Raw genomic sequence first — 57,671 nt, forward strand, 5'->3', positions numbered from 1 at the left:
TCTTCTTTTAGACGTGGTTCTAAGGATAAAGAACCTGAAACTAATGAAGATTCTAGAAAAGGGAAGGGTGGATTTTTTTCATTTATTAAAGAAAAAACTTTATCTGAAAATGATGTTGAAGATATTCTCTTCGAACTAGAAATGTCATTACTAGAAGGGGATGTTGCAATGGATGTTGCCAGTACTGTAGTTGATTCTGTAAAAGATGATTTAGTTGGTCAAAAAATTAAAAGAAGCAGTGATATAGAAGAATATACTTATGATGCTCTTAAAAATGCTGTATCAAAAATAATTGATATTAAAGGAAAATCTTTTACAGAAATGATTGAAATGAAGAAGAAAGAAGGTGAACCTTTAGTTGTTATGTTTGTAGGTATAAATGGGACTGGTAAAACAACCACTATAGGAAAATTATCTAGTTATTACCTTAAAAAAGGATATACTCCAGTAATTGCTGCTTCAGATACATTTCGTGCAGGGGCAATAGAACAAGTTACTTATCATGCAAATAATGTAGGAGTTAAAATTATTAAACATGAAAAAGGTTCAGATCCTGCAGCAGTAGCATTTGATGCAGTTGCTCATGCAAAAGCACATAATAAAGAATTAGTGCTAATTGACACTGCAGGTAGAATGCAAACAAACACCAATCTTATGGATGAAATGAAAAAAATTAAAAGAGTTGCAAAACCTGATTTAGTTATATTTGTAGGTGATGCATTAACAGGTAATGATGCTACAGAACAAGCAACTAAATTTAATGATGCAATAGATATTGATGGTGTAATATTAACTAAAGCTGATGCGGATGCTAAAGGTGGGGCTTCACTATCCATTGGATATGTTATTAAGAAACCTATCATGTTTTTAGGTATGGGTCAAGGTTATGATGATATTATTGAATATGATGCAGATTGGATGTTAAATCAATTATTTGCGGAATCATAAAAATTAAATTTAATAAGGGGTTTAAATGAATAAAAAATATTTTTTTGCAACATTAATAATTATCTTAATAATAGTTTCAGGGGTTGCGTTTGTTTTTTCTTATTTGCCAAGTAATGTAATTTTAGGAGAAAATTCTTTACAACCTGGGGGTGATGTTTCTATTACTGTAACTGGAGATGTCCTATTTGGTCGTAAAATGCCAAGTGTTTTAAGTTCAGGTGAAAGTCCTTATCGTTTTGTTTCATCAGTAATTAACTCCTCTAATATTTTATTAGTTAATTTTGAAAATCCCGCCACTAACTCTGGATCAGCTGTTAAGGGTGATGTTCCTTTAAAATGTAGTCCTGAATATGTTCCACTTGTTAAAGGTTCAAATAACACGGTCTGTGCTTTAGCTAATAATCATGCTTTTGATTATGGGATTGCTGGAATGAATGATACTATCAATACTCTAAATCAAGCAAATATTACTCATATAGGTGCAGGAAACAATTTAGCAAATGCTTCAGCTCCTGCAACTATTCATACAAATGGGAGAACAATAACCATTCTTAATTATATGGATTCTGATAATTTTAAGGAATACAGTCAAGAGGTTATGCCAAAAGCTACAAATAATTCTTCAGGTTACTCAGCATATAATGAAACATTAGCTGCCCAAGAAATAAAATCAGCTAAAGAAAATGGTTCAGATTATGTAATTATTTTTATGCACTACGGAAATGAGTATAGCAGAACACCAAATGAAGAACAAGTAAATATTTCTCATCAATGTATTGATAATGGTGCAGATATTGTTTTAGGATCACATACACATGTAACTCAAGGAGTAGAAATTTATAAAGATAAACCTATATTTTATAATTTAGGTAACTTTATATTTGATCAAAGTAACTCAAATACTCATAGAGCATATTTTGTTAATATCCAATTAGTAAATAATACTGCAGAAGTTACAATGTATCCAATAGATATTATTAATTATCTTCCTCACTTTATGAGTCCATCTGATGGTCAAACATTACTTAAAGAGTTACAACCTCAATGTAACGATATAAATATTACTTCTAACGGTACTGGTGTACTGGTTTATAATTTAACTAATGAAAATAATTAAAAATTTTTCATTTTTATTTTATAATTTTATTTTTTCTATTTTTTTAAAATTAATATATTTTATTCTTTTTTCTTAATAATAATTTTAATTTTTAATTAATTTAAATTATTAAATATAGTTTTCTAAAACTAAATATTAGATAAAAATGTATAAATTTTTAAACCTTTTAAATCATATAATTATAATAATTAATTAAAATTTTCATGATATTTTTCATAACTTCCTTGAAATCTATCATGTAATATACATGAATTATTTTAATAATTGAAATTTTTATTAACTATATAATTTAATTTAAAATATATGTGATTATTTATGATGGGAGAAGAAGAACTTATAAAATTATTTCCGGAATTTTCAGATTCAATACAACCTTCAGGTATAGACCTTGCTCTTGATGAAATATTAATTCAAAAATCAGAAGGTTCATTAATTGATAATGAAAAAAATATACCTAAAATACAATCATTAAAAGGTCCAATTTACACACTGAAACCTCACACTGCTTATTTAGCCACAATTGATAAAAAAATTAAAATACCTAAAGGATATTCAATGTTATATTTACCAAGATCTACCTTATTAAGATCATTTGTATCTGTACAGACTGCAGTAGGTGATCCTGGATTTTATGGAACATTAACATTCTTAATAGTTAATCACGGAGATTTTGAATATAAACTAAAAAAGGGAGATAGAATAGCACAAGCTGTAATATTTCCAGTAAAAGGGTCTGGAGAATATAATGGTTTTTACCAAGAAAAATAATTAATTTTGGAGATAAAGATAATGAACACTGCTGAAGCCTTAGTTAAAATTTTAGAAAATAATAATGTAAAATACATATTTGGTCATCCTGGTGAACAAATTATTTCAATGTATGCAGCATTAAAAGATTCTTTAATAGAACATATTTTAACTCGACATGAACAAGGTGCAGCACATGCTGCAGATGGATACGCTAGATCTTCAGGAAAATTTGGAGTTTGTATGTCAACAGCAGGTCCTGGAGCTATGAATTTAGTGATGGGTGTTACTACTGCATTTAAAGATTCTGTCCCTATGTTAGTAATTACAGGTGACAATATTTATTCTAATCAAGGTAAAGATAACTTTCAATCAATGAAAATAAACGAAATCTTTAAAAATATAACTATTAGAAGTTTTTATCCTTCTAATGGAAAAAATGCAATAATTAATTTAAAAGAAGCATTAAACATTCTTAAAAATGAACCTAGAGGACCTGTTCACATTAATTTAGCAAAAAATGTATTAATGGATGAAAATATTGGAAATATTATCGATAGGGAAGTTAATTTAGTACAAAATTATAGATACTCTGCAATGTCTCAAATTGTTGATAAATTAAAAGAGAGTAAAAAACCTTTAATACTTGCAGGAAATGGGATATTCTGGGGAAATGCTACTAATGAATTAAAAGATTTTGTAAATAAAAATAATATACCAATTGTCACTACTTATCATTCAAAAGGAATTATTAGTGAATTTGAAAAATTAAACTTAGGGATAGTTGGAATTAGAGGCACACATTTAGCAAATTATGCATTTGAAAATTCTGATTTGATACTTGTTTTAGGGGCTAAATTATCAGACAGAACTTTAGCTAGAGTTAAAGACTTTAAAGAATTCAAATCTAAAATCATTGATATTAATATTAATAAAACTAAACTTAAAGGTGATATATGTTTATATGGGGATGTTAAAAAAGTTCTCAATGATTTATTAATTGATGATTTTCAAAAAGATTCTAAATGGTTAAGAAAAATTTATAGTAATCAAGTAAAAACTATTGTTGAAGGTACTGAAGATGATTCAACACCTTTAAGAACACCATATGCAATTTATAAAATATTAACTAATCGAAAAGATAGTATTATAGTAAGTGATGCAGGAACACACACAACCTGGACTCTTTTATTAACAAAAGCTTCTAATCCTGGTAAATTTATATTTTCAGGAGGATTTGGCCCAATGGGCTATAGTGTGCCAGCTTCAATTGGAGTTGCTTTAGCTAACCCTTCAGAAAAAGTTTTAGCAATTAACGGTGACGGTGACTTCCAAATGAATATTCAAGAATTAGCCACAATAAAAGAAAATAATTTAAATATAGGAATTTTTATTATGAATAATTCACAATTAGGAATTATTCGGCAATGGGAAGAACTTTATGGAATGGATTCTTACCAAATAAATTTAAAAAATCCAAATTTCACTCAAATAGCTAAAGGTTATGGGATAAATACTTTAAAAGTCCATACAAAAGAAGAATTAAATAATGCTATTAGTAAAGTTATGGATTCTAATGAACCTTTTGTAGTGGAGATCATAGTTCGTGAAGAAAATATTCCTCTTCCAGTGTATGATTAATCAGTTTTTTAATATATCTTTTACAAATTTTTGAATTATTTCATTATAATATTTTTCATATTCTTTTTTAAAAAATTGTAGATAAAATTCTTTTTCTAAACTTTTAGAATTTTTATAAATTAATATTACAGCTATTATTTGTAAATTTCCAGTATTTATTTTATTATTAAAACTTGTAAAATCAATTTCAAAATAAGGATAAATTTCAATATGATTATTTGTTCTTTTTTTACCAAAAAATCGTTCATTTTGATGTTGGATTAAATCATCAAAATTCATGTTTTTGCTCCGTCATTTTCTTTTTTGATTTGATAAATTTTCTTGATAATTTCTCTAATATTTTTATCACTTATTAATTTTAATAAACCTAAAAATGGTTTAAACAATCTAATTTTGAATGAAATTTTACCATTACTTTTTATTATTTCTTCTCCGAATAGTGCTTCTGTGGTAATAGAAACTTTTTTTGATAAATTTGGTAAAATATTTAGCATTGATAAAAAACCTACTATTTTTACAGTGTCTACATAGTCATATAAACCTAAACTAGTATGTGTTTCAAATTTATTTAACTTAATGGATTGTCTAATAATTTTTAAAAAATTTATTAAAATTTTTTTAGAATTTTTAATTAATGGAATTAAAGGTTTTATTTCATTAATTTTATCTTTTAAAGGAGTTTTTGTTTTATTTTTTTCTGGTTCTTCTGATGTAGATAATTCATTTTGGGTTTGTTTATTATTAAATCTTTTATTAAAAATTTTTAATTTAAGAATTTTTATACTTATTATAGCATTAATTTCTGTGTTTTTAACTTTATAATTTATCTGGATATGTAAATTAATAAATAGTAAGGAAAAAATTATTATTAAGATTATGGCTAATATGATTAGAATTATTGTTAGTATTATCAAAATATCAGCCTTTAACTATTTTTATATAAAATTTAAGAATTATTCTAATTCTGATTATCTAAATTAACTTTAATAGATTCTTTTTTTTCTTCATTAAGATTTTTTTCATCTGTGTTTGCATCTTTGATATCAACTACTTTAGTTTTATCTTTATTAGTTAAATCTTTGATTACATCACTTATAACTAATCCTAAATCTGTTATAGCTTTATTAATTGATGTACCTTTACTTAAATCAAGAACTCTTATTCCTTCGATCCCTTCTACGCCTTTAGTAATAACTACCATAGAAACAGGTTCAACTCCTGCAATAGCACCTGAGGCATTCCCTCCGGCTTCTTGCCCAAATTTTTCTCCAGCGCCTACACTGAATCCCATTTTCATAATAGGAATTAATAATTTATCTTCTGTTTCAATATATTTTCCTATAAGATTTTGGGAATCTAAAAGCTTTTTTAATTCTTCTGCGGTTGTTTTAATATTATTTTCATCTGTCATTTTTAATCAACTACTTTTTTTAAAAAATTTACATGTTATTGAATTTTTTAGTATATATTTATTTATTCTATTATTATAATTAAATATTTTACTTTTTTTTAAAAAAATCAATTTAATTACAGTAAAAATTTGAATTAATATAAAAAGAGTTATTAATATTTTTATTTAGTTGTTAATATGATAAAAAAATAGATTTATTAAATTAAAAAAATTTAAAATAGAATAAAATTTATAAAAATTTTATTCTGAGTAAAATTCAGCTATTGCTGAAGCACCTGCACCAGTATCTACATCTAAACCTAAATCTTTTAAGGTCATACCTAATGCAGTGTAAGTTATAGCTAATTCTTTATAAGAAATAGTACCTAAATGTCCAATTCTGAATACATGGTTTTTAAGATGATCTTGACCACCAGCAATTTCAACACGATATTTATCTCTTATGGTGTTTCTTAAATCACTATCTGTAATTCCTTCTGGCATTTTAAGTGCAGTAACAGTATTACTAGCAATTTTTTCACTTTTTGGGAATAATTCAAGTCCTAAAGCTTTTGCAGCTTTTCTTGATGCGGCTGCTGCTTTTATATGTCTTTCTATAGAATTATCTAAACCTTCTTCTTCAATCATTTTTAAAGCTTCTAATAAACCATAAATTGAATTAACACCAGGAGTATATGGGGTTTGTGGAGGTACACTGTTTCCTTTAGCTTTATATTTTGGCATATTTAAATAATAAGTATGTGAATCCACATTTTCAGTTGCTTTCCATGCTTCATCATTTAAAGTGATTGCTGCTAAGCCAGGAGGTGCAGCTAAACATTTTTGGGAACCAGTAAAACAAACATCAATTCCATATTTATCAACATCTACATAATCTCCTCCGAGTGAAGAGACAGTATCTACGATTAATAATGCATCATAGTTTTTCATTACTTTTCCAATTTCTTTAAGTGGATTATGCACACCAGTAGATGTTTCGTTGTGAATAACAGTTACAGCTTTTGTATCTTCATTAGCATCTAATGTTTCTGTAAGAATTTTAGGATCTAATACATCTCCCCATTCAACGGGAATTTCCACGGAATTAATACCATGAATTGTAGTAATATCTTTTAAACGATCTCCAAATTTTCCACCTGTGGCATTTATAATTTTTTCTTTAGGGTTAACTGTATTAGCTATAGCAGCTTCCATAGCAGATGTTCCAGAGCCAGTAAGTAAATATGATTGATTTTCTGTTTTAAACATTTGGGACATCATTTCAGTAGTTTCTGTGTATATTTCACCAAATTTAGCTCCTCTATGGTTAACAACAGTTTGAGACATAGCTCTTAATACTCTAGGAGCTACGTTTGTTGGACCTGGAAGCATCATTAATATATCATCCATTTTTCAAGTTCCTCCATTATTATAAGGATAATTTTTAGCTTGTTATCTTAATTTTTTGGAATATTAAATTAAATGTTATAAATAAAAAAATTCAAGCTTATATTACTTTCTTTTTTTTATCTTTTAAAAAGATTTTGTATTAAATAATTTTTTTGGAACTTTTAATTAGGGATTGTTCAGTTAATATATTTTAGGTATAAATAAATAATAGTTTAAAGAAAAATTTATTCAATTAAATCTATTTGTGGTGATTCATTATGGTGAATATCTTAATAAGTAATGATGATGGGGTTAATGCTCCGGGCATTTTAGCAGCTAAAAAATCACTTGAAGATTTAGGGAATATTACAGTTGTAGCTCCTGATGATGAACATAGTGGTTTAGGTAGAAGTTTAACAGTTATGAAACCTTTAAAAATTAATAAAACCACTTTAAATGATGGTAGTGTTGCATTTGGTGTTTCTGGAACTCCTTCGGATTCGGTAAGTTTAGGTATTCATGAAATCATGGAAATAAAACCAGATATTGTAATTGCGGGAATTAATTTGGGTCGTAATATTTGTAAAAGTGAAATTACTAAATCTGGAACTATTGGGGCTTCATTAGAAGCAGTTAATTCGGGTATTCCATCTTTAGCAGTTTCTTTATCTATAGATCATAGGGATGTTAAATTTGAAGATAATCAATTAAAATTTATAAAAGAGCCGGATTTTAGTTTTGCTTCTAAAATTTTACATAAAGTAGTAAAAAAAATCTTAATTAAGGGATTACCTAAAAATGTAGATTTATTAAATCTTAATATTCCTTCATATCCTTCTTCAGATAAAATAATGATTACTTCTTTAGCTGATAAAATGTTTGACACTGAAATTATTAATAAACGTAATGAAAATAATGAGGATTATTATTTGTTATCTCCTAAAATGGTTAAAAATTATGATAAAGGAACAGATGGTTATGCTTTATTAAATAAAAAATGTGTAAGTTTATCACCATTAAGATTTGACATGACTGGCAGTATTAACAGTTTAAAAAAATGGTGAAAAATATTTAAGGAGGATAATGATATGGATATAAATGAATGGGAAATTTGGTATAATAATATTTTAAATGATTTTGGTTTTTCAAGAGAAGGAGATGAAAAAACAGCTGATGTTTTAAATGATATATTAGATAAAAAAGGTTGTTTTGATATTGATGATTTGTACGATTATGTAACTAAAAAAACTTTAAGTAAAAATTTCATTGTTTTTGGTGCAGGCCCCTCTTTAAAATCTAATATTTCCCAAATTAAAAAAGATTATAATTTAAATGATTATATTTTAATCTCTGCTGATGGTGCAACAACTGCTCTTTTAGAAGAAGATATAATACCTGATATAATAGTAACGGATTTAGATGGGAAAATATCTGATTTATTAATTGCTAATGCTCAAGGTGCAATATTTGCGGTGCATGCCCATGGGGATAATGAAGATAAAATTATAACTTATACAAATACTTTAAAAAATGTTTTTGGAACAACTCAATCAATCCCTGAGAGAAATTTATATAATTTTGGGGGTTTTACTGATGGAGACAGAGCAATTTTTTTAGCAGTTGAGTTAGGTGCGAAAAAAATTTTATTAGCCGGTATGGACTTTGGAAACATTGTTACAAAATATTCAAGACCTAATATTAAAGATGATTTAGAAGTAGCAGATGAAGTTAAACAAAAAAAATTGAAATATGCAGAAAAATTAACTGAATGGATAGAAAAAAATGAGGATGTTGAATTAATTAATTTAATTTCCCCTTAATTGTGGGATAAATTATTTATATATTATGACAAAATAAATTAATAATATGGCAATTCAAGATATTTTAATGTTTGATGAAACTTTATTTAAAAATATTAGTGCATTCAATCCAGAGTATATGCCTGAAAATTATAATTTTAGGGATAATCAGATGGAAGCAATGGCTTATGCTTTAAGACCTGCTTTGAAAGGTGGGATGCCAAGTAATGCAGTAATTTTAGGGCCATGTGCTACGGGTAAAACAACCGCTGTAAAAAAAGTTTTCGACTTAATTGAAAATACATCAGATAAAATTAAATGTTGTTATATTAATTGTCAACTTAATACTACTCGTTTTGGTATTTTTTCTCAAATTCATGAAAAATTATTTGGACATAAACCTCCAGAAACAGGAGTGCCCTTTGCTACAATATATCAAAAGGTAATGAAAAATTTAACAGATAATGATACATCTTTAATCGTCGCTTTTGATGATGCTAATTTTATTTTTCAGAATAAAAATGCAAATAAAGTATTTTATGATATATTAAGAGCTTATGAAGAGTTTCCAACAGTTCATACTGGGATTTTTGTAATTTTATCTGAGCTTGAATTTAGATTTGCCTTAGATAAAAATGTTAAAACAGTTTTCATCCCACAAGATATAACATTTGAACCTTATTCTCATTCTCAAATACTCAGTATATTATCTGATCGAGTTAAAATGGGTTTTTATCCTAATGTTATTTCAGATGATTTGGTAAGGCAAATATCTGATTATACTTTTGAAACTGGTGATTTGAGAGAAGGTATAGATATTCTTAGAGTTTGTGGAAATATTGCTGAGTCTGAAGCATCTAAAAAAATAACACAAAAACATTTAGACAAAGCATTATCCAAGCATGTATCCTACAATTTACTTGAAACTTTAAAATCTTTAAATGATAAAGAATTTGCTTTGTTAAAATTAATTGTAAAAGAAGATGAATCTATTAATAAAGATGAAATTTTAACTGTGACTAAAGTTTCAGAAAAATTTAAAGAGCAAACTAAATCAAGTTATGCTAGTTTTAACAGAATTTTAGAAAAATTAGAATTTTTAAGATTAGTAGACACAAAATTAACTGGAAAAGGAATTAGAGGAAATTCAAGACAAATTTTTCTTCGTTTTGATCCTGATGATTTAAATTGTACAGACATAAATTTTTCTTAAAATTATTTTTATTTTATATATTATTTATTTTAAATTCCAAATATAACGTTTGGATTTGGAGTAGCGGAAACTGCCATTACACAGAATAATAATAAGGTTATTATTAACAATATAGATATGCATGAATTTAAATTATATCCATTGAAGAAAAAATAGTCATGAAAATTGCTTTGTTTTCTTAAATCTTTTCTATAATATTTTGTATTTTTGTTTGTCATTTTTAATCACTCCATATTATAAATGATATAAAATTAGATATATAAAAAAAGAGTAAGAGCATTTGAAAACTAATATATTGTTAATTTTATTTTTTAATTTAAAAGTGGAAAATAAGGATTTGATAATTTGAAACCTTCTAAAGATTTACAAAAACAATATGAATTTTTTGATGTTACTGCAGATGTTGGTTTTTGGGCATTTGGTAGGACAATTAATGAAGCATACCAAAATGCATCACTAGCAATGTTTGAAGTAATGACCGACACTAAAAAAGTCAATCAAATAATTAATAAAAAAATTACAATTCAATCTGAAGATAAAGTTTCTCTATTATATGATTACTTAGAGGAATTATTATTTTTAGAAGAAACTGAATTTCTATTTTTTTCTAAATTTGATCTTATGATAAAAAAAAGTTTTAAAGATGATGAAATTAGTTATGAATTGAATGGGACAATATGGGGGGAACATATTGATTGGGATAAACATGAAAGACGTTCTGAAGTTAAAGCGGTTACATTCCATCTAATGGATGTAATCGAAGATGATTTATTTAAAGTAAGAGTAATCTTAGATTTATAATTTTTTTCTAATTATTTTTATTTAAAAAAAATATTTGGGATTTACTAGAAAATATTAAATATCATATTTTTAATAAATAATTAATGTTATTTATTTAAGAGGAAAACTATGAGTTTAACTGATTTTTTAAATTCACTTTTTTATAATGTGGATGAAAATGGGAATAAAAAGTTTAACAAAATGAAAACTGCAGTAGTTATAATACTTATTATCTGTTTATTATCTATTGTGATAACATTGTTAAATCCTTATGAAAATTTACCAATAAAACCTTTTGAAGGTTCTGTTAATGGAACTGGATTATTTAATGTTACAGGTAATGCTACTCCTAATTCTACAGTAATTTTATCATCACCTGAACTTAATATTAGTGGTATAGAAGTTCATACTAATAGTAATGGTACATTTTTTTATACATTAAAAGTACCGGATAATGCTAGAAATTTCACGATTGATGCATGTTATAAAGATGATCCTTCTGTTTCAAATTCAACTAATCAAACAAAATTTCAGAATAGAACATTGATGAATGTTACTTATAAAAATGGGAAGTATGTGGGCTACTAAAATTGTATTTATTTTTTATTAGCTTGCATTCTTAATTTTTACATTATAAAAATATAATATTTGAGTATTTATAATTAAGAAAGTAATGGGGATATTTATTCAGATTTTACTCTCCAATTTGTTTTAGATAATTATTATATTTTATTTTTAAGGATTTTTCATGTTTAAAACTATTATTTAAATTTTTTAGTGTAAAAATTTAACTTTTTTTAATTCTTTTTTTTAAATTAATTTTTTTCATGACTTATAAAACCTCAAATTTATATGTTTTAAAATAGATAAAATTTCATATTATATATTAATTTTATAAATTTTTTGAAAATTAATTTCTTTTAATTTATTTATTCAAAAATTCGCTAATTATGTGGTACAATGAGTATTAAGGAAAATATTAACAAAATTGATGAAAATATTTGGGAAATCCCAAGTAGTTATAAAAAACAAATGAAAGTTCCAGCAAGATTATACTTAAATGAAGAAGGTATTGAAAATCTTGAAGAAGGAGCTATAGAACAAGTAACAAATGTAGCATGTTTACCTGGAATTCAAAAGTTTTCATTAGGCCTTCCAGACATTCATTTTGGATATGGCTTCCCTATAGGTGGTGTTGGGGCTTTCAATATGAATAATGGTGTTGTTAGTCCTGGGGGTGTAGGTTTTGATATAAATTGTGGTGTTAGAATGATAAGATCTAACTTGTCAGAGGATGATTTAAAACCATATATTACAGAACTTACAGAAAAGCTATTTAAAAATATCCCTTCAGGTGTAGGAAGTAAAGGTAAAATTAAATTATTACCTAAAGAAATTGATGAAGTTTTAAATAAAGGTGCTGAATGGGCAGTAAATAATGGTTATGGTTGGAAAGAAGATTTAAAATTCTTAGAAGAGAATGGTCGAATAAAAAATGCAGATTCTGAGGTAGTTAGTGATAAAGCTAAAAAAAGAGGTATACCTCAATTAGGATCTCTTGGTTCAGGAAACCACTTTTTAGAAGTTCAAAAGGTTGATGAAATTTATAATGAAAAAGCTGCTAAAATTTTTAAATTAAAAAAAGGAACAATAACAATCATGGTTCATAGTGGGTCTAGAGGATGTGGACATCAAGTATGTTCTGATTATTTAAGAAAAATGGATAAAGCTTACAAAAAATATAAGTTAAATATTCCTGATAGACAACTTGCATGTGCTCCTTTAGATTCCGAAGAAGCTCAAGATTATTTAAAAGCAATGTATGCAGCGGCTAATTATGCATGGGCAAATCGTCAAATGATAGTTCATTGGGTTAGAGAAACATTTGAGGATGTTTTAGGTAAATCTGCAAAAGATATGGGCATGACAACTGTCTATGATGTTGCACATAATATAGCTAAAGAAGAAACACATATAGTTAATAAAAATGGTATGAAATTAAATTTATTAGTTCATAGAAAAGGAGCTACCCGTGCTTTTGGTCCAGGTAGAAGTGAAGTCCCTGAAGATTATCGTGAAATTGGTCAACCAGTTTTAATACCTGGAACCATGGGTACTTCTTCTTATGTTCTTCATGGAACCGAAATTGCAATGGAAAATACTTTTGGTTCTACTGCACATGGTGCTGGAAGAATCTTATCTAGATCTAAAGCTAAAAAAGAATTCTCTGCAGATGAAATTAAAGAAAATTTATTAAGTAAAGGTATTCAAGTTAAAGCTAATTCTGATCCAGTTTTAGCTGAAGAAGCTCCTGGGGCTTATAAAAATGTTGATCAAGTTGTGAAAACTTCTGATAAATTAGGAATTGCTAAATTAGTTGCTAAAGTAACTCCATTAATAGTTACTAAAGGTTAATTTTCTATTAAGGTGTAATTTATGATAGGTATTATTGGTGGAACTGGTGTATACAATATAGCGGAAAAAGCAGATAATGAAGAGAAAATTAAAGTTAAAACAAATTATAATGTAAATCCTGAAGTTTCTCTTCTAGAAATAGAGGGTAAAGAAGTTGCTTTTTTACCAAGACACTCATCAGGACATGCATATTCTCCACATATGATAAATTTTAAAGCTAATATTTCTGCTTTAAAAAGTTTAGGGGTTAATCAAATAATTGCTACTAATTCTGTAGGTAGTATTAATTTAGATATGGGTCCCGGTTCATTTGTTGTTGTGGATGATTTTCTTGATTTTACAGTTTTAAGAGATAGAACTTTTTATGATAAAAAAGTTGTTCATTTAGATTTTACTGAACCTTATTGTAACCGCTTAAGAAATAAAATTATTTCTAATGGGGATGTCATTTCTCATGGGACTTATGTATGTACTGAAGGTCCTAGATTTGAAACTCCTGCAGAAATTAACATGTTTCAAAAACTTGGTGGGGATGTTGTGGGTATGACAGGTCTCCCCGAAGCAGTTTTAGCTAAAGAAAAAGAGATATGTTATAGTTCTATATGTGTTGTTTCTAATTATGGTTCTGGTATTTCACCTAATAAATTAACTATGGATGAAGTATTAGAAATCATGGAAGAAAAGAATAATGATTTGATTAATTTAATTTATAAAACAATCAAAGATTTAAATGAAGATTTTGATTGTGATTGTTTACATGTTTTAAATGGTGCTGAATTTTAAGTTTTATAAAAAAATTATTTAGGAGATTTTGTTATGACAAAAGTTATTTTATTATGTGGAAGTCCAAGAGAAAATAGTAATACTATGCAAGTTTTAGAGGAATGTGCTAAATCTATAGAATCTAAAGGTGTTGAAACTGAGATAGTTAACTTAAGAGGATTGAATATTCAATCTTGTGTAGGTTGTAATGCATGTAAAACTAAAGGGAATTGTGTCATCAATGATGGCTTAGATGAAATTATCGAAAAAATAAGAAAAGCGGATGGTTTTATTCCAGCTGCACCTGTTTACTTTGGTACTGCACGTGGAGATATTATGGCAGCTTTACAAAGAATTGGTAAAGTTTCTAGAGGTAATGATAAATTTTTATCTTGGATGGTTGGGGGGCCAATTGCAATTGCTAGAAGAGGCGGTACCTCTATCACATTACAAGAAATGTCCATGTTTTTCAATATTAATGAAATGATTATAATTGGTAGTAATTATTGGAATATGGTTTTTGCAGGAGCTGAAGGTACTGCTCTTCAAGATACTGAAGGTATTGAAACAATTAAATTATTTGGAGAAAATGTTGCTAACTTATTAAATAAAATTAAAAATTAAACTTTTAATTTTTTTTAGGTGGTTTGTTTGAGAGTAGCTGTTGCATCATCTAATGGTAAAGATGTTGATTTACATTTTGGTAAAGCTAAAACTTTATTTGTGTATGATTTAATTGATGAGAATAATATTAAGTTTATTGAAAAGAGGAATGTAGATATTTTTGATGAGGTTAAACACCAATCTACTAAAGTTATTGATGCTGTTTCTGATTGTGAAACAGTTATCGTGGTTAAATATGGACCTACAACTAAATTAAAAGCTAAAAAAGCTAATTTAAAAATTATTGAAGATGAAGGACCTATTAAAGAAGTTTTAGAACGTTATATTGATCATGTTAAATTCATGAAAGGACATTTATAATTTTTTTTATTCTATTGAAAACCTTTAAATAAGATAAATTATTAATGTAATAATAACCTTTATGGGCGGGTTTTAATTTTTTAAAACTTTTTTACAGAATAATTTTTAAATAGAATGGATTGACTCCATATTTGTTAGATTGTGGATTATAGGGTTTAATTAGCTTTTAATTGTATTTTACAGCTTATTTTATATTTAATTTTATAATGCTTAATATTAGAGTACTCTATGAAAATTTACTAAAAATCTAATAAACTATATAAAAGATATTTTTGATTATGCTTTAATGCATATGATCTAAATTTTAAATTATTATTTATCATAAAATAACTAGTATAAACTATGTTTTATCAATATAAAGAAAATTTTTATGATAATATTATTAATTAATTACAAAAAATACGGAAAATAAAATAAATAGAGGTTTGATTTAAATGGCAAAAGCAAAAAGACGACACGTACGTGATACTTGGAAAGAAAAAGATTGGTATACTATAAAAACTCCTGTAGCTTTTGGAGATAAGGAAATTGGAGAAACCCCTTCAAGAGATCCTGATTTTCTTGTAGGAAGAACAGTAGAAGTTACTATGAGAGAATTAACTGGTGATTTTTCTAAACAATATATTAAATTACAATTTGAAATTGATAATGTAGCTGGTGATGTTGCAAATACAAAATTCACTGGACATAAAACAACTACTGATTATGTTAGAAGTATGATTAGAAGAGGTACTAGTAGAATAGATACTCCTGTTATAATTGAAACAAAAGATGGACATAAAATGAAGCTTCATGTTTTAGCTGTTACTACTAGAAGAGCAAAATCTTCTCAACAAAAATTCATGAGAGAAACAATTACTGAATTAGTTAATAACATTGCTGTAGAAAAGAACTTTGAAGATGTTATTGAAACTTCTGTTAATGGTAGATTAGCAAGTGAAATTTATCATACTGCTAAAAAAATCTATCCTCTTAAAAGAGTAGAAGTTATTAAAAGTAAAGTATTAGATTAATTACTTTTCAGATTAAAGAATTTATTTATAAAATAAATTCTCTATTTTTCACTTTTTTTTAAAATCGTTTTTTATATTTTAAGTTTTTATTATTTTTTATTCTAAATTTCAATATTTATCCCTTAAATATAAATTAATAGTTATCTTTTTATGATTAAACTTATATAATATAAATAAATTATATTTAGTGGTTATTATGGAAGAAGCTTTAATGATTAATTGGGGTTATGTGATAATACTCTTCTTATTAGGATTTTTTGTGTATTGGAGAAAATCTTTAGATTTATTAGGTTCTCTTACAATGATAATAATGGGTATTGTAATCATATTTTCAGCTGGTGTAAGTTGGTTAATTTTAATTGTAATTTTTTTAATCATGAGTTTATTGGCCACAAAATTTGCAAAACCTTATAAAAATAGTATTGGGGAATATGAAGGTAGAAGAACGGCTAAAAATGTTATTTCGAATGGTTTGGTTGCTTTCCTTATGGCCGCGTTTGGTGGTTATTATTTGCCCTTTGTAGGTGGTTTTTTAGGTTCTATAGCAACAGCTACTGCAGATACTCTTGCAAGTGAAATTGGAGTTTTACAAAATCCAGTACTTATAACAACTTTTAAGAAAGTTAGTCCTGGTACTGATGGAGCTATATCCTTTTTAGGAACTGCAGTTGGAATTGTTGGTGCAGGTATAATAGGTTTTGCAGCTTTTATTTTAGGTATAATGCCTGATCCTTGGATGTCTATAAAAATAGCAATTATTTCAGGTACTGTGGGCTGCTTTATGGATAGCTTTCTTGGGGCAGTATTTGAAAGAAGAGATTATTTAAATAATGAGCATGTTAATTTATTGGCTACTATAACTGGAGCTATAGTGGGTATAATATGTGTATTATAAAAAATAGAAAAAAAAGAAATTTTTTTTATTAAAAAATTTTTTTAGAATTTATTCTTCAACTATAATGAAAGCTTCTTTACCTGCTGCACATTCCGGACAAGCCCAATCATCAGGTAAATCTTCTAATAAAGTTCCTGCTGGTATATTATATGCAGGATCGCCTTTTTCAGAGTCAAATTTATATTCACAGTGCATACATTCGTATATTACCATAAAATCACCTTTTTTTTTATTTTAATTTAAGTAATTCAAATTTTGTAATAACTTATATTTATTAATTTCTAAAATGTTTTTTACTTATCAAATTAATTTTATATTTTACAAAAATTTTTTATCAATATATAAAATTATATAAATCATTTTAAACTAAAACCTAATCATATATATTAATTTAGAAATTAAATTTAGAATTTTATTATATCTCATTAATGAAATTTAAATTTTCTTTAATTTTATTTTAAAAAGGTGATGAAAAAATGAAAGGAATTATATTAGTTATGGATGGAATGGGAGATCGTCCTTTAAAAGAATTAGATAATCAAACACCTCTTCAAGCAGCTAACACTCCAAATATGGATAAAATGGCAGAACGTGGTATTACTGGTATAATGGATTCTATAAGACCTGGAATAATACCTGGAAGTGATACAGCTCATTTATCTATTTTAGGTTATGATCCATATGAAGTTTATACTGGACGTGGACCATTTGAAGCATCTGGTGTTGGATTAGATGTTATTCCTGGAGATATAGCATTTAGATGTAATTTCTCAACAGCTGATGAAAATGGAATTATAACGGATAGACGTGCTGGAAGAATTAGAGAAGGTACTAAAGATATTGTAGATGTTTTAAATACTATGGTTATAAAAGGTTATGAAGATATTCAGATAATTTTTAAAGAATCTACTGGCCATAGAGCAGTTCTTGTATTGCGTGGGGAAGGTTTATCTGATAAGGTAACAGATGCAGACCCTAAAGTTGAAGGTAAAAAACCTAAAATAGTTGAAAGTACTGATGGTAGTGAAGAAGCTAAAAGAACTGCAGATTTACTAAATAAAATTGTTGAAAAATCCTATGAAATGGTAAAAAATCATCCGGTTAATATTGGACGTATGGAGGAAAATAAACCCCCTGCTAATATAATAATACCTCGTGGTGCAGGAGCTGTACCTAAAGTAGAACATATTAATGAAAAATATGAAGTTAATTCTGCATGTATAGCTGAAACTGGTTTAATTATGGGAATTGGACGATTTGCAGGTATGGATATTATTGAAATGGATGATGTTACTGGTGGTGTAGATACTAATTTGGATAATATTATTGATACAATAATTAATCAAGTAAATAATACAGATCACAATTTCTTTTTAATTAATATTGATGGTGCTGATGAAGCAGGTCATGATGGTAATGCAATTCAGAAAAAAGAATTCATTGAAAAAGTTGATAAAATTGTTATGAGTAAATTATTAAACCTTAAAAATGTTGTATTATTTTTAACAGCTGACCATTCAACTCCAATTTCTGTTATGAATCATTCTGGAGATCCTGTTCCTGTTATAATTAATAGTCCTGAAGTAAGGGTTGATGATGTTAAAGAATATAATGAATTTGCTGTTGCAAAAGGTGGATTGTGTAGAATTAGAGGATCTGATGTAATGAATATTGTTATGGATTTAATGAATAATTCTCATAAATTTGGTGCTTGATTAAATGAAAATTTTAATGGTTGTGTTTTTTAATGAGTAATGAGAATAAGAAACTTTTTGGAACTTCTGGGATTAGAGGTAAAATAGGTACAGAAATTAATGCAAATTTAGCTTTAAATGTTGGAAAATCTTTAGCTTCATATTTAAAAAATGAAGGGACTGTTGTTATTGGTTATGATACTCGAACAACCAATAAAATGTTGGAACAAGCTATTGTATCTGGTTTGATGGAAGGTGGAATAAACATAATTAAATTAGGTATGGTTCCAACACCATTAGTAGGTTATGCTACACTTAAATTAGGTGCTAATGCAGGAATAATGATTACAGCATCACATAACCCTCCTCAATATAATGGTATTAAATTATGGAATCCTAATGGTATGGCTTATACTCCTATTCAAGAAGCTGAAATAGAACAATTATACAATTCTAAAGCTTATGGAAATGTAAGTTGGGAATATATAGGTTCAGTAACTCATAATACTGAGATTAAAAAACAATATATGAATGATTTATTAAACACAGTTAATATTAAAAAAGGTTTAAAAGTTGTAATCGATGCAGCTTCTGGTGCAGGATCAGAATTATCTCCTATAATATTCAGAAAAGCTGGTTGTGATGTGATAACTCTTAACTCTCAAGTAGATGGATTTTTCCCTGGACGTAATCCTGAACCTAATAAAACTAATCTTCAAAATCTTATGAAAGTGGTTGTTGCTACAGGTGCAGATCTTGGAATAGCTCATGATGGGGATGCTGATAGAATGATGGCTGTTGATGAAAATGGGAATATATCAGAATTTGATAAGTTATTAGCCCTTATTTCAAAAAATTTTGGAGGGACAGTAGTTACAACAGTTGATGCAGGATTATGTATGGATGAAGTAATGGAAAAAGTTGGGGGAAAAGTAATTAGAACAAAAGTTGGTGATGTTGCAGTTGCTGAGTCCATTATTAAAAATGATGCTACATTTGGAGGGGAACCCTCTGGAACATGGGTGCACCCTGATTTTTGTATGTGCCCTGATGGTTTATTGTCTGGTCTTAGAATTGCAGAAATAGTATCAAAAGAAGGGCCTTTAAGTAAATTATTAAATGAAATATCTTCTTATTTCAGTATTAGAGAAAAAGTGGTTTGTTCTAAAGAGGATAAATTAAAGGTGTTCGAAAATATGGAAGAACAATTAAAAGAAGAATTTGATGATATTAAATATGTTAATTCTATTGATGGGATTCGTTTAACATTTGATGATGGAAGTTGGGTACTATTAAGACCTTCTGGTACTGAAGATTATATTAGAATTACTTTAGAAGCTAAAACTGAAGAAAAAGCAGAATTAATAAGACAAAAATGTGTATTTTTAATTGAAAAAAATCTTTCATGAATAATTCAATTTCACATAATTAAGAATTTTAGTTAATTTAAAATAATTCAATCAACAAATTAAATTAATAATTAAACTTAAAAATTTTATAATTTGCTAAGGAGGAAAAAAGCAAATGAAAGCAATAATATTAAGTGCCGGTGAAGGAACACGTATGCGACCGTTAACATTAACAAAACCTAAAACAATGTTACCTGTTGCAGGTAAACCTATTATGCAATATAACATTGAAATTTTAAGAGATAATGGTATTAAAGACATACTTTTAATTGTTGGGTATAAAGAAGATATTGTTAAAAATTATTTTAAGGATGGTAAAGAGTTTGGTGTTAATATTTCTTATAAAACACAAACTAATTTAGCAGGCACTGCTAATGCTATTGGTTATGGTGAAGATTTTATTAATGATAGTGTTATTGTTTTAAACGGCGATTTAATATTAAATAATGATATTATTGAAGAACTCATTTCAAAATATAATGAAAGTGAAGTAGATACTTTAATGGTTTTAAAAGAAGTGAACAATCCAAGTTCTTTTGGAGTAGTTGAAGTAGAAAATGGTTTAGTAAAAAACATTGTAGAAAAACCTAAAAAAGGAGAAGCTCCAAGTAATTTAATCAACACTGGAATTTATATTTTTAATAAAGATATTTTTGATAAAATTAATAAAACTCAAATCTCTTCAAGAGGAGAATATGAAATAACTGACTCATTATCAATGCAAATTGAAGAAAATAAAATAGTTAAAGCATATGTAACTACTAAAGATTGGATTGATGTGGGGCGTCCTTGGGAGTTAATTGAAATTAATGAAAGATTACTTAAAAAAATCAAAGGAGAAATTAAAGGAAAAGTAGAGTCAGGTGTAACTATTCATGGTGAAGTCTTCCTAGATGAAGGAAGCATCCTTAAATCTGGAGTATATATTGAAGGTTCAGTTTATATAGGTAAAAACTGTGATATTGGTCCTAATTCTTATATTCGTGGAAATACTTACTTCGGCGATAATGTACATGTAGGTAATGCCGTTGAGATTAAAAATTCTATCATCATGGAAAACACAAATGTTGGACATTTAAGTTATGTTGGAGATTCTGTTATAGGATCAAATTGTAATATTGCTGCAGGAACTAATATAGCTAATTTACGTTTTGATAATAAATCAGTTAAAACAATTATTAAGAATAAGAAAGAAGATAGTGGAAGAAGAAAATTAGGAGCTATAATTGGAGATAGTGTAAAAACTGGAATAAATTCAAGTTTTTCTCCAGGAGTTAAAGTTGGTTCAAGTTCAACTATTGGATCTGGTGTTTTATTATACCATGATGTAGGTTCTAATATGAGAATATTAGTTAAACAAGATTATATCATTCAAGATAAAACAACTAATGACCAGTGTTCATTAGATAATTTAAAAGATTAAATTAAATTTTTTTATATAAAACAAATAATTTTTATATTTAGGAGGAATAAAAAATGAATATTCACAAGTCAGCAAAAATTTTCCCAGGAGCTCATGTTGTAGGAGACGTTGATTTAGGGGAAAATGTTTCAGTATGGTATAATGCAGTTATTAGAGGAGATACAAGTCATATTTCATTAGGAAAGGATTCTAATGTTCAGGATAATTGTGTTCTTCATTGTTCTCCAGGTTTATCATTAAATATAGGTGAAAATGTATCTATCGGTCACGCTGCTGTTGTGCATGGATGTACTATAGATGATAATGTAATTGTTGGAATGAATGCAACTGTTTTAAATAATGCGCACATTGGTAAAAATTCTATTGTTGCTGCAGGTGCTGTTGTTACAGAAAATCATGAATTTCCAGACAATAGTTTAATAATGGGTACTCCGGGGAAAGTTGTTAAAGAAATTTCAGAAAAACAATTAAATTTAATTAAATTTAATGCTAAGCATTATGTAAATTTATCCAATGCATATGATGCGAATTTTAATTTTGTTAAAGATGCCCCAAAAATATATGATGTTGAATTTGAATTTTAATTAATAATCTTTTTTTTTAATGTAGGTATAAAAAAATGAATCCGAAAAAAGCAGTATTAGAATTAGATCCGTATGTTCCGGGTAGATCCAAAGAAGAAATTGTTAATGAATTTAATATAAATGAAAAGGATATAATTAAATTAGGTTCAAATGAAAATCCATGGGGTCCTTCTAGTAAAGTTAAGACTGCTATTCTAAATGAAGTTGATAATGTTAATAGATATCCAGAATCTGATTTAACTAAACTTGAATCAGAAATTGCAAATTATGCAGGTGTTAAACCTAATCAGGTTATTATTGGTGGAGATGGTGCTGATGAAGTTTTAGATTCATTAATTAAAACTTTTATCGAACCTGGTGATGAATTTATTGTTCCATTGCCATCTTACACATATTATGAGTTTCTTTTAAAACCTTATGGGGCAATACCAATTTATGGTAATTGGGATTTAAATAGTAATACTTTGGATGTTGATTCAATTTTAAATTCTTTATCTGATAAAACAAAAATGATTTTTTTATGTTCTCCAAATAATCCTACAGGGGCTGTTATTAATGAAGAAGATATTAAAACAATTTTAGATGCTACTAATGCTTTAGTAATTATTGATGAAGCTTATATTGAATATGCTGAATCTAATCATGTTAATTTAATTAAAGATTATTCTAATGTGTTTATTTTAAGAACTTTCTCAAAAGTTATGGGTCTAGCAGGTATGAGAATAGGTTATGGTTTATCTAATAGTGAGAATATAGAATATATGCATAGAATTAAACCTGTTTTTTCTCTCACTCGGCTATCTTATGTGGCGGCTTTAGCAACTTTAAAAGATAAAAAATTCATAGAAGATTCAATTATTAAAGGTAAAGAAAGTAGGGATTTATTATATGAAGGTGTTTCTAAAATCAATAAATTGCATGTTTTAAAATCTCAATCAAATTTTATGGTAATAGATGTAAGGGAAACTGGATTTACTGCAAATGAATTATCTTATGAATTGTTAAAAAAGGGCGTAATTGTTAGAGATTGTACTTCTTTTAAAGGTTTAGATGAATATTGGATTAGAATAAGTATTGCAACTATTGAAGAAGACAAAAAGTTTTTAAACATATTAAAAGAAGTTGTAAATTAAGTAAAAATATATTAAAAGGTAGGTTACACAAATTATGAAAATTGGAACTACATTAATATCTTCTGTTGAATTTCATGGGAATATGTCTTTAGTAATTTTCTTAGCAGGTTGTCCTTTAAGATGTCCTTATTGTCATAATGGTGAAATTTTAGAAGATGGTGATGATATTGATATTGGTGAAGTTTATAAAGTAATTGATGATTCCAAAGATTTTATTGATGCAGTTGATGTATCTGGAGGGGAACCACTATCACAATTAGATGATTTGATAAGTATTCTACGTGTTGCTAAAAAATTAGGATTAAAAACTAAATTAGATACAAGTGGAGTTTATCCAGATAGATTAAAAAAAGTTTTAGATTTAAATTTAGTTGATTATGTTGCAATGGATATTAAATCTCCTTTTGAAAAATATGAAACCATAATTGGTTCAAATATTGGGGAAAATGTTAAAAAAAGTATGGAATTAGTTAATCAATATGATAAAACCTATTTGGAATGTCGGACTACTTATGTTCCGGGTTTACTTAAACCTGAAGATATTATTGATATAAGCTATGAAATTAATTGTAATGTTTATACCTTACAACAGTTTAGAAATAGAAGTGTTCTTGATGAAGATTTAAAAGATATTGAAAGTCCTAATCCTCATGAATTGAAGGATATGGCTAAAAAAATAAAATCAATACTTAAAGACTCAGTTATTAAAGTGAAAAGTGCAGAATTTGGAGAGGAAGTTATTTAAATTTTCTTTTTCATGTTTTTAAAAAAATTTTAGAGGGATTAAATGCCAATATTGTCGTTTGGAAGTCAAAATATTAATATTATTACTCAAAAAAAGAACATGACAATACGTAAATTATGGAAAAATCCTTTAAAAGTAGGGGATCGTTTATACTGTTATTGGAATTTAATTTCTAAAGAAAAAAAGAAAGTTTTTGAAGCTCAAGTTACTAAAGTTGATTTGATTAAATTTAAAAATTTAAAACATAATGACAAATTAGCAAAAGAGGAAGGGTTTCTTAATGCTCAAGAAATGACTAAAGAATTTAAGAAGATGTATGCTGAAGATATTAATGATGATAATATTTTTCAGGTAATCTATTTTGAAAAATTAAATATTGAAGATTGGATTGGAGATAAAATTGATGAAAAAGCCATGATTACCCAAAGAGCAGATATACTTTTTGATAGTGGTAAATATGATAAGTCTGTGTTGTGTTATTCAGCGGCTTTAGGGTTTGATTCTGAAGATATTTATTTATTGAATAAAAAGGGAGATAATCTCTCTCGTTTGGGTAAATTTCATGAAGCTATTGGTTGTTATGATAAAGCTATTGAAGTAAACCCAAATAATGAGTATATACTAAATAATAAAGCAATTGCTCTTTTAAATTGTGAGCGTATTGAAGAGGCTCTTGAAGTTAATGATGAGGCTGTTAAAATAAATCCTGAAAATACTGTAGTTTTATATTGGAGAGGTTTTATTCTTCAAGTTTTAGGCAGATTAAATGAAGCTCTAAATATTTATGATAAAATTTTAAGTATAGATGATTCTGATCCTCAAGTTTGGAATGCTAGAGGAAATCTTTTAAATGATTTAAATAACCCTGAAAAGGCTTTGGAATCTTATGATAAAGCAATGGAGTTATGTTTTGATGATTCGGATATTGATGCTTCTGCTCAAAATAGAAAAGGCAATGCTTTGTTAGATTTAGGGCGTTTTCAAGAAGCTTTAGATTGTTATAATAAAGCTATTAATCTTGAAAATGATAATCCAATTTTTTTATTAAATAAAGGTATTGTTTTAATGGAATTAGAGGAATATCAAGAGGCTTTAAGTTATTTTATTAAAATTTTAGCTAAGCATCCAAATAATGAGGATGCTCAATTTTTGAAAGAGGAATGTTTAGAAAATTTATAATTTTTGGGTTTTTTTATGTGGTATGATTTAATTTTGATTGCTTTGGCTTTTTTGATACCTGGAACAAGTCAAATTATTTTAGGTAAATTAATTCCAGGTTTGATTTTTTTCTTAATATTTTTAATAATGATTGTTGTTGATCATTTTACTCATGATTATCAAGGTAAACATGAAAAATTGATTACTGTAAGAGTTATAATTTATATTGGGTTTTGTTTAATATCTGCATTATATACCTATTTTTTATTGGTATAACTTTTTATTAAAAAAGTGTAAGAACATATACCTTAAGTTTTCTAATTTTTCTAATTTTTTCATGTATTGCTTAAATTATTTAATTACCTTATGTTTTTTATTAAAGTTTTAATATTTATTTCTATTTAATTAGTCAATTCTTTTAAATTTTTAATAGAAAAAATAAAGCAATTTTTAAATTATTATGTTTATTTTAAATATTTTTTAATTAAAGAAATACCCCATTCTGTCATTTCAGTAGATTTTTTTTGAGAATCTGATTCTGCAAAACATCTAAAAATAGGTTCAGTTCCGGAAGGTCTTATAATAATCCAACCATCTTCTTTTAATATCTTCACTCCATCTGTAGTGTCTATTTTATAATTAGTTGTTTCTTTTATTTCCTTAACAATACTTTTCATAATTTCTGATTTTTTATTATCAGGACATTCAATTTTCATTTTTTCAGAATAATATTTTGGTAATTCTTTAACAAGTTCATATAATGATTTTTTTTCCTTAGCAATTATCTCTAATATCTTAGCTACAGTCATTGCAGCGTCACGACCATAAACAAAGTTTGGGAAAATAAGGCCACCGTTTTCTTCTCCACCAAAAAGACCATTTTCTTCTTTTAATTTTCTTGCTACAAGTAAGTCTCCTACAGCGGTTGTTATAACTTTACCATTATACTGTTTAGCTATATCATAAATTGCAGTTGAAGTTGCAACAGTAGTTACTATAATTCCTCCATTGTTTTCCTTTAACATTTGTTTTTCAACTAATGAAAAAGTTTTATCTCCTAAAACAAAGTTTCCTTTATTATCAATACAAATAGTTCTGTCTGCATCACCATCATGAGCTAAACCTAAATCAGCATTTAAAATTTTTACAGTGTTTATTAATTCTGTTAAATTTGGTTCTATTGGTTCAGGGTTACGTCCTGGGAAAAATCCATCAGCTTGACAATTTAATGTAGTTACTTCACATCCAAGCTTTCTTAATATGTAAGGTGCTGTGAAAGAACCAGCTCCAGAACCACAATCGACTACTACTTTTAAATTTGCATTTTTTATTGCATCTACATCTACTCTTTTAAGAGTTTCTTCAATATATTCGTCTATAATAGATTCATTAATACAATATTTTCCCATTTCATTCCATTTAGCTCGTTTAGGTTCTTTATCAAAGTATAATTCTTCTATTTTTAATTCCATATTATCGGGAGTACCAATACCAAATTCATCTACAAATTTTAGTCCATTATACTTTGGAGGATTATGTGATGCAGTAACTATAATTCCACCATCATAATATGTTCTAACAGCATATTGTATTGCTGGAGTAGGTAAAATTCCAAGGTCTATTACATCACAACCTGAAGATAATAATCCTGCGGTTATAGCATGTTTTAACATAGGAGTACTTGTTCTTGTATCTCCTCCAATAGCCACAGTTCCTTGAACTAATGTACCATAACATGCTGCTAATCGGGATGCAAATTCCGGATTTAAAACTTCGTTTGCTATTCTTCTAACTCCAAATGTCCCAAATAATCTTTTATTTGCCATAAATCAAATCACCATTAATATTATTTTTAAAAATATATCCTATATATTGGAATTCATAAATTATTATAGTATTTATTTTATATTTTTTTAATTATAAATTTTTTTTAAAAAAGAATCTATTCTTTATACATAGATTTCAATCTTTCTACAGTATCAATATCTTCTAAGCCTTTATCGTCACGAATTCTTTTCACTACAGGGAATCTTAAAGAATAACCTGCATCATATTCTGGACTTTTAACGATTTCACTATATGCAATTTCTAAAATTATTTTAGGCTTAACAATAATTTTTGTACCTTTTTCGTTAATTTTATATTTTTCCATCATTTTTGTTAATTTTGCTAAGGTTTCATCAGTTAAACCAGTAGCTACATGAGCAACAGTTTCTAATTCTTCATCATCATTTCTAAGAGCTACCATGTAGGATCCAATAAAATTACCTCTTTTACCTATACCATATGTTCCCCCAACAACCACAACATCTAATGTTTCCGGTTCAGCTTTAAATTTTAACATTTTTTTGCCACGAATTCCAGGTATATATGGTTCTTTGGCATCTTTAATCATTATTCCTTCATGCCCTTCGGCAATAGATTTTTCAAATAATCTTTTTGCATCTTTAAGATTATCTTCATTAACCATAGCTTTTTCACTAAGATTTAAATTATCACTTTTTGTATTAACAATTTTTTCAAGAATCTCTCTTCTTATTTTAATTGGTTCATCCAATGTTGGTTTTTTATAATATAAAAGATCGTATAAATAAACTTTAAGAGGAACAGACTCAATAGCTTCTTCAATATTATATTTTCTACGGACTCTGTGTAATATATTTTGGAAAGATAAAGGTTTACCATTACGTGTTGCTATGACTTCACCTTCTGCAATATAATTTTCATCCGGAAATGCCTCACGAATTTCATTTACTATTTCTGGAATAGCTTTTGTAATATTTTCTAATCGTCTAGTAAATATTGTTATATTGTCTCCATTTTTATGAACTTGCATACGTATTCCATCATACTTAGTTTCACAAAGAGCTTCACCCATCTCTAATATACTTTCATCTATATTAGGAGATAATTGTGCAAGCATAGGTTTAACAGGTTTTCCTGGGGTTAAAGACAATTTTTTTAGTCCATTTTCGCCCTGATTTTTTCCTACTTCTGCAACAAGTCCTAAATCATTTGTTAACATATAAGCTCTTTCAGTGACACTTTTATTTATATCAAAAGCATCAGAAATGGCGTCACGAATAATTCCTTCACCTACTCCAATTCTTAATTCTTCAGTTATTGTTCTAGTAATATATTTGGCTTCTGTTCCAGAAGCTGAAGATAATAACTCTAAAATTATTGAAATCTTTTTGTTGGTTGAATTATTACCAGAAATAGTTGCTAATTTTTTTAAGTTACTAAAAACAAATTTGATACTTAGGGGTTGTGAAAAAAAAGTAGTTTGGCTCTTTTTAGAATATAATTTTTCAGCAGCTGCTCCAATATCCCCTTGGTCCCTTATTTGATTTTCAACTTCATTTTCATTTACTCCAATAACTTTACTAATAGCTTTCATTACGAGTTTATCTCCGATTCCCATTTCTTGTTCACTGTAAAATGGAAATACTTTCCCTAAAGCTAATAAAGTTACAATAGGTAATGTTTCATCATCTACCTTCTTAAAAAAATTAGCTAAAATATCTGTTTTTTTTAATCTTTTAGTAGTATTACTCAATGCTTCATAAACATTTACAAGTTCTTGGTACTTCATTTAATTAAATTCCTTTTTATAATAGTTTTTCAAACCTTAAAGATTCTGCTTTACAAATTGGACATATTTCCGGAGGTTTTTCTCTACTACATAAATATCCACAGACTTTACATCTCCAAATAGGATATTTTGTATTTAAAACTTTAGATTCATCTTTTAATTCTATTTTTTTATTAATTTCACTTAATCTTCTATCTGGAATTGATTGTGCTGTTTCTTGACTATTTGCTATTTTTTTATTAACATATAAAGCACAAAAACATGATCCATATTCTTCGAGATCTATATCTCTATAATCACATGGACATATCAAATCTAGATCCTTTGTTTTATCTCCACTTGCTAATCTACAAGGACAAGCTCCATAACCATATCGATCTTTATTAACCTCAATATTTTCAATAAGTGTTTCAACAAATTCTTTATCGGGGTTTATGAAATATCCATTATCCTCTGCAGATTTTTTAAATTTGTCATAAGTTAACATTTTAAGGACACTCTCCTATTAAAATAATTTTTTCATTAATCATTCTTTTATTAAATCATCAATTTCATCAGGTTTGTATCCAATTATAATGTCTTTATCATTGTATACAATTGTAGGGAATGATATATCTTTATTATATTTTTGAAGTGTTTCAACAGCTTCGTTTCTTTCTTCACCTTCAGTTAAATCTACATAAATATAATCATATTCTAAATTTAACTTTTCAAGATGTTCTCTTGTTTTTTTACACCATCCACAGGTACTTAAAGCAAATAATAATATATCTCCTTTATTTTCTCCATTTACATGTTCTAATTCCATTTTATCACATCTTCTTTTTTTTTAATTAATTAAAAATCATCTTTTGCTATTTTAACAGAGCAGTATTCTCCGCACATTGTACACATTTCATTATCATCAAGTTTACATTTGTCACGATATTTTCTAGGTTTAGAACTATCAAATGCTATATCAAATTGTTGATCCCAATCAAAGTTTCTTCTAGCTTTTGACATCATTTTTTCTTTTTCCCATGCGGTATCCAACCCTAAAGCTACATCTCCAGCTTGAGCTGCTATTTTTGATGCAATTATACCTTCTTTAACATCATCTAATTCAGGTAAACCTAAATGTTCTGCTGGAGTTACATAACATAAAAAATCCGCACCGCTGGATGCTGCTATTGCTCCTCCGATTGCAGAAGTTATGTGGTCATATCCGGGTGCTAAATCTGTTACAATTGGACCTAATACATAGAAAGGTGCACCATAACATAATGTTTTTTGTATTTCCATATTTGACTTTATTTGGTTTAAAGGTACATGTCCTGGTCCTTCAACCATACTTTGAACAGAGGCTTCTTGGGCTCTCTTAACTAATGTTCCTAAAGTAACTAATTCTTGAATTTGGGGAACATCGCTAGCATCGGATAAACATCCTGGTCGTAACCCGTCACCTAAACTTAGAGTTATATCATATTCTTTAGCTAATTCAAGTAAGTAATCATAATTTTCATATAATGGATTTTCTTTTTCGTTATGTAAAATCCATGAAGCTAAGAATGTTCCGCCTCTACTAACTATTCCCATTTCTCTTTTAGCATTTTTTAATTTTTTAACTAGATCTTGAGTGATTCCACAATGTAAAGTCATGAAATCAACTCCTTCTTTAGCTTGTTTTTCTATTGTTTTAAAAATATCATCTTCTTCCATATCAATAATTTCGTTTCCTTTGTTAAGAGTAATGACTCCTGCTTCGTAAATAGGAACAGTTCCTATCGGTATATTTACAGTTTCCATTATTTGTTTTCTGAATAATTCTAAATCAGGACCAGTACTTAAGTCCATTAATGCATCAGCACCATATTCCATACATAGTTTTGCTTTATGGGTTTCTAATTTTATATTTTCTATTTTACTACTTGAACCTATGTTTGCATTTATTTTTGTGCTTAATCCTTCACCTATTCCACATGCTTCTGTGTTTCGGTTAATATTTTTAGGTATTACTATTTTACCTTCTGCTACTTTAGTTATTATTTCTTTAGTACTAATTCTTTCTTTTTCACAAATTTTTTCCATTTCTGGAGTGATATTGCCTTTTTTAGCTTCTTCCATTTGAGTCAATTATAATCCCTCGAAATTTAATAGTAATATATTATTGAAAATTTTTTCTCTATTTTATATGAAGTATATACTTAATATTAAATTTTGTTTAAAATTAAAGTTCAATTAACAATTTTTATTATTATTTTTAAAAAAAGTAATACAAATGTTTTAAAAAAATAAGAGATATAGTTAAATAATTAACTATTTTCTCTTTATTTTCTGGTTTTAGTAAACTCTATTAATTAGGATGTTTAATGGCTATAAACTAGTTATAATTCTTTTTTTCTAATCTATTTAATTATATTGAATCATATCATCAGAGTTATTATTACTAGGTTTTACCTTATCCATTGCTTCTTCAAAGTATTTCATTGGAACTTCATTTGAATCCATATTATTTCTTAAAGTTAACATTGCAGCTTCTCGACATACTGCTTCAATATCAGCTCCAACATAACCTTCTGCTTCTTTTGCTAATTTTTCTAATTTAACATCTTTAGATAAAGGCATATTTTTAGTATGTACCTTAAATATGGATAATCTACCTTCTTCATTAGGTGTGCCAACTTCAATATGTCTATCAAATCTTCCAGGTCTCATAAGTCCTGGATCAATCATATCTGGTCGGTTTGTAGCACCAATTACTGCAACATCATGTAATTCTTCCATACCATCAATTTCAGTTAATAATTGATTAACTACTCTTTGAGTTACACCAGAATCTCCTAATGAATTTCCACGTGTGCTGGCTATTGAATCTAATTCATCAAAGAATATTACTGTTGGGGAAGCTTGTTTAGCTTTTTTAAATACTTCTCTAATTCCTTTTTCTGAATCTCCTACCCATTTTGATAATAATTCTGGTCCTTTAACAGATATGAAATTTGCTTCACTTTCGTTTGCTACTGCTTTTGCAAGTAATGTTTTTCCTGTTCCTGGAATTCCATATAATAAAGTTCCTTTAGGTGGCTTAATTCCGAATTTTTCAAAATTTTCCGGATATTTTAAAGGCCATTCAATGGCTTCTTTTAATTCTTGTTTAGCTTCATCTAATCCACCTATATCATCCCATTTTACGTCAGGTACTTGAACTGTTACTTCTCTTAATGCAGATGGTTGAATTTCTTTAAGTGCTTCTTTAAAATCATCTTTGTTTACTATAATCTTTTTGAGAGTTTCTTCAGGAATTGGTTCCCCATCTTTAATTTCAGGAATTATTCTTCTAACAACTCTCATTGCTGCTTCTTTTGCTAATGATCCTAAATCTGCCCCAACAAATCCGTGGGTTGATTCTGCAAATTCATCTAAATTTACATCTTTACCTAATGGCATTGATCTTGTATGGATTTCTAAAATTTCTTTTCTTTCATCAACATCAGGTATTCCAATTTCAATTTCTCTGTCAAATCTTCCAGGTCTTCTTAATGCAGGGTCTAATGAATCTGGACGATTAGTTGCTCCTATTACCACAACTTGTCCACGTGAGTTAAGGCCGTCCATTAATGTTAAAAGTTGTGCTACAGTTCGTCTTTCAGTTTCTCCTTGTGTTTCTTCTCTTTTTGGAGCAATAGCATCTAATTCATCTATAAATATTATTGAAGGCGCATTTTCTTCTGCTTCATCAAAAAATCCTCTTAAATTTTCTTCTGATCCTCCAACATATTTACTCATTATTTCTGGCCCATTTATTGTAATGAAATGCGCATCACTTTCGTTTGCTACTGCTTTTGCAAGTAATGTTTTTCCTGTTCCTGGAGGTCCATACATTAAAATTCCTTTAGGAGGGGTAATTCCTAATTTATCAAATATTTCTGGTCGTTTAAGTGGAATTTCTACCATTTCTCTAACTTTTTTAACTTCTTCTTTTAAACCACCAATATCTTCATAGCTTACATCCACAAAGTTAGATATTCCTTCAATTTTTGATAAGTCTACAGGATTTTCTTGCATTTCTATTTGGGTGTTGGGTCCTACATATACAATTCCTAAAGGATTTGTATTTACTACCGCTAATTTCAATTGACCTAGTGCTGGAACTTCCATCATTTCTCGGAACATATCATCAAATAAACTGTTTCCACCTAAGTTTTGTCTTTGTTGTTTATATCCAGTTACTATTATATCACCTTGTACCATCACTTTATTCCTAAAAGCTGAATTTAAATCTCCACTAACTCTTATGGGATCTTCTAATGGTGCTAATTTTATTTTTTTAGCTTCTTTTGCTTCAGCTTTTTGAACAGTAACTTCTTGTCCTATGGATGCTTTGGAGTTTTTACGGGTTGTACCATCTATTCGTAATGTTTTTGAATTTATTTCATTTTGTGATGAAAATACCATTGCGGCTGTTGTTTTATTACCGGTTATTTGTATTATTTCTCCATCAGTTACTCCAATTTTGACCATTGTTTCAGGATCGATTCTTGCTATTCCTTTACCTACGTCGTGTTGTGATCTTGCTTCTGCAACTTTTAATGTGATTTCTTGATTTTGTTGATTATTATTTTCCATAACTTCCATCTCCTTTTTTAATTTTTTATTTCTTTTTAAATTATTCTATTTTTTAAGTTTTAATTATCACCTTTTGACTTTTAAGTTACTCTTGTTATTTTAATTGTAATTTTGTGCATTATAGTTACGCTATTCATAAAAAATTGTTTTATACTTTCTTTTTTATTTTTTTTACTTTCAATTATCTTTTAGTAAGTTTTTGTAACTATAGTATAATATGTGCATTTTCTAATATATAAACATTTCGGTTTTTACTTTTTTTTAATCGATTTATTAAACCATTTATTATTCTTATTTTTTATATTTAATCACTTATAGTTTATTTTATATTATAAATATATTATTTTAGATTTAAAATTCATTATAATATCTTATAAATCATTTTTGTCATGTTTTATTTGTTTTTAATAAGTAGTTACATTTTGTTATTAAAATATTTTAAGTTCGTTATATATTATTTAAAAAATAAAAAAATTTAAAAAAATATTATCTAATAACCCCTCCAAAACCCTTTAATATATTTTTTGTTGATTCAAATGCAGCATTATTCAATGCTTCAATCTTAAAAGTAAAACTAGTAAAACCTTCTTGAATTTGTGGCCCAGTATAAACATCAATAATTTTAACATTTGTAATATCTTTAATATTATTAATAGTATCTTTAATCACATATTGATCAGCTGTTAATGGGAAAACACAACTAATAGATTGAGAATAATTTTTTTGAAGTTTAATTTTCCATTGGATTAACTCCTTTTCACTTAAAACTTCAACATTAGAAATTTTTAATTTTTTGTGATGTTTATTAGTATTTAATTTTAAGAATTCAGGACCTAAATCTTCTAAAATTCCTATATGAACAATTCCAGAGTATATATGTTTTAAACCTATTTCTTTACCAATAGACATTTTTAAAATATTTGATTCATGATTAAGAGAATTAATAGCTTTATCACTTCTACCTAAAGCAGACTGAATATCGCCCATGTTTTTAGTTGCTATTAATGCTATATCTACAAATTTGTCTTCATCTTTAGTAGAAATTACATCTTTTAATTCACATACTGCATCAGCAAAAGTTTGGCGAACAAGTTCCCCATTTTTATTTTCTAATTGTATAGAATAAGTTAAAAAAGGGTTTTGAGATACTATTCTAGCAATCATATCTATCATAAGATTATAAATAGGACTTTCAAAATCTTGAGTATCTTTCACATTAACATTTAATTTAGCAATAGCATATGCAGTAGAAATATAAGAAAAATGGGTTAATACTTGTACTATAGCCATCATTTTGTCATGTTCTTGTGGTACAGTTTCAATAACTTTCATTTTTTTATTTTTTAAAAATTTTTTTACTTTAGGATACCATTTTCCTTTCTTTTTAGGAGTTAAAACTATTATTTGCCCATTTAAACTTGTTGTTCTCGGACCAAAAACTGGGTGAGTTGGAATAAACTCTACATCTTTTGGAACATATTTTTCCATAATTTTAGAAGGTCCTTCTTTTACACTTGTAACATCTATAAGTAAAGATCCAGGTGTCATTTTAGGTGCTAATTCCTTAATAACATCCTTTGTGCTTGATATGGGGACAGATATAATGATTATGTCGCTAGATTTTACAACCTCTTCATTATTTGAGGAATAATTAACATTTAATTCATAACTAGTAATTTTCCCAACAGTTTCATCTCTACCTGTAATAGTTACATCAAAATTTTCTCTTTTAAAGAACCAAGCTAATGTTTTTCCTAATCCCCGAGTTCCACCAATAATTCCAATTTTCATTTTAATCCTGCTATGACAAATTTTATATTGTATAAAATTAAATCTTTTTTTTATTATTTAATAATTATATTATTTATTATTATAATATATTATATTAAAAACTTTAAAATCTGTAATATAGGAGTATATTTGTAATGAAAATAATTTATCAAGATAAAAAAAATGGGGTTATGAATCTTCTTCCAGAAACATTAGACGATTTATGGCATTTGTCTCATATAATAGAAGTTGGGGATAATATATATTCTAAAACTTCTCGTCGTATTCAAGATACAACAGGGGATAAACTTAGAAGTGATCGAGGTGTTAAAAAAACTTTTACATTAGGAATATCAGTTGAAAATATTAATTTTCATATTTTTACAGGTAAATTAAGACTTACTGGCCCAATTATTCAAGGTCCAGAAGATATTATCCCTTTAGGTTCTCATCACACAATTGAAGCAAAAATCAATACTCCTATTAAAATTAGTAAAGAAGTATGGTCAAATTGGATTTTAAAAAGAATTAATCAGTCTATTAAAGCATCAAAAAAATTATCTGCTATTATTATTAGTTTAGAAGATGATGTTGCGGATATTGGTTTGATTCGTCAATTTGGTGTAGAATATTATGGTCCTATTATGGGAAATATTTCAGGTAAACGAATTTTAGATAAAAGTCGTCAAAAAAAATTAAACCAATTTTATCAAAGTATTATTGAAGTTATTAATCGTTTTGAGGATGTTTCAACTTTTATCATTGCAGGTCCAGGATTTTATAAAAATGATTTTTTTAAATATTTAAAAGATAAATTCCCAAAGATTGCTAAAAAATCCATATTAGAAAACACTGGCTCTGGAGGTCGGTCTGGAATTTATGAAGTTCTTAAAAATGGTACTGTTGAAAAATTAACCTCAGAAAATAGAATAGCTTATGAAATGTCAATATTAGAAAAACTTTTTGAAGAAATGTCAAAGGGAACTTCTAAAGTAGCCTATGGTAGGGAAGAAGTTAATAAAGCTGTTAATTCTGGGGCTGTTGAAAAATTGCTTGTTTTAGATAATTCAATTAAAAGTAAAAATTTAGAAAATTTAATGGATATGGTTGAAAACATGTCTGGGAAAGTAATTGTTATAAGTAGTGAACATGAAGGAGGTAAACAGTTAGAATCCCTTGGAAGTATTGCTGCTTTACTTCGTTATCCTGTAAATTAAGCTTTTTTTTTAATTTTTTTAATTTTGAAAACAATTATATATCAGTTTTAACAATATGTTAATATTTAAAAATAACTAATTTATTCTTTAATTAGTTTTTATAAATAATTTGGGTGTTAAAAAAACATGTTCTCCATGTATCTTCAACTATTAGGCGTATTCTTATTATCTTTTTTTGGAACAATGGTATTAAATATAATTTTCCGTTTCTTAGGTAAAAGAAGATTATTAGGCAATTTATATCAGAATATTAGAGGTGGAACTCCTCGAGCAATCGGTTTGATTCCTTTCATATTATTAAGTTTATATCTACCACAGGGATTCAATGATTTGGTACTTGTTATTGGTATATTTGCATTTGTTGATGATTTATTAGGTAGACGTAAAATATTAAATTTAAATGTAGAGTGGGGCCAATTATTCCGTGGTGTAGGAATGTTATTAGTAATGATTATTGGTTTCCCATTAATGGGATGGTCTTCTATACTTGTTGCATTACTTGTTCAACCAGTTAATATTTCAGATATGCAACCAGGTTCTACTTGTAGTGTTGTATTTATACTTGCAGCTATAGTTTCAATTTTAATGGTTATAATAGGTACAGCACCTATATTAGAGTTACCAGCATTTTATACTCCTTTATTAATTTTAGCCGTATGTTTAGGTTATGCTCCTTTAGATTACTTTGGAAAGATAATGTTAGGTGAAGTTGGTAATCACTCATTTGCTATAGCTTTAGGTATTTCCTTCTATATGCTAGGTGGATTTTGGTGTACATTAATTTTCTTCATTATCACCACAATTTTAATTGCATTTATTAGAAGAAATAATCTTTATAGGTTCTTATCTCGAAAGTTAAAAATTTATAATCCTACTTTTGGGGATTATTTTATGGATGTATTAACAGGTGGGGGATTAGGAGATCTTTTTAGAAAAATAGTATTAGGTCAAAGACAAATTAGAGTTTCTAATCCTTTATTAATAATATTAGGATTTAGAAGATTATTGTATAATCCTTTTGCACCAAATAATAAACAACATTTTTCTAATGATCGACAGGTTAATAAAAATAGTCTTAGAAAATTTCTTTAAATTAGATAACTTTTTTATATTTTTTTAAAAAATATTATATTATATTATATTTATTTATGGGTTTGTAATTATGAAAGCGTTATTAGTTATTACTGGGAGAGGTTTAGGGGGAGATGCTAGAGTAGGTTTAAATGTTGTTAAATCCCTAGAAAAAGAGGGAGTTAAATGTGAAATAGCTTTAGATCATAATGCTCCTGGATTATTATATGAAAAAAATGGTTATTCTTGGCATAAAGTATCTATTCCTCAAGCTGGGGGGCATGCAGCTAGTAAAATATCCACTATTAAAGCAGGGGGTAAAACATTAAAAGCTGCACGAGAAACAAAGAAATTGATTCAACATATTAAACCTGATGTTGTTGTTGGTATTATTGGTGGTGGGGCTGTTATAGGTTGTATTGCAGCTAAATTAGCTAAAGTTCCTGCTGTGGCATTAATTGATACTCCTTTAGATTCTAAAGTTTGTTCAAGATTAAATCATTGTATTGTTTTGCCGGAAAATCAATTATTTAAATCAAAAAATCTTCCACCTAACTTAGAAAAATCATTTTTCCCATTAACTCCGGGTATAACCAAAGGAGATAAATCTAATGGTTTAAAAAATATTACTCAACATATTTTAGAACTTAAAGATAATAATCCTGGAAAGTCTATTGCGGAATTTGATGCAGATAAAACTACTTTACTCTTTTCATCTGGTTCTTCATTATTTGAAATGTCTGTTAAAGCATTAAAAAATTTTACAGATGTTGTTAATGATGAATATAATATTTTGCTTGTTGGTGATCCATTGAAAAAAGAATATTTGGATATGGTTGATGAGTCTAAGGTAATTAATTTAGGGTATATTGATTGGATTAAGGATTGTTATGCCATAACTGATTTGGCGGTTCTTACAGATGATGGGAACATGATTCAAGAATCTATGGCTTGTGAATTGCCTTGTATGGCATTAACAAAAGTAAAATATGGTCGTTATCACAATATGGCTGCAATTTTCCCGGGTGCAGTTGTTGAATCTGATATTATTGATTTAAATGATAAAATTTTTGATACTTTAAATAATTTAAATAGTATACAGGCTAAAACTACTGAATATAGTCAAGAAGTTTTATCTGCCGGTAAAAAAATAGCAGATATTATTATATCTGAATCCAAAAAAAATAAATAAAAATTTATTTTTTTATATTTTTACATAAACTTCATGATTTTATAGTACATATCTGTTGATGGGTGTAATTCTAAAAAATCATTAAAATCTTCTTTTGTAATGCCTAAATTCATTAGGAATGCCATATATGCAGTATCATCTACACTAGAAGGAGATATTGCACTTATATTTTCGATTTTTCCTGTTTTATTATTTAGATCTACACTTGTTAAACCTGTTTCTGAACTCAATGCTTTCCAAAATGCTCCAGGACCAGCACCTCCAGGTATAGTTATGTTTGTAATTTCTTCTTTTAATTTTTCAGTATCTTTCTTATTTTGTATGAAACTAACATCCATATCTAAACTTATTGATTCTGGGGTGTTATTATAATATATTTCATTTGAATATCCTGCCATATTCCTTGCTGCTGTTATTCCTTCTCTTCGTGCAACTGGTGTTAGTTGGATTCCTCCAATTACATCCCCTGCAGCATAAATATTGGGGTGAGAAGTTTTCATCATTTTATCTACTTTAATAGTTTTATCATTATTTAACTTTATAATATCTTTAAATTTGTCTGTATTTGGTGTTCTTCCAGTTGCTATTAATGTTTTTCCACTGTAATTTCCAGATGTTGTAATGATTTCATCTTTTTTAATTTCTTTAATGGTTGTGTTTTCGTGAATGTTAATTTTTTTCAATAATTTTTGTACTGTGTAATTTTGGATTTTAGGTTCTAAATTTTTCAATACAGTGCTTCTTGCGAAAATATTAACTTCACTTCCATAAGAAGAAAATATATTTGCTAATTCGCATGCAATTATTCCTCCACCTATGATGTTTAATTTCTTTGGAATTTCTTTTAATTTAAGCACATCACTACTAGTTAAAGCATATTTTGCTCCAGAAATATTTGGAATAAATGGTCTTGCTCCTGTAGCAATCAAAACATTATCAGGATGATATATATTTCCATTAACTTTAACATTTATTTCATCATTTTCATCGATACTTAATTCTGCTTTTCCATAAATAATTTGATTCCCTACATTTTTATTATCACTTTCATTAATTTTTCGAAGAATTACTTGTGTTTCTTTAATTTTTTCTACCATTTTTTCATAAGAAAAATCTGTATTAGTTTTTATAAATCCTAAATCTTCATATCGTTTGCTTTCGTTTAAAAATTTTGCTACATCATTTAAAGCACATATAACCATGCAACCTTCATTTAAACATGTTCCCGCAATATACTTTTGTTCTATAAGTAATACTTCTTTTCCTAATCTTCCAAGTTCTAATGCAGCTAATCTTCCTGCAGGTCCTGCTCCAATAACTATATTTTCCATTTTTGTCACATTGTTTGTTTTTATAAATGCATTTTTTTTGTTTTTGTTTTAACAAATCATTAATATCTTTAATTTATACTATAGTAATGTTATATATTAATTAAATAGATTATAACTTTTCAATGATTTTTTATTTTAAAAGAATTAATTAAAATTATTATTAAATTTTTTGCATTTGTTATTATCTTAATTAATTTTATAAATATGTATGTTTATAAGATATATGTATAAAACAATTATTATAATTAATTTGTGGGAGATAGATATTTATGTGTATAGCCGCACCAGCTAAGGTTGTAGAATTGAATAAAGATGATAAAATAGCTTTTGTTGAATTTGGTGGAGTTAAACAGAAAGCTCGTATAGATTTAATGCCAGACATACAGTTAGATGATTATGTTTTAGTTCATGCAGGTTATGCTATTGAAAAATTGTCTGAACAAGCTGCAAAAGAATCTTTAGAAGCATGGGATGAACTTTTAGATGTTCTTGATGAAGAAGACAGAGAACGTGCTGAGTCAATGGATTAATTAAATTATAAATTTATATAAAATCTTATTTAAAAAATATAAATATATTTCAATATAAATTTTTTATACCTAATTTTTCATTATTTATTTTTTAATTAAAAAAATAACCACCATTCTTTTTTATTTTATAATCATTTACTTTTAATTAATCTATTTTTTATTTAATTTAAAAAATCATTTTTTCATTTTACCTATTTAATAACCTAGTTAAAAATTTTTTAGTATTTTATGTGATATCTATAAATTTTAAAAAGAAAAAAATATTCAAAAAGGTTATATTAAAGTTATAAAAACATATAATAATTTAAAGAATGAATTTTTTTTAAATGTTAATATTATTTTTATAATGTTATAAAATTTGGAGGAATTATCATAGATTTAAAATTTATAGCAAGTAAAACTTTATTTTTCATTATTTTAATTGGTTTTATGGGATTATTTGTAGCTATTTTTGGTTCAGATAATACTATGGTTGGGGTAATGATTCTAGTTACATTACTTATGATGCTTGGACAAGATTTAAGTCAAAAACCAGTCTCTAGTCTAATTGGAATGATCCTATTAAATATTAGTATTGTTGTAGTTTGTTATTTAACTACTGCCTCATCAGTACTAGGAATTTTTCTTATTTTTGGTTTAATTTTTTTAATAATATATCTAATGATGCATGATTTAAAAAGTCCGTTATACTTTCCATTTATATTAGGATATATGTTAATTATGTCTACACCAGTGCCATTAAGTGCTTTGCCTTTAAGAATTTTATCTGTTGTTGTTGGATCCATAGTTATTATTGGAATAAACATTTTGTTAAATAAAAATAAATTAAAAACACAAACACATAAAGGGATTAATGGACTTTTGGCTGAAATAAAAAATTGCATTGCTGAAAAAATTAAAGGAAAAGAAGTTTCTGAAGATGTATTAATTAGTAATATTAAAATTATCAAATCTGCTATTTATGATAGATTAGAAGAAAATTATTATACTTCTCCTAAAAATAGATCAATAATGAATCTTACAATAGCTATAGAACAAATTGGTTTGGCAGTTTGTAGAAATAATTATGATTATAATAATTTAAAAGATTTAGATAAGTTAATAGATGATTTAATAGAACATGAAACATATCATCAAGAGACAAATGAAAATACTAAATTAAATTCTGTTCTTGAAGAGATAAATAAATTTATTAGTTCTCATCAATCAATTGGTTATGGGATTTTATCTAATCTTAAAATTATTCATTATGAATTAAATTATTTATCTGAAGAACCTAATGAAGAAATAGTTCGTGAATCTAAAATTCCTCGGGAATTTAGAATAAAAACTATTTTTAAAGAAAACTTCAATAAGGATTCTGTTAAATTTACTTTTGCATTTAGATTAGCTGTTATTGTAGCATTTTGGGAATTTATTGGTATTTATTTTAATATACCTGATGCAAGATGGTTAGCATGTACTTCTCTTGCAATAATATTGCCTTATAAAGAGAATGTTATTTCTAAATCTAAATATAGGATTATTGGAACTACAATAGGTTTAATAATATTCTCTATACTAGCTTTAGCATTCCTTGGAAACTTTAATTTATTTAATTATGCATTAGGAACTCATTTAAACACAGCTAATACTACAGTTATTTTAATAATGATTATAAGTTATGTTTATACATTGGTAAAGCCTGAAAGGTATGATATTGACACAATATTTATTACTTTACAAGCAGTATTTTATTCATTTTCAATGTATCCTGCTAACATGTCCATGATTTTAAGGTTCCTTTTTGTAGGGTTAGGAATTGTAGTGGCAGTACCTGCAAATTTTATTATTATGCCTTATACATTGATAAAAGAAGATTTAAATATTTGTAAAAAGCAGATGAAATTAAATATGGAGCAAATTAATAATTTAAAGGAAGCATTATCTGGGGATGTTGATGATGTTAAAAATGCTGTTATTATACTTAAAACTAGTTTAATTTCTGATAAAATTGAAGTTAATAATCAACAAGATGAAAATGAAGATATTGATACTATTTTGAAAAACCAAAATGAAATAACTGCACAATGTACATTACTTAGAAATACATTACGGGTAGATAATCTTTCAAATAATGTTAAAATATTGGCTATAGATTTACTTGATGATTTTAATAAAAATAATTGGGATATTGAAAAAGTAGATCATTTAGTTAAAGATTTTAATAAAAATGAAAGAATCTATTTAGAAATAGTCCAAAACATGTTAAATATTTGTGATGAAACAAGATTAATGTTAACTAATTTATCAAAAGATATTAGTTAACTTTAAATTTTTATTTTTTAAATTTTTTTGGGAATGACAAATTATTTATTTATATTTTTAAAGAGTTTTTAAAGTTAATATATTGAAACTCTAATAACTCCCGGGATTTTTAAAAATTCACTTATAAGATCTCCAGGTACAAAATCTTCAGTAATTATAGTTAGCACTGGATTATCATCAAGTTCAGTGTCACTTGCATAAGCCTGTCTTATGCTTATATTTTTTGATGAAATTAATGCTGATGCTGCAGCTAATATTCCTTCATTATCGTCTCCGACTTCTATTTCTATCACACCTAATCCTAAATTTTTAGCTATGTTTTTTAATAATGTTCCTGCAGGTGTGATATTCTCAAAAATGTTTGATAGTTCCTTATCCTTAATTATAGTTTCAATTGTGGATTTAATTACTCTTCTATCCACTTTTGCTGCTTTTGCTAATGCTGCATCACTTATTTTTAAGTTATCACAATAGATTTTCTTATTTTTGTCTACTTTAAGTCCTAATTCTATCATTTTTTGAGCGACAGCCATTCTTGCAGGATATTTTTTGAATTTAGTATCTATTTCTTCCCACATTTATATCACCAATTCCTATTTTTAATTATTAATGTTTATTTTTATTACATTAATATACTATTTTGGTATATATAAAATTATTTGTAAAATTCTTGAAAAAAAATATTGATATTTTAAAAAAAGTATTTAAAAAAAGTATTTAAAAATAGTAGGCTAGATGGGATTCGAACCCATGACCTCACGGTTATCAGCCGTGCGCGCTAACCAAGCTGTGCCACTAGCCTATGTATAATTTAATATAAAAATTGTATTAATATTACAACTATTATAATGTAAGATTTTTTTAATATATATACTTTTCGTATACATTTAGAAAAAAATAATTTTTTATAGATGAATAAAAAAATTAATTATTCATCTAGAAACAAATGTAATGAAATTTTAAGCACTGAACATTTCAGTTAATTGATCTGCCATCACATGACCAACAACTGTAACATTACATTTATCAATTTCATCTAAAGCTTCAGTAGCTTGTTTAACACCTGATGCAATACGAGTTACACTCATACAACTAGGATTAGTAGGTTGAATAGTTAAAGTAGCAATTTTTCCATCAACCTCAATATTTCTTAAAATACCCATTTCTAAGATACTTACTCCCATATGAGGATCGCTAACAGTTCTACAAGCTTCTTTAATTTTTTCAATAATTTCTTCGGACATATTTTATCTCCTTTACCTTCTATTAGAATATAAATAGTTATAAAAAAATTTTCATCGTATATAACAATACTAATTCACTATTATTATTTTTTGTATTTAAATATATTGTTTATTATTTTTTGCGATGTCTAATTTTAACAGCCATTCCACTATTTGATTTCTCCATTTCAACACCATTTAAAACAGCTTTTCCAACACCAACAACTTCATCATCTTTCACAATTACTACTTCATCATTAGGGATTATTTTAGGGTCTGCTTCTTCTACTCCTGGAGAAAATAATGTATTTGTTTGTAAATCAAAATTAATTTTTATTACATTTATATTGTTATTTAATAATATTTTTCCACCTTCTAAATTTAAGGTGTAAAGACCATAATCCATGTTGAGTCTTGCAATTTGTTTATTCTTAGAAAAAATCTTTTTGTGATATCTACCCTTTGCAATTACATCATCAGGAATAAATTTATCTCCATTTGATCCAAATTGGTATTTACTAATAGAACGTAATTCATTTAATGTTCGGTCATGTTTTTTAATTTTTTTATATTTTTTAAGTTCCATTCTTAAATTATAAATTGAATCATGGGATGTTGGTTTGCCATCTTCACAGGTATAAATACAGTTATCTAAATATTCTTTACAAACTTCTTCGTAACCTCCATGAACATTGGCTATAACATTTTTATCACTTACATATTTTTTTAGTAATTCTCCAGTTACTTTTATTTCTTCATTACTCCAATCTCCAGATACGGCGGCATCATAAGATTGTATAGGAAATGTATTCTCCATTTCTCGAGGACATATTCCAAATGGTGAAGTTACAATTACTTCTTGATATCCTTTAGTTGCTCTTCTAAACATTTGATGTGATTTAGAGTTAGAGTATGGTTTTTTCATACTACAAGGTAAAACTACAACTACATCCCCTAATGGTTTCATCATTTCCATACGATTTCGCCATCTTATTGCTTCAGGCCGATATAATGATTCTTCGTTTGAACATATTACTTTCATTGTTTCAATCTCTTAGATTTAATTAATTCTTCATGATTTTTATAAAGTTTATTTATGCTAGGATGGTTTTTTCCTAATCTCTTTTTCCATTTATCTGCAGTAAATTCTACATCTACTTCAGTTGATCCATTTAATAAATTGTCTGCATGAGCTACTATTTTTTCTTCTAAAGTTTTAGGAATATAATCTTTAGTTGGTATATTCATCTTTTCAGATTCCTTTTTTGAAATTCCAGTACCAATATGCCGTTCTATTATATTTATCACTTCTTGAGAATAACCTAATTCTTTAGCAATTTGACCTCCAATATATGCATGATCTATATTATTACTTTTAGATCTGCCAATATCATGGAGTAAAGCACCTTCTCGTATTAATTTTTTGTCTGCTTCTGGATAAAACTCACTTATTTCTAAAGCTTTTTTATAAACTGCTATTGAATGATTAATAACCCATTCAGGACATCCTACTTTTTTGAGATGTTCAATTTCCATATTAAAACCTTTTTCATATTATATTTATGATTAATATTATATATAAAAAATAGAATTTTATTATTAAAAATAATAATTGATATTTAAATTAATTTATAAAAAAAAGTAATAAAAAATTAGAAGTAATAAAATAGATTAATTTTATAAAATTTTATTTTCCAGAGTTAGATAAAGCGACTTTGTAAGTATCTTTGTACATGTCAATTTTTTCTTTAATTTTTTCTATTTTTGGTCCATTATCTTCGTAGACTATTTCTTCACCACAGTCTGGGCATATAAATCCTTTTTCTGTAGCATTATCAAAGTCAAATCTAGAATGACCATTTGGGCAAACGAAAAACATACTATTTTCTTCGTTTTGTAATTGTCTTTGTAAATTATTTATTAATGAATTTGCTTTATTTTCTATTTGGGCATTTACTTCGTTGCTGTCAAATTTCCATGCATAAGTGAACCATTGGGTTTCAGGGTCTTTGCTTCTTTTATAACTAGCTAATTTTGCATCGTAAAGTTTGTATAAAACTTTTCTAACAATATTTAATCGAATTTGAGTTTTTTCAGCTATTTCTTCGTCAGTTTTTACCCCTTTTATTAAAGCTTGAACAATGGGTAGGTTTTCTTCATCTTCAATAACATCTATAATTAATGATTTGGTTAATGGGTCTTTTAATATTGATTTTTTTGGCATTTAATTCTTTCCTCTTTTTGGCGTGTTTAATTCAATATTTACATTGCACTTTCTAATTCTAAGTGTAAGGAGTCAGTAATAAAAATTTTGACAGTTTTTGAGCTGTTTAGAATTAGAGTGTTTTTTTAAAATTGTTAAGTATGGATTAAGTTTTTATAAAATTTTAATATTATCTATATTTTTACTATAATATAAATTTTCGCATTTTATTACTTTAATTTATTAATAAATGTTTTATTATTTATTTTATTTTTAATAAATTATTTTAGAATAAATTAATAATATTAATTTTTTTTCCTTAATAAAACACCAGGGGTGTGAATTATTGATTCTAATGAATTTACACTTACTTCATCATATTCTGAATTAAGAACATTTTTTGCACTGTAAATTGTTTCCATTGCAGTTTCTAATGATTTTTGATATTCTTCTGCAATATTTGCTAATTTTAAAGCTTCTTTAATCTCTATTTTTTCTGAACAACCTAATGGTGTTGAGCCTTCATTTGATCCTAATTGTCCGAAAAAATAACCAATTATGCCTTGATTTTTTTTGATAGGGTCGATAGCTATAGGTAATCCAGTAAAATATGTGTTATGTATTTTATATGTGGCATCAGTATCAATTATTAAAACAGTCAAATCTTTACCACTTTCATCTTTTATTGTTTTTGCAATTTCTTTTGCTACTTTTTCAGGATTTTCGGGAAGTAAAGATACATAAGTTCCAGGAGCATTACTTAAATCAATTCCTGCTTCTGAAGCGGGTTTTAATGCATGTTTCCATCCATATAAATCTAAAACTAATTCTTTATGTTTTTCTGCTTCTTGAGGTAATTTTCTTAAGTTTTTAATAGTTCTTTTTTTTATTCTTAATAATGGTCCTAAAAAATATCCCCAAATATATTTACTCCAAACATTTGCTAAAAATTTTGATTTTAGTGAGGGATGATAATTATTTTCATCAACTAATCTTCCTTGAGAAACGCTTATTGGTGTTTCAGCTATTATTAAATAATCTTCATTCTCACAATTTGATAATACTGTATTAATTAGTTTATTTAAACTTTCATTAGGTTCAATATAAGTTGTTTTTATAGGAATTACTTCATAATTTTTTATGAATATTGTATCGTGGTCTATGTTTGTTAAATTTGTATTTATTTTATTATTTGAAGTACTGTTACTCATATTTTTCCTCTATAAAAAATAAGATTTAGTTTAAAATTAAAGTTGTGTTAAATTGTATTAATCTAAATTTTTATATCTTATGTTTTAAAAAATATATTAATATTGTTTTACTCTTTTAGTTTTTATTTATTTTAAAACTTTAAGTAAAAAAATTATTAATAAATAATTAAGGTTGTTAATTATGAAAAAATCTATTACTTATTTTGAAAATTCTGGAGAAGAAAATACTGATGAACTTATTTCATTAGTTAAAGACAGATTAAAAGGTTCTAATATAAAATATGTGGCTATTGCTTCTGCATCTGGAGAATCTGCTATTAAATTAGCTAATGCTTTAGAAGATGTTACAATTATTAATGTTACTCATCATGCCGGATTTCATGGACCTAACCAATTAGATATTAGTGAAGATACAAGATCTAAACTAAAAAATATGGGTGTGGTTACTTTTGTAGGATCTCATGCTTTAAGTGGTGTTGGAAAGGGTATTGCTAAACAATTAGGTGGACTTAACCCTGTGGAAATTGTTGCTCAAACTTATAGAACATTTTCTCAAGGCATTAAAGTTTGTGCTGAAATTACTATCATGCTTGCTGATGCAGGTTTAGTCCCTGTTGGTGAAGAGATTATAGCAATTGGTGGTACTGGTCATGGTGTTGACACTGCTGCGGTAATTACTCCGGTTAATATGACTAAAGTTTTTGACATTAAATTTCATGAAATTATAGCTATGCCAAGAGATTAATTTTTTTATTAACATAATACACTTTTTTTATTATTTAAATAAAAATTTTAATTTTTTTAATAAGAGTTATATACTTGAAAAATTTAAATAAAATACATAAATTAGTTAAATTAAACTAATAATAAAACTAAAATTTAACCATTATTTGGAATAGTTAAAAGCAATATTTTATCTATTCAATACTTAATAAGTTAATTAAACACTATAAATAGTTTTTTTGATTAATTAGTTATTATGGATGGATTGATAATTTTTAATCAGAGTAAATAAAAATTAAGAGTATTAAACTTAATCTAGGGATATAATATGATTTTATTAAATGTTTTTATTTACTTTTCTTAATTTTTATTAGAATGGACATGACTTATTAAGAAAAAAAAAGTTTAATGTGGGGTTAGTAATGAAATTTATAGATGATGCAATAAAAGAATCTGAAAAAAGAATGGAAAAAGATGATGTTAACAATTCCTCATCTGATTTAGATGAAGAATTATTAGAATTAATTAATAAAAGCCGGGCTCGAATTTCTGTTATAGGTACTGGTGGTGCAGGTAATAATACCATTTCAAGATTAAATGAAATGGGTATTGAAGGGGCTAGTACAATTACTGTTAATACTGATGCACAAGATTTATTTTACAGTCAAGCTGATAAAAAATTACTTTTAGGTAGAAATACTTGTGGTGGTCTTGGTGCTGGTGGTGAACCAACAGTTGGTGAAGAATGCGCTGAAGAAAGTGAAGATGATATTAGAGAAGAGTTAAATGGTTCTGATATGGTATTCGTTACTTGTGGTCTTGGGGGAGGAACAGGTACAGGTTCTGCACCTATAATATCTAAATTAGCTAAAAAATCAGGTGCTTTAACTGTTGCTGTTGCTACTATGCCATTTTCTGCTGAAGGTATTAAAAGAAGAGAAAATGCTGAAAGAGGTTTAGAAAAATTACAAAACAATTCAGATACTGTAATTGTTATTCCAAATGATAAACTTTTAGAAGTTGCTCCTAATCTTCCTTTAAATAAAGCTTTCATGGTTTCTGATGAAATATTAGGTCGTGCTGTTAAAGGCATTACAGAATTAATTACTAAAACTGGTCTAGTCAGTCTCGACTTTGCAGATATCAGATCTATTATGCAAGGTTCTGGTATGGCAATGATTGGAATGGGAGAATCTGATTCTGGTGATAGAGCTTTAGAATCTGTACATGAAGCTTTAAGTAGTCCTTTATTAGATTTAGATATTTCTAACGCTAAAGGTGCTTTAATTAATATTTCTGGTAGTTCTGATTTAACATTACATGAATCTGAAAAGATAGTTCAAATTGTTGCAGATAAATTAGATCCTGAAGCTAATATTATTTGGGGTGCTCAAATCGATGAAACTTTACAAAATGCTATTAGAACAACTATAATTGTTTCAGGTGTTAAAGGTCACTATCAATTTAATGAAAAGCCTGATTTTTCAGAATTAGATGAAACTAAATCTGAAAGTATTTCTGAATCTGATGCTGATCCTTTAGATGATTTTATTGATGGTATATTTTAAGTGTACCATTTAAATAGAATTTTTAGTTATTTTTTTATTAAGATTAAGTAATTAATTTAATCTTTTAATATTTTTTAGATTTTTTTTAATGAAAAACTTTATAAATAATCATGTTAATAATACTATTATAATTTAAAAAATGTGATTTTAATTAAATTTTTTATTAATAAATAATATTTTTATTAAGAATTATTTTTATTATCAATATGCAGGGATTTTCAATGAGTTTTAAAGAAAGTACTGATGATTTTATTAAACAATGTAAAAGAGTTATTAGAGTATCAAAAAAACCTGATGCTGAAGAATATGGTAACTTTATTAAAGTTGCAGCTATAGGTATTTTAATTATCGGTGCTGTTGGTTTTGTTGTTGTTATTATTGGTCAATTACTAAATTTATAGTAATTTGATTTAATACTAAGTTATTCTTTTTCATGTTTACTCTTTTAATTAACTATTTACTTTGATTATTAAGTAAAAATTTTAAAAATTAATTTTTCTTCTTTTTTTATCTGAAATTTGAAAGGTTTAAATACTTGTTTATTAAAATATATTATTATTATATAAATCTAATTTTATTATATTTCTTTATTAATGAAAATTAGTTAAATGTGGTTTAATTCAATATTAAGCTTTTATTTTTTAATTATATAATAGAATTGAATTGGATTATATAATGAAATAATTTAATCTATTGTTCTATTAATTAATAGAATGTTAATTATATATAGGTGAATTTTACATGGAAGATATTCAAAATTCCATATTTGCTCTAAAAACCTCAGCAGGTCAAGAAAGAAATGTTGCTAGAATGTTAGCTCGTAAGACTCAAGATTCTGGTATTGGTATTACTTCTATTCTTGTTCCTGAATCATTAAAAGGTTATATTATAGTGGAATCATACACAAAAATTGATATGCGTAATCCTGTAATGAAAATTCCTCATTTGAGAGGAATTGTTGAAGGAAAACACAGTATCACTTTTGAGGAAGTAAAAAGATTCCTTAATCCAGAACCGATTATATCTTCCATACAAAAAGGAAGTATTGTTGAACTTGTTTCTGGTCCTTTTAAAGGTGAAAGAGCTAAAGTGGTTCGTATAGATGAATCTCGTGAAGAGGTAGTTCTCGAGCTAATAGAAGCAGCAGTTCCGATTCCGGTAACTGTCAAAGCTGATCAAATTAGAATTATTCAAAAGGAGGCTGAATAATGGCTAAAGATACCGTTGAAATCCTTATTGAAGGTGGAAGTGCCACTCCGGGACCACCATTAGGTCCTGCTATTGGCCCTTTCGGTATTAATATGATGCAAGTAGTTGAAGAAATCAACGAAAAAAGTGCAGATTTCAAAGGAATGAAAGTTCCTGTTATAGTCACTATTGATAGTGATACAAAAGATTTTGAAATTGCAATTGGTACTCCTCCTACTACTGCTCTTATAATGGATGAGCTCAATATTGAAAAAGGTTCTCATGAACCTGGTACTGAAGTTGCAGCTGATTTATCAGTTGAACAAGCTTTAAAAATTGCTAGAATGAAATATGATTCATTATTAGCTAATAATTATAAGCATGGTGCTAAGGAAGTTATGGGTACTTGTGTAAGTATGGGTCTTACTGTTGATGGTAAAGATCCTAGAGAAGCTCAAAAAGCTGTAGATGCTGGAGAGTATGATGATATATTAGGAGAATAATCTTCTATTATACATACTCATATTAATTAAAAAATTTAGTTAAAAAAAATATATTTTGTATATGATGTTACAATAATAAACTTTTGTAGTGAATTATTGTAATTGATATAGAATTTATTTAAATTATATTCATGTAATCGTTTATATTACAAAAAACTCATAGTATGAATAATTCTTATTATCATAGCTTATGGTTTTCTAATTCTCGATTACTCATGAAACCAAATTAAAAAAATATATCCAATGAACTTATTAAAGTTCATGGAGGATTTGATATGACACAAGAAATATTAGAAGCGGTGAAGGAGGCTAAAGAACAGTCAAAGCCGAGAAACTTCACACAGTCTATTGATATTATTATTAATATCAAAGACTTGGATGTCAAAAAACCTGAAAATCGGTTTGATGAGGAAGTTGCTCTTCCTAATGGCCGAGGCAAAGATATTAATATCGGAGTCATCGGTGATGGGGAATTGGCAGTTCAAGCTAAAAACGCTGGTATAGATCTTGTTTTATCCAAAGAAGACTTAGAAGAGTTAGGTAAAGACAGAAAAGCTGCTAAAAAAATGGCAAATATTACTGATTCTTTTGTAGCTCAAGCTGATATGATGCCTGTGGTTGGTAGATTCTTAGGTCCTATACTTGGGCCTCGTAAGAAAATGCCTAAACCAGTACCGGCAAGTGTCAAACTTGATCCTTTACTTGAAAGATTACAAAGTACTATTAAAGTCGGAGTTAAAGCTCAACCTTCTATTCAAGTTTTAGTTGGAACACAAGATATGGATGACCAAGCAATAGCTGAAAATATTGAAACTGTTCTTGCAGTTCTAGACCGCAACTTAGAGAAAGGAAGAAACCAAATAAAATCCATGTTTATTAAAACAACTATGGGTTCAGTAGTGCGGGTGATTTAAATGGCTCATGTTGCTGAATGGAAGAAACAAGAAGTTAAAGAACTAAAAGATATGATAAGTTCTCATGAAGTTATTGGAATTGTTAATTTATTAAATATTCCTGCAAAACAACTTCAAGAAATGAGAAAATCTTTAGGCAACCATGCTGTTATTAGATTATCTAAAATAAATCTTATGAATTTAGCTTTTGAAGATTGTAACAACGAAAAGGTTAATATTAATGGTCTTTCAGAATATATGGAAGGTCAACCTGCTATTGTAGCAACTGATATGAATCCTTTCAAGTTATATAAAATATTGGAAGATAATAAAACTTCTGCACCTGCAAAAGTGGGAAGTATTGCTTCTGAAGATATTATTGTTCCTGCTGGGGACACTGGTTTTGAACCAGGCCCATTCCTTGGGGAATTGCAACAAGTAGGAGTTCAAGCTAAAATTGATAAGGGAAAAATCGTAGTTTCTAAAGATTGTGTATTGGTCCCTGAAGGGGAAGCGGTTTCTAAACAAGCAGCTTCAACTTTATCTCGATTAGGAATTAATCCTATGGAAGTGGGAATTGATTTACAAGCTGTATATGAAGAAGAATCTGTTTATCCTTCTGATGTATTAGCTATTGATGAAGAAAAAACTCTTGCAGATGTTCAAAATGCTTATAAACAAGCTTTCAATTTATCTGTATTTGCAGCAATACCTACAAAAGAAACTATTTCAGCAATTATAGGATCTGCTTTCACTAAATCAACTAATGTTGCAGTTGAAGCAGGAATTTTAACTTCTGAAACTACTGACATTTTATTAGGATTAGCTCAAGCTAAAATGTTAGCTTTAGCTAGTGAAGTATCTGATGTTGATGGAGCTCTTAGTGATGAATTGGTTGATAAATTAGCTAATCGTCCTGTAGCAGTTGTTGAAACTGTTGTAGAAGAAACTCCTGATGATGAAACTGAAGATGAAGAAGAATCAGAAGAAGAAGCTGAAGAAGAAGCAGCGGCAGGGTTAGGTGCCTTGTTTGGCTGATCATATTTAATTTAAACTTTTATTGTTTTAAAACACATCTAATTTATAAAAAAAACAAAATTATACATAATAAAAATAAATGGTGATAACATGGAATATATATATGCGGCAATGATTTTGCACACCACTGATAAAGAAATTAATGAAGAAAACGTAAAAAACATTATAGAAGCAGCTGGAGCAGAAGCTGATGATGCTAGAATTAAAGCTTTAATTGCAGCTTTAGAAGATGTTGACATAGACGAAGCTATGGAAACTGCAGCTATGGCTGCAGCTCCTGCAGCAGCTCCTGCAGCAGCAGCTCCTGCTGAAGAAGAAGCTGAGGAAGAGGAAGAAGAAGAATCAGAAGAAGAAGCTGAAGAAGAAGCAGCAGCTGGATTAGGTGCTCTCTTCGGATAGATTTTTTCTATTTCTTTTTATTTTTTCTTTTTTTACTTTTTTTAACTCAAATTTATTGGATTTTGTTTATATCTCACTTTTTTTACTTTAAAAATTTTAAATAATTATTTAATACTAATTTTACAAGAAACCTATTTTTTAGAGAAAATCTTTTTAAATTATTAAACTATATATTATAATAGTATTGATTTTTTACCAATCAATTTTAATTTTATTAAAAATTATTAATTTTATAAAAAAATAGCTGATAATTATGTCTAATATATTAAAAGATTTAGGATACACAAAACAGAAATGTAAAACTTGTGGAAAAGTTTTTTGGTCACAAATTAATCGGGATACTTGTGGGGATGCTCCTTGTGATGAATATGAATTTATAGGAAATCCTGCTACAACTAAAGGTTATAATTTATATGAAATTCAAAAAACTTTCAAAGAATTCTTTGAAGAACGTGGTCACACACCAATATCTCGATATCCCATACTTGCAAAAAGATGGAGAGATGATGTATTTTTAGTTGGAGCTACAATATTTCTTTTCCAACCTTGGGTAACTTCAGGTTTAGTTGACCCTCCAGCAAATCCTTTAACTATTGCACAACCTTCTATACGTTTAAATGATGTGGATAATGTGGGTCGAACAGGTAGACATATGACTTGTTTTACAATGGGAGCACATCATGCATTTAATTCTCCTGGAAATGATATTTATTGGAAAGATCAAACAGTTCAATATTGTCATGATTTTATTAAATCAATTGGAATAAATACAGAAGATATAACTTTCATAGAATCTTGGTGGCAAGGAGGAGGAAACGAGGGTCCATGTTATGAAGTAATGGTTCGAGGGGTAGAATTAGCTACTCTTGTTTTCATACAATATAAAACATTACCAAATGGGGAAAAAGAAGAAATCCCATTAAAAGTAGTTGATACTGGTTATGGATTAGAAAGATTTGCATGGATTTCACAAGGTACACCAACAGCTTATGATGCGTGTTTTGGGCCAGTCATAGATAAACTTAAAGAATTAACCAATGTTAAAGTTAATGAGGAAATTTTAGCTGAAAATGCTCAAATTGCTGGAATGATGGATATAGAAAGTTATGCTGATATTCGTCAACTACGTGAAAAAGTAGCAAAAAAATTAGAAATATCTATGGAAGAATATTTAGAATCTGCTTTACCAATGGAAGCAATTTACATAATAGCAGATCATACAAGATGTTTAGCATTTATGTTAACTGACGGTATAATACCTTCAAATGTTAAAGAAGGATACCTTGCAAGATTAGTTTTACGTAGAACAATACGTTTTATGAAAGAGTTAAACATGAAAGAATCTTTATCTGATATAATGAAAATTCAATTAGATTTCTTAAATGATTTTTATCCTGAAATCAAAGAATCTCAAGAACATATCATGAACATTATAAACCTTGAAGAAGATAGATATGAAAAAACTATTAAAAAAGGACGTAAAGTTGTAAAAAGAACAATCAAAAAACTTAAAAAAGATGGAATATCTAGCATGCCTCTTGAAACTTTAATTGACTTATATGATGCTCATGGAATGCCTCCTGAAACAGTGCAAGAGTTTGCAACAAAAGATTTTGAAGTTAATATTCCTGACAATTTCTTTACTCAAGTTGCAGCAATGCATGAATCTGAAGAAGTTAAAGAAAAAGAAGATTTTAAAATCGATGCTCCTGAAACAGATTTATTATTCTATAAAGATTTCCATCAAAAAGAAGCAACTGCAAAAATATTAAATGTTGTTAATAAAGATGGTAAATTAAATGTAATAGTAGATAGGACTGTTTTCTACCCAGAAGGTGGAGGTCAACCTTCAGATAAAGGTATTATTTCTATTGATGATAAAGAATTTAAGGTTAGTTATGCTTCAAAAATGAATAATATAGTTTTACATCAAATTGATATTAGTGAGGATGAAGAATTTGATGTTATAGAAAACACTCTTAACGATTTAATTGGAAAAGAAATTAAAGAACAAATCGATTGGACTAGACGTATTACTTTAGCTAGACATCATACAGCTACTCATTTAGTTGTTGCAGCTGCAAAAAAAGTATTAGGTGATCATATATGGCAAGCAGGGGCACAAAAAGGTTTAACTCATTCCCGTATAGATTTATCTCATTATAAACGTATTTCACAAGAAGAACTTTACCAAATTGAAAAAATTGCTAATGAATTAGTAATGGAAAATATTGAACTTGATATTAACTGGATGACACGTAATGAAGCAGAAAAAACTTATGGGTTTGTTCTTTATCAAGGGGGTATTGTCCCTGGTGAAAATATACGTGTAGTGAAAATACCTGGAATAGATGTGCAAGCTTGTGCTGGTACTCATGTATTAAGAACTGGTGATGTGGGTCCTATAAAAATTAATAAAACAGAAAGAGTTCAAGATGGGGTTGAAAGAATTGATTTTTCAGCAGGTCTTGCTGCAGTAGATTCTATTCAATCTGATAAAACTTACTTAAAAAATAGTTCAAATATTTTTAAAGTAAATAATGATCAGTTATCTAAAACTTGTGAAAGATTTTTCACAGAGTGGAAAGTTCAAAAAAATGAAATCAAAAAACTTCAAAATGAAATTGCATCTTTAAAAATTAATAATTTAACAGATAATTTAATAGAAGTTAATGATTTATCTGTACTCAAACAAATCATTGATGGGGATATTAAAGAATTACAAAATATTGCAACTGATTTCACTGATAATAATAAAGCAGATATAGTATTTTTAGGTAATAATAATGGTAAAATTGTAGGTGCTGCTTCTACTAAAGCTATTGATAATGGTATTAAAATCAATGATATAATTCGGGAATCAGCAATTATTCTTGGTGGTGGGGGCGGTGGTCGTCCAAACCTTGCACAAGGAGCAGGAAAAAATAATGAAAAGATGAATGAAGCTTTAGATAAAGCTTTAGATTTATTGAGTTAAAGGATAGTAAAGTTTATGAATTATGATTTGATAATAGCACGTTATGGTGAAGTAGGCCTTAAAAGTCATAAAGTTCGAAGTAGATTTGAAAAACGTTTAATAAGAAATATGGAATCAAGTATTGAAGCTGAAATTGATATTGATCAAGCAAGAATTTTCATTTTTCCTCAAAATTTTGATGATGCTATAAATAAATTATCCAAAATTTTTGGGGTAGTTTCATATTCTCCAGCTGTAGCTACTCACACTACATTTGATGAAGTAGAAGATACTTTATTAAAATATGTTAGTGAACTTGAAAAGAATAATCTGATAGATTCAAATACAAAGTTTGCTATTAGATGTCGAAGAGTAGGAACTCATGATTTCACTTCTCAAGAATTTGCTGCATTTGCTGGAAGTGTTGTAGTGAAAAAGCTTGGATGTCCTGTTGATTTATCAAATCCAGATTTAGAAATCTTTATTGAAGTAAGAGATAATGATACTTATATTTATCATGAAAAAATCCCAGGTCCGGGAGGTTTACCTTTAGGGACACAAGGAAAAGTTGTAGTTCTTCTATCTAGTGGGATTGATTCTCCTGTTGCAGCTTATTTAATGATGAAAAGAGGTTGCCAAGTTATAGCATTATACTGTGACAATACACCTTATACAAGTTCTAAAGCTTTAAAGAAGAATGAAGATATTATTAATCAATTACAAACTTATGCTTCTGGAGCACCAATTAAAAGACGTATTGTTAAATATGGTGATTATTTAAGTAAATGTCAAAATGATGCTCCTAGTAGAATGACTTGTATTTTATGTAAATCTGGAATGTATCAACTAGCAGCTATGTTAGCTAAAGATATGCATGCTTTAGCAATTGTTGATGGTAATAGTTTAGGG

Annotated in this window: 58 protein-coding genes and 1 tRNA gene (1 of these 59 only partly in view); 38 read left to right on the forward strand and 21 right to left on the reverse strand. The window is 27.3% G+C overall.

Annotation, left to right across the window (positions count from 1 at the left end; genetic code table 11):
- The 4 genes from ftsY to BP769_RS07050 form a co-directional block, all read left to right on the forward strand.
- A partial coding sequence (gene ftsY / locus BP769_RS07035) for a signal recognition particle-docking protein FtsY (RefSeq protein ID WP_413824495.1) occupies window positions 1–948 on the forward strand: 948 nt, incomplete at its 5' end.
- A 25-nt stretch (window positions 949–973) separates the two neighbouring features.
- Window positions 974–2,065: a CapA family protein gene (locus tag BP769_RS07040; protein WP_409198086.1), complete on the forward strand. Its 1,092-nt coding sequence runs from the start codon at window positions 974–976 to the stop codon at window positions 2,063–2,065.
- Between the two features lie 315 nt (window positions 2,066–2,380).
- Window positions 2,381–2,833, forward strand: coding sequence for a dCTP deaminase (locus BP769_RS07045; protein WP_409198085.1), 453 nt, complete (start codon window positions 2,381–2,383; stop codon window positions 2,831–2,833).
- A gap of 21 nt (window positions 2,834–2,854) precedes the next feature.
- On the forward strand, window positions 2,855–4,453 hold the full coding sequence (locus BP769_RS07050) for a thiamine pyrophosphate-binding protein (RefSeq protein ID WP_413824493.1): 1,599 nt from the start codon (window positions 2,855–2,857) through the stop codon (window positions 4,451–4,453).
- Here the strand turns inward: BP769_RS07050 and BP769_RS07055 are convergent, their stop codons facing one another.
- The 4 genes from BP769_RS07055 to BP769_RS07070 form a co-directional block, all read right to left on the reverse strand.
- Window positions 4,454–4,732 carry a hypothetical protein gene (locus BP769_RS07055; RefSeq protein WP_409198083.1) on the reverse strand — a complete coding sequence of 93 codons (279 nt, stop codon included), beginning with the start codon at window positions 4,730–4,732 and terminating at the stop codon, window positions 4,454–4,456. It lies immediately after the preceding gene.
- Entirely contained in the window at window positions 4,729–5,367 is a 639-nt protein-coding gene (locus BP769_RS07060; protein WP_409198082.1) for a hypothetical protein, read from the reverse strand. The genes BP769_RS07055 and BP769_RS07060 overlap by 4 nt, the downstream gene beginning before the upstream one ends.
- Before the next feature lie 44 nt (window positions 5,368–5,411).
- On the reverse strand, window positions 5,412–5,864 hold the full coding sequence (locus tag BP769_RS07065; protein ID WP_409198081.1) for a GerW family sporulation protein: 453 nt from the start codon (window positions 5,862–5,864) through the stop codon (window positions 5,412–5,414).
- Window positions 5,865–6,104: 240 nt separating this feature from the next.
- Window positions 6,105–7,253 (reverse strand): pyridoxal-phosphate-dependent aminotransferase family protein, encoded by a 1,149-nt coding sequence (locus BP769_RS07070; protein ID WP_409198080.1) that lies wholly within the window; start codon window positions 7,251–7,253, stop codon window positions 6,105–6,107.
- 257 nt (window positions 7,254–7,510) lie between these two features.
- Between BP769_RS07070 and surE the strand changes: the two genes are divergently transcribed.
- The 3 genes from surE to BP769_RS07085 are packed head-to-tail and all read left to right on the forward strand — an operon-like array spanning window position 7,511 to window position 10,244.
- On the forward strand, window positions 7,511–8,296 hold the full coding sequence (gene surE, locus BP769_RS07075; protein ID WP_409198079.1) for a 5'/3'-nucleotidase SurE: 786 nt from the start codon (window positions 7,511–7,513) through the stop codon (window positions 8,294–8,296).
- A gap of 24 nt (window positions 8,297–8,320) precedes the next feature.
- Window positions 8,321–9,052: a 6-hydroxymethylpterin diphosphokinase MptE-like protein gene (locus BP769_RS07080; RefSeq protein ID WP_409198078.1), complete on the forward strand. Its 732-nt coding sequence runs from the start codon at window positions 8,321–8,323 to the stop codon at window positions 9,050–9,052.
- 37 nt (window positions 9,053–9,089) lie between these two features.
- Window positions 9,090–10,244, forward strand: coding sequence for an ORC1-type DNA replication protein (locus tag BP769_RS07085; RefSeq protein WP_409199105.1), 1,155 nt, complete (start codon window positions 9,090–9,092; stop codon window positions 10,242–10,244).
- Between the two features lie 29 nt (window positions 10,245–10,273).
- Here the strand turns inward: BP769_RS07085 and BP769_RS07090 are convergent, their stop codons facing one another.
- A complete protein-coding gene (locus tag BP769_RS07090; RefSeq protein WP_409198077.1) occupies window positions 10,274–10,462 on the reverse strand; it encodes a hypothetical protein in 189 nt (62 codons plus the stop codon).
- A 127-nt stretch (window positions 10,463–10,589) separates the two neighbouring features.
- Between BP769_RS07090 and BP769_RS07095 the strand changes: the two genes are divergently transcribed.
- The 8 genes from BP769_RS07095 to BP769_RS07130 all read left to right on the forward strand — a co-directional run bounded on the left by BP769_RS07095 (window position 10,590) and on the right by BP769_RS07130 (window position 17,093).
- Window positions 10,590–11,045: an archease gene (locus BP769_RS07095; RefSeq protein ID WP_409198076.1), complete on the forward strand. Its 456-nt coding sequence runs from the start codon at window positions 10,590–10,592 to the stop codon at window positions 11,043–11,045.
- 108 nt (window positions 11,046–11,153) lie between these two features.
- A complete protein-coding gene (locus tag BP769_RS07100) occupies window positions 11,154–11,612 on the forward strand; it encodes a hypothetical protein (protein WP_409198075.1) in 459 nt (152 codons plus the stop codon).
- Between the two features lie 372 nt (window positions 11,613–11,984).
- The gene (locus BP769_RS07105) at window positions 11,985–13,439 is read left to right on the forward strand and encodes an RtcB family protein (RefSeq protein ID WP_409198074.1); all 1,455 of its coding nucleotides are present in this window, start codon (window positions 11,985–11,987) and stop codon (window positions 13,437–13,439) included.
- 21 nt (window positions 13,440–13,460) lie between these two features.
- Window positions 13,461–14,222 carry an S-methyl-5'-thioadenosine phosphorylase gene (mtnP, locus tag BP769_RS07110; protein WP_413824491.1) on the forward strand — a complete coding sequence of 254 codons (762 nt, stop codon included), beginning with the start codon at window positions 13,461–13,463 and terminating at the stop codon, window positions 14,220–14,222.
- Window positions 14,223–14,255: 33 nt separating this feature from the next.
- Window positions 14,256–14,825 carry a flavodoxin family protein gene (locus BP769_RS07115; protein WP_409198072.1) on the forward strand — a complete coding sequence of 190 codons (570 nt, stop codon included), beginning with the start codon at window positions 14,256–14,258 and terminating at the stop codon, window positions 14,823–14,825.
- Between the two features lie 27 nt (window positions 14,826–14,852).
- Complete coding sequence (locus BP769_RS07120; RefSeq protein ID WP_413824489.1) at window positions 14,853–15,185, forward strand: NifB/NifX family molybdenum-iron cluster-binding protein; 333 nt, start codon at window positions 14,853–14,855, stop codon at window positions 15,183–15,185.
- A gap of 434 nt (window positions 15,186–15,619) precedes the next feature.
- A complete protein-coding gene (locus BP769_RS07125; RefSeq protein ID WP_409198070.1) occupies window positions 15,620–16,198 on the forward strand; it encodes a 30S ribosomal protein S3ae in 579 nt (192 codons plus the stop codon).
- Window positions 16,199–16,394: 196 nt separating this feature from the next.
- Window positions 16,395–17,093: a TIGR00297 family protein gene (locus BP769_RS07130; protein WP_409198069.1), complete on the forward strand. Its 699-nt coding sequence runs from the start codon at window positions 16,395–16,397 to the stop codon at window positions 17,091–17,093.
- Window positions 17,094–17,141: 48 nt separating this feature from the next.
- Here BP769_RS07130 and BP769_RS07135 read toward each other — a convergent pair whose 3' ends face one another.
- Complete coding sequence (locus BP769_RS07135) at window positions 17,142–17,306, reverse strand: rubredoxin (protein WP_409198068.1); 165 nt, start codon at window positions 17,304–17,306, stop codon at window positions 17,142–17,144.
- A gap of 263 nt (window positions 17,307–17,569) precedes the next feature.
- On the opposite strand from BP769_RS07135, the gene BP769_RS07140 reads away from it, so the two are divergent.
- The 8 genes from BP769_RS07140 to BP769_RS07175 all read left to right on the forward strand — a co-directional run bounded on the left by BP769_RS07140 (window position 17,570) and on the right by BP769_RS07175 (window position 25,515).
- The gene (locus BP769_RS07140) at window positions 17,570–18,808 is read left to right on the forward strand and encodes a 2,3-bisphosphoglycerate-independent phosphoglycerate mutase (RefSeq protein ID WP_409198067.1); all 1,239 of its coding nucleotides are present in this window, start codon (window positions 17,570–17,572) and stop codon (window positions 18,806–18,808) included.
- A 32-nt stretch (window positions 18,809–18,840) separates the two neighbouring features.
- Window positions 18,841–20,196: a phosphoglucosamine mutase gene (glmM, locus tag BP769_RS07145; protein WP_409198066.1), complete on the forward strand. Its 1,356-nt coding sequence runs from the start codon at window positions 18,841–18,843 to the stop codon at window positions 20,194–20,196.
- Window positions 20,197–20,311: 115 nt separating this feature from the next.
- A complete protein-coding gene (glmU, locus tag BP769_RS07150) occupies window positions 20,312–21,619 on the forward strand; it encodes a bifunctional sugar-1-phosphate nucleotidylyltransferase/acetyltransferase (protein ID WP_409198065.1) in 1,308 nt (435 codons plus the stop codon).
- Between the two features lie 53 nt (window positions 21,620–21,672).
- Window positions 21,673–22,203 (forward strand): gamma carbonic anhydrase family protein, encoded by a 531-nt coding sequence (locus tag BP769_RS07155; RefSeq protein ID WP_409198064.1) that lies wholly within the window; start codon window positions 21,673–21,675, stop codon window positions 22,201–22,203.
- 35 nt (window positions 22,204–22,238) lie between these two features.
- Entirely contained in the window at window positions 22,239–23,336 is a 1,098-nt protein-coding gene (gene hisC, locus BP769_RS07160; RefSeq protein WP_409198063.1) for a histidinol-phosphate transaminase, read from the forward strand.
- Between the two features lie 34 nt (window positions 23,337–23,370).
- Entirely contained in the window at window positions 23,371–24,081 is a 711-nt protein-coding gene (locus BP769_RS07165) for an anaerobic ribonucleoside-triphosphate reductase activating protein (RefSeq protein ID WP_409198062.1), read from the forward strand.
- Between the two features lie 42 nt (window positions 24,082–24,123).
- A complete protein-coding gene (locus tag BP769_RS07170) occupies window positions 24,124–25,260 on the forward strand; it encodes a tetratricopeptide repeat protein (protein ID WP_409198061.1) in 1,137 nt (378 codons plus the stop codon).
- 15 nt (window positions 25,261–25,275) lie between these two features.
- A complete protein-coding gene (locus BP769_RS07175) occupies window positions 25,276–25,515 on the forward strand; it encodes a hypothetical protein (protein WP_409198060.1) in 240 nt (79 codons plus the stop codon).
- Window positions 25,516–25,703: 188 nt separating this feature from the next.
- On the opposite strand, the gene glmM (BP769_RS07180) is transcribed toward BP769_RS07175, so the two are convergent.
- The 7 genes from glmM (BP769_RS07180) to BP769_RS07210 form a co-directional block, all read right to left on the reverse strand.
- Window positions 25,704–27,065: a phosphoglucosamine mutase gene (gene glmM / locus BP769_RS07180; protein ID WP_409198059.1), complete on the reverse strand. Its 1,362-nt coding sequence runs from the start codon at window positions 27,063–27,065 to the stop codon at window positions 25,704–25,706.
- A gap of 116 nt (window positions 27,066–27,181) precedes the next feature.
- Entirely contained in the window at window positions 27,182–28,834 is a 1,653-nt protein-coding gene (locus tag BP769_RS07185; protein WP_409198058.1) for an ATP-dependent DNA ligase, read from the reverse strand.
- A 16-nt stretch (window positions 28,835–28,850) separates the two neighbouring features.
- The gene (locus BP769_RS07190) at window positions 28,851–29,321 is read right to left on the reverse strand and encodes a ferredoxin-thioredoxin reductase catalytic domain-containing protein (protein WP_409198057.1); all 471 of its coding nucleotides are present in this window, start codon (window positions 29,319–29,321) and stop codon (window positions 28,851–28,853) included.
- A 39-nt stretch (window positions 29,322–29,360) separates the two neighbouring features.
- Window positions 29,361–29,642: a glutaredoxin family protein gene (locus BP769_RS07195; protein WP_409198056.1), complete on the reverse strand. Its 282-nt coding sequence runs from the start codon at window positions 29,640–29,642 to the stop codon at window positions 29,361–29,363.
- Between the two features lie 29 nt (window positions 29,643–29,671).
- Window positions 29,672–30,946, reverse strand: coding sequence for a phosphomethylpyrimidine synthase (thiC, locus tag BP769_RS07200; RefSeq protein ID WP_409198055.1), 1,275 nt, complete (start codon window positions 30,944–30,946; stop codon window positions 29,672–29,674).
- 276 nt (window positions 30,947–31,222) lie between these two features.
- Window positions 31,223–33,439 carry a CDC48 family AAA ATPase gene (locus BP769_RS07205; RefSeq protein WP_409198054.1) on the reverse strand — a complete coding sequence of 739 codons (2,217 nt, stop codon included), beginning with the start codon at window positions 33,437–33,439 and terminating at the stop codon, window positions 31,223–31,225.
- A 486-nt stretch (window positions 33,440–33,925) separates the two neighbouring features.
- Window positions 33,926–35,230 carry a prephenate dehydrogenase gene (locus BP769_RS07210; protein WP_409198053.1) on the reverse strand — a complete coding sequence of 435 codons (1,305 nt, stop codon included), beginning with the start codon at window positions 35,228–35,230 and terminating at the stop codon, window positions 33,926–33,928.
- A gap of 134 nt (window positions 35,231–35,364) precedes the next feature.
- Between BP769_RS07210 and BP769_RS07215 the strand changes: the two genes are divergently transcribed.
- The 3 genes from BP769_RS07215 (at window position 35,365) to BP769_RS07225 (ending at window position 38,689) form a co-directional block, all read left to right on the forward strand.
- On the forward strand, window positions 35,365–36,426 hold the full coding sequence (locus BP769_RS07215) for an mRNA surveillance protein pelota (protein ID WP_413824486.1): 1,062 nt from the start codon (window positions 35,365–35,367) through the stop codon (window positions 36,424–36,426).
- Window positions 36,427–36,561: 135 nt separating this feature from the next.
- Entirely contained in the window at window positions 36,562–37,518 is a 957-nt protein-coding gene (locus BP769_RS07220) for a cell wall biosynthesis protein (protein WP_413824633.1), read from the forward strand.
- A 70-nt stretch (window positions 37,519–37,588) separates the two neighbouring features.
- The gene (locus tag BP769_RS07225; RefSeq protein ID WP_409198051.1) at window positions 37,589–38,689 is read left to right on the forward strand and encodes a glycosyltransferase; all 1,101 of its coding nucleotides are present in this window, start codon (window positions 37,589–37,591) and stop codon (window positions 38,687–38,689) included.
- A gap of 20 nt (window positions 38,690–38,709) precedes the next feature.
- On the opposite strand, the gene BP769_RS07230 is transcribed toward BP769_RS07225, so the two are convergent.
- Window positions 38,710–40,020, reverse strand: a complete 1,311-nt coding sequence (locus BP769_RS07230) for an FAD-dependent oxidoreductase (RefSeq protein ID WP_409198050.1) — start codon at window positions 40,018–40,020, stop codon at window positions 38,710–38,712.
- Window positions 40,021–40,289: 269 nt separating this feature from the next.
- Between BP769_RS07230 and BP769_RS07235 the strand changes: the two genes are divergently transcribed.
- On the forward strand, window positions 40,290–40,550 hold the full coding sequence (locus tag BP769_RS07235) for a HypC/HybG/HupF family hydrogenase formation chaperone (protein ID WP_409198049.1): 261 nt from the start codon (window positions 40,290–40,292) through the stop codon (window positions 40,548–40,550).
- Between the two features lie 429 nt (window positions 40,551–40,979).
- The gene (locus BP769_RS07240; protein WP_413824484.1) at window positions 40,980–42,857 is read left to right on the forward strand and encodes an FUSC family protein; all 1,878 of its coding nucleotides are present in this window, start codon (window positions 40,980–40,982) and stop codon (window positions 42,855–42,857) included.
- Window positions 42,858–42,931: 74 nt separating this feature from the next.
- Here BP769_RS07240 and BP769_RS07245 read toward each other — a convergent pair whose 3' ends face one another.
- From BP769_RS07245 to BP769_RS07275, 7 genes are all read right to left on the reverse strand, one after another.
- Window positions 42,932–43,435 carry an amino acid-binding protein gene (locus tag BP769_RS07245; RefSeq protein WP_409198046.1) on the reverse strand — a complete coding sequence of 168 codons (504 nt, stop codon included), beginning with the start codon at window positions 43,433–43,435 and terminating at the stop codon, window positions 42,932–42,934.
- Between the two features lie 149 nt (window positions 43,436–43,584).
- Window positions 43,585–43,659 (reverse strand) — tRNA-Ile (locus tag BP769_RS07250).
- Window positions 43,660–43,816: 157 nt separating this feature from the next.
- On the reverse strand, window positions 43,817–44,101 hold the full coding sequence (locus tag BP769_RS07255; protein ID WP_409198045.1) for a metal-sulfur cluster assembly factor: 285 nt from the start codon (window positions 44,099–44,101) through the stop codon (window positions 43,817–43,819).
- Between the two features lie 112 nt (window positions 44,102–44,213).
- A complete protein-coding gene (locus tag BP769_RS07260) occupies window positions 44,214–45,122 on the reverse strand; it encodes a DUF5591 domain-containing protein (protein WP_413824482.1) in 909 nt (302 codons plus the stop codon).
- Window positions 45,119–45,616, reverse strand: coding sequence for a TIGR00295 family protein (locus BP769_RS07265; RefSeq protein ID WP_409198043.1), 498 nt, complete (start codon window positions 45,614–45,616; stop codon window positions 45,119–45,121). Before BP769_RS07265 ends, BP769_RS07260 begins: the two co-directional genes overlap by 4 nt.
- A 151-nt stretch (window positions 45,617–45,767) precedes the next feature.
- On the reverse strand, window positions 45,768–46,289 hold the full coding sequence (gene tfe / locus BP769_RS07270) for a transcription factor E (protein WP_413824630.1): 522 nt from the start codon (window positions 46,287–46,289) through the stop codon (window positions 45,768–45,770).
- Window positions 46,290–46,588: 299 nt separating this feature from the next.
- Window positions 46,589–47,467: a coenzyme F420-0:L-glutamate ligase gene (locus tag BP769_RS07275; RefSeq protein ID WP_413862346.1), complete on the reverse strand. Its 879-nt coding sequence runs from the start codon at window positions 47,465–47,467 to the stop codon at window positions 46,589–46,591.
- Between the two features lie 208 nt (window positions 47,468–47,675).
- On the opposite strand from BP769_RS07275, the gene BP769_RS07280 reads away from it, so the two are divergent.
- The 10 genes from BP769_RS07280 to thiI form a co-directional block, all read left to right on the forward strand.
- On the forward strand, window positions 47,676–48,239 hold the full coding sequence (locus BP769_RS07280) for a pyruvate kinase alpha/beta domain-containing protein (protein ID WP_409198042.1): 564 nt from the start codon (window positions 47,676–47,678) through the stop codon (window positions 48,237–48,239).
- A gap of 400 nt (window positions 48,240–48,639) precedes the next feature.
- Complete coding sequence (gene ftsZ, locus BP769_RS07285) at window positions 48,640–49,785, forward strand: cell division protein FtsZ (protein ID WP_413824480.1); 1,146 nt, start codon at window positions 48,640–48,642, stop codon at window positions 49,783–49,785.
- 221 nt (window positions 49,786–50,006) lie between these two features.
- Entirely contained in the window at window positions 50,007–50,186 is a 180-nt protein-coding gene (locus BP769_RS07290; protein ID WP_409198040.1) for a protein translocase SEC61 complex subunit gamma, read from the forward strand.
- A 340-nt stretch (window positions 50,187–50,526) separates the two neighbouring features.
- Window positions 50,527–50,994, forward strand: coding sequence for a transcription elongation factor Spt5 (locus tag BP769_RS07295; RefSeq protein ID WP_409198039.1), 468 nt, complete (start codon window positions 50,527–50,529; stop codon window positions 50,992–50,994).
- Entirely contained in the window at window positions 50,994–51,476 is a 483-nt protein-coding gene (locus BP769_RS07300) for a 50S ribosomal protein L11 (RefSeq protein WP_409198038.1), read from the forward strand. The genes BP769_RS07295 and BP769_RS07300 overlap by 1 nt, the downstream gene beginning before the upstream one ends.
- A gap of 275 nt (window positions 51,477–51,751) precedes the next feature.
- Window positions 51,752–52,390, forward strand: a complete 639-nt coding sequence (locus BP769_RS07305) for a 50S ribosomal protein L1 (RefSeq protein WP_413824478.1) — start codon at window positions 51,752–51,754, stop codon at window positions 52,388–52,390.
- A complete protein-coding gene (locus BP769_RS07310; protein ID WP_409198036.1) occupies window positions 52,391–53,407 on the forward strand; it encodes a 50S ribosomal protein L10 in 1,017 nt (338 codons plus the stop codon).
- A 90-nt stretch (window positions 53,408–53,497) separates the two neighbouring features.
- On the forward strand, window positions 53,498–53,806 hold the full coding sequence (gene rpl12p / locus BP769_RS07315) for a 50S ribosomal protein P1 (RefSeq protein ID WP_409198035.1): 309 nt from the start codon (window positions 53,498–53,500) through the stop codon (window positions 53,804–53,806).
- Between the two features lie 253 nt (window positions 53,807–54,059).
- Complete coding sequence (alaS, locus tag BP769_RS07320; protein ID WP_409198034.1) at window positions 54,060–56,783, forward strand: alanine--tRNA ligase; 2,724 nt, start codon at window positions 54,060–54,062, stop codon at window positions 56,781–56,783.
- Between the two features lie 15 nt (window positions 56,784–56,798).
- Window positions 56,799–57,671, forward strand: the 5' portion of a protein-coding gene (thiI, locus tag BP769_RS07325; protein WP_413824476.1) for a tRNA uracil 4-sulfurtransferase ThiI. The gene runs 276 nt beyond the window's last position; only the first 873 of its 1,149 coding nucleotides appear in the window; the start codon lies at window positions 56,799–56,801; its stop codon lies beyond the right edge, outside the window.

The sequence above is a fragment of the Methanobrevibacter sp. UBA417 genome, from assembly GCF_002508845.1.
Lineage (GTDB): Archaea > Methanobacteriota > Methanobacteria > Methanobacteriales > Methanobacteriaceae > Methanobrevibacter_A > Methanobrevibacter_A acididurans.

Excerpts from the sequence above, each read along its gene's own strand:
- BP769_RS07040 (WP_409198086.1), top strand. The coding sequence starts at position 974 with ATGAATAAAAAATATTTTTTTGCAACATTAATAATTATCTTAATAATA.
- BP769_RS07045 (WP_409198085.1), top strand. The coding sequence starts at position 2,381 with ATGATGGGAGAAGAAGAACTTATAAAATTATTTCCGGAATTTTCAGAT.
- BP769_RS07050 (WP_413824493.1), top strand. The coding sequence starts at position 2,855 with ATGAACACTGCTGAAGCCTTAGTTAAAATTTTAGAAAATAATAATGTA.
- BP769_RS07055 (WP_409198083.1), bottom strand. The coding sequence starts at position 4,732 with ATGAATTTTGATGATTTAATCCAACATCAAAATGAACGATTTTTTGGT.
- BP769_RS07065 (WP_409198081.1), bottom strand. The coding sequence starts at position 5,864 with ATGACAGATGAAAATAATATTAAAACAACCGCAGAAGAATTAAAAAAG.
- BP769_RS07070 (WP_409198080.1), bottom strand. The coding sequence starts at position 7,253 with ATGGATGATATATTAATGATGCTTCCAGGTCCAACAAACGTAGCTCCT.
- surE (WP_409198079.1), top strand. The coding sequence starts at position 7,511 with ATGGTGAATATCTTAATAAGTAATGATGATGGGGTTAATGCTCCGGGC.
- BP769_RS07080 (WP_409198078.1), top strand. The coding sequence starts at position 8,321 with ATGGATATAAATGAATGGGAAATTTGGTATAATAATATTTTAAATGAT.
- BP769_RS07090 (WP_409198077.1), bottom strand. The coding sequence starts at position 10,462 with ATGACAAACAAAAATACAAAATATTATAGAAAAGATTTAAGAAAACAA.
- BP769_RS07100 (WP_409198075.1), top strand. The coding sequence starts at position 11,154 with ATGAGTTTAACTGATTTTTTAAATTCACTTTTTTATAATGTGGATGAA.
- BP769_RS07105 (WP_409198074.1), top strand. The coding sequence starts at position 11,985 with ATGAGTATTAAGGAAAATATTAACAAAATTGATGAAAATATTTGGGAA.
- mtnP (WP_413824491.1), top strand. The coding sequence starts at position 13,461 with ATGATAGGTATTATTGGTGGAACTGGTGTATACAATATAGCGGAAAAA.
- BP769_RS07115 (WP_409198072.1), top strand. The coding sequence starts at position 14,256 with ATGACAAAAGTTATTTTATTATGTGGAAGTCCAAGAGAAAATAGTAAT.
- BP769_RS07125 (WP_409198070.1), top strand. The coding sequence starts at position 15,620 with ATGGCAAAAGCAAAAAGACGACACGTACGTGATACTTGGAAAGAAAAA.
- BP769_RS07130 (WP_409198069.1), top strand. The coding sequence starts at position 16,395 with ATGGAAGAAGCTTTAATGATTAATTGGGGTTATGTGATAATACTCTTC.
- BP769_RS07135 (WP_409198068.1), bottom strand. The coding sequence starts at position 17,306 with ATGGTAATATACGAATGTATGCACTGTGAATATAAATTTGACTCTGAA.
- BP769_RS07140 (WP_409198067.1), top strand. The coding sequence starts at position 17,570 with ATGAAAGGAATTATATTAGTTATGGATGGAATGGGAGATCGTCCTTTA.
- glmM (WP_409198066.1), top strand. The coding sequence starts at position 18,841 with ATGAGTAATGAGAATAAGAAACTTTTTGGAACTTCTGGGATTAGAGGT.
- glmU (WP_409198065.1), top strand. The coding sequence starts at position 20,312 with ATGAAAGCAATAATATTAAGTGCCGGTGAAGGAACACGTATGCGACCG.
- BP769_RS07155 (WP_409198064.1), top strand. The coding sequence starts at position 21,673 with ATGAATATTCACAAGTCAGCAAAAATTTTCCCAGGAGCTCATGTTGTA.
- hisC (WP_409198063.1), top strand. The coding sequence starts at position 22,239 with ATGAATCCGAAAAAAGCAGTATTAGAATTAGATCCGTATGTTCCGGGT.
- BP769_RS07165 (WP_409198062.1), top strand. The coding sequence starts at position 23,371 with ATGAAAATTGGAACTACATTAATATCTTCTGTTGAATTTCATGGGAAT.
- BP769_RS07170 (WP_409198061.1), top strand. The coding sequence starts at position 24,124 with ATGCCAATATTGTCGTTTGGAAGTCAAAATATTAATATTATTACTCAA.
- BP769_RS07175 (WP_409198060.1), top strand. The coding sequence starts at position 25,276 with ATGTGGTATGATTTAATTTTGATTGCTTTGGCTTTTTTGATACCTGGA.
- glmM (WP_409198059.1), bottom strand. The coding sequence starts at position 27,065 with ATGGCAAATAAAAGATTATTTGGGACATTTGGAGTTAGAAGAATAGCA.
- BP769_RS07185 (WP_409198058.1), bottom strand. The coding sequence starts at position 28,834 with ATGAAGTACCAAGAACTTGTAAATGTTTATGAAGCATTGAGTAATACT.
- BP769_RS07190 (WP_409198057.1), bottom strand. The coding sequence starts at position 29,321 with ATGTTAACTTATGACAAATTTAAAAAATCTGCAGAGGATAATGGATAT.
- BP769_RS07195 (WP_409198056.1), bottom strand. The coding sequence starts at position 29,642 with ATGGAATTAGAACATGTAAATGGAGAAAATAAAGGAGATATATTATTA.
- BP769_RS07205 (WP_409198054.1), bottom strand. The coding sequence starts at position 33,439 with ATGGAAAATAATAATCAACAAAATCAAGAAATCACATTAAAAGTTGCA.
- BP769_RS07210 (WP_409198053.1), bottom strand. The coding sequence starts at position 35,230 with ATGAAAATTGGAATTATTGGTGGAACTCGGGGATTAGGAAAAACATTA.
- BP769_RS07215 (WP_413824486.1), top strand. The coding sequence starts at position 35,365 with ATGAAAATAATTTATCAAGATAAAAAAAATGGGGTTATGAATCTTCTT.
- BP769_RS07220 (WP_413824633.1), top strand. The coding sequence starts at position 36,562 with ATGTATCTTCAACTATTAGGCGTATTCTTATTATCTTTTTTTGGAACA.
- BP769_RS07225 (WP_409198051.1), top strand. The coding sequence starts at position 37,589 with ATGAAAGCGTTATTAGTTATTACTGGGAGAGGTTTAGGGGGAGATGCT.
- BP769_RS07230 (WP_409198050.1), bottom strand. The coding sequence starts at position 40,020 with ATGGAAAATATAGTTATTGGAGCAGGACCTGCAGGAAGATTAGCTGCA.
- BP769_RS07235 (WP_409198049.1), top strand. The coding sequence starts at position 40,290 with ATGTGTATAGCCGCACCAGCTAAGGTTGTAGAATTGAATAAAGATGAT.
- BP769_RS07240 (WP_413824484.1), top strand. The coding sequence starts at position 40,980 with ATGGGATTATTTGTAGCTATTTTTGGTTCAGATAATACTATGGTTGGG.
- BP769_RS07245 (WP_409198046.1), bottom strand. The coding sequence starts at position 43,435 with ATGTGGGAAGAAATAGATACTAAATTCAAAAAATATCCTGCAAGAATG.
- BP769_RS07255 (WP_409198045.1), bottom strand. The coding sequence starts at position 44,101 with ATGTCCGAAGAAATTATTGAAAAAATTAAAGAAGCTTGTAGAACTGTT.
- BP769_RS07260 (WP_413824482.1), bottom strand. The coding sequence starts at position 45,122 with ATGAAAGTAATATGTTCAAACGAAGAATCATTATATCGGCCTGAAGCA.
- BP769_RS07265 (WP_409198043.1), bottom strand. The coding sequence starts at position 45,616 with ATGGAAATTGAACATCTCAAAAAAGTAGGATGTCCTGAATGGGTTATT.
- BP769_RS07280 (WP_409198042.1), top strand. The coding sequence starts at position 47,676 with ATGAAAAAATCTATTACTTATTTTGAAAATTCTGGAGAAGAAAATACT.
- ftsZ (WP_413824480.1), top strand. The coding sequence starts at position 48,640 with ATGAAATTTATAGATGATGCAATAAAAGAATCTGAAAAAAGAATGGAA.
- BP769_RS07290 (WP_409198040.1), top strand. The coding sequence starts at position 50,007 with ATGAGTTTTAAAGAAAGTACTGATGATTTTATTAAACAATGTAAAAGA.
- BP769_RS07295 (WP_409198039.1), top strand. The coding sequence starts at position 50,527 with ATGGAAGATATTCAAAATTCCATATTTGCTCTAAAAACCTCAGCAGGT.
- BP769_RS07300 (WP_409198038.1), top strand. The coding sequence starts at position 50,994 with ATGGCTAAAGATACCGTTGAAATCCTTATTGAAGGTGGAAGTGCCACT.
- BP769_RS07305 (WP_413824478.1), top strand. The coding sequence starts at position 51,752 with ATGACACAAGAAATATTAGAAGCGGTGAAGGAGGCTAAAGAACAGTCA.
- BP769_RS07310 (WP_409198036.1), top strand. The coding sequence starts at position 52,391 with ATGGCTCATGTTGCTGAATGGAAGAAACAAGAAGTTAAAGAACTAAAA.
- rpl12p (WP_409198035.1), top strand. The coding sequence starts at position 53,498 with ATGGAATATATATATGCGGCAATGATTTTGCACACCACTGATAAAGAA.
- alaS (WP_409198034.1), top strand. The coding sequence starts at position 54,060 with ATGTCTAATATATTAAAAGATTTAGGATACACAAAACAGAAATGTAAA.